At 64.5% G+C, this 56,088-nt stretch carries 53 protein-coding genes and 1 other RNA gene (1 of these 54 only partly in view); 29 read left to right on the top strand and 25 right to left on the bottom strand.

Annotation, left to right across the window (positions count from 1 at the left end; all coding sequences use genetic code 11):
* From ACSFCA_RS03820 to gyrA, 14 genes are all read right to left on the bottom strand, one after another.
* Window positions 1-397 carry the beginning of a TRAP transporter large permease gene (locus ACSFCA_RS03820; RefSeq protein ID WP_093050084.1) on the bottom strand. The gene continues 917 nt to the left of window position 1, outside the view, so only the first 397 of its 1,314 coding nucleotides appear in the window; it begins with the start codon at window positions 395-397; its stop codon lies off the left edge, out of view.
* Window positions 398-402: 5 nt separating this feature from the next.
* Complete coding sequence (locus ACSFCA_RS03815) at window positions 403-936, bottom strand: TRAP transporter small permease (protein WP_093075288.1); 534 nt, start codon at window positions 934-936, stop codon at window positions 403-405.
* Between the two features lie 3 nt (window positions 937-939).
* Window positions 940-1,908 carry a TRAP transporter substrate-binding protein gene (locus tag ACSFCA_RS03810; protein ID WP_435458691.1) on the bottom strand — a complete coding sequence of 323 codons (969 nt, stop codon included), beginning with the start codon at window positions 1,906-1,908 and terminating at the stop codon, window positions 940-942.
* Window positions 1,909-2,051: 143 nt separating this feature from the next.
* Window positions 2,052-2,372, bottom strand: coding sequence for a ComEA family DNA-binding protein (locus ACSFCA_RS03805; RefSeq protein ID WP_435458690.1), 321 nt, complete (start codon window positions 2,370-2,372; stop codon window positions 2,052-2,054).
* A gap of 137 nt (window positions 2,373-2,509) precedes the next feature.
* Window positions 2,510-3,679 (bottom strand): lipopolysaccharide assembly protein LapB, encoded by a 1,170-nt coding sequence (lapB, locus tag ACSFCA_RS03800; protein WP_093050096.1) that lies wholly within the window; start codon window positions 3,677-3,679, stop codon window positions 2,510-2,512.
* Window positions 3,669-4,004 (bottom strand): LapA family protein, encoded by a 336-nt coding sequence (locus ACSFCA_RS03795; protein WP_258350523.1) that lies wholly within the window; start codon window positions 4,002-4,004, stop codon window positions 3,669-3,671. Before ACSFCA_RS03795 ends, lapB begins: the two co-directional genes overlap by 11 nt.
* Before the next feature lie 57 nt (window positions 4,005-4,061).
* On the bottom strand, window positions 4,062-4,391 hold the full coding sequence (locus ACSFCA_RS03790) for an integration host factor subunit beta (RefSeq protein ID WP_093050102.1): 330 nt from the start codon (window positions 4,389-4,391) through the stop codon (window positions 4,062-4,064).
* Between the two features lie 78 nt (window positions 4,392-4,469).
* The gene (gene rpsA, locus ACSFCA_RS03785) at window positions 4,470-6,158 is read right to left on the bottom strand and encodes a 30S ribosomal protein S1 (protein WP_258350522.1); all 1,689 of its coding nucleotides are present in this window, start codon (window positions 6,156-6,158) and stop codon (window positions 4,470-4,472) included.
* A gap of 216 nt (window positions 6,159-6,374) precedes the next feature.
* Complete coding sequence (locus ACSFCA_RS03780) at window positions 6,375-8,387, bottom strand: bifunctional 3-phosphoshikimate 1-carboxyvinyltransferase/cytidylate kinase (protein WP_435458689.1); 2,013 nt, start codon at window positions 8,385-8,387, stop codon at window positions 6,375-6,377.
* A 1-nt stretch (window position 8,388) separates the two neighbouring features.
* Entirely contained in the window at window positions 8,389-9,279 is an 891-nt protein-coding gene (locus ACSFCA_RS03775) for a prephenate dehydrogenase (RefSeq protein ID WP_093050107.1), read from the bottom strand.
* 19 nt (window positions 9,280-9,298) lie between these two features.
* Window positions 9,299-10,423 (bottom strand): prephenate dehydratase, encoded by a 1,125-nt coding sequence (gene pheA / locus ACSFCA_RS03770; protein WP_093050110.1) that lies wholly within the window; start codon window positions 10,421-10,423, stop codon window positions 9,299-9,301.
* Window positions 10,424-10,447: 24 nt separating this feature from the next.
* A complete protein-coding gene (gene serC / locus ACSFCA_RS03765) occupies window positions 10,448-11,515 on the bottom strand; it encodes a 3-phosphoserine/phosphohydroxythreonine transaminase (protein WP_435459048.1) in 1,068 nt (355 codons plus the stop codon).
* Between the two features lie 70 nt (window positions 11,516-11,585).
* Complete coding sequence (locus ACSFCA_RS03760; protein WP_258350520.1) at window positions 11,586-12,179, bottom strand: DUF2059 domain-containing protein; 594 nt, start codon at window positions 12,177-12,179, stop codon at window positions 11,586-11,588.
* The gene (gene gyrA, locus ACSFCA_RS03755; RefSeq protein ID WP_258350519.1) at window positions 12,176-14,821 is read right to left on the bottom strand and encodes a DNA gyrase subunit A; all 2,646 of its coding nucleotides are present in this window, start codon (window positions 14,819-14,821) and stop codon (window positions 12,176-12,178) included. Before gyrA ends, ACSFCA_RS03760 begins: the two co-directional genes overlap by 4 nt.
* Before the next feature lie 224 nt (window positions 14,822-15,045).
* On the opposite strand from gyrA, the gene ompA reads away from it, so the two are divergent.
* The 5 genes from ompA (at window position 15,046) to ACSFCA_RS03730 (ending at window position 19,211) form a co-directional block, all read left to right on the top strand.
* Window positions 15,046-15,696, top strand: a complete 651-nt coding sequence (gene ompA / locus ACSFCA_RS03750) for an outer membrane protein OmpA (protein ID WP_056510399.1) — start codon at window positions 15,046-15,048, stop codon at window positions 15,694-15,696.
* 128 nt (window positions 15,697-15,824) lie between these two features.
* Window positions 15,825-16,559 (top strand): bifunctional 2-polyprenyl-6-hydroxyphenol methylase/3-demethylubiquinol 3-O-methyltransferase UbiG, encoded by a 735-nt coding sequence (gene ubiG, locus ACSFCA_RS03745; protein ID WP_435458688.1) that lies wholly within the window; start codon window positions 15,825-15,827, stop codon window positions 16,557-16,559.
* A complete protein-coding gene (locus ACSFCA_RS03740; RefSeq protein WP_258350517.1) occupies window positions 16,556-17,224 on the top strand; it encodes an HAD family hydrolase in 669 nt (222 codons plus the stop codon). The genes ubiG and ACSFCA_RS03740 overlap by 4 nt, the downstream gene beginning before the upstream one ends.
* Before the next feature lie 12 nt (window positions 17,225-17,236).
* Window positions 17,237-17,621, top strand: a transfer-messenger RNA (tmRNA) gene (gene ssrA, locus ACSFCA_RS03735).
* A gap of 378 nt (window positions 17,622-17,999) precedes the next feature.
* Window positions 18,000-19,211: a hypothetical protein gene (locus tag ACSFCA_RS03730; protein WP_435458687.1), complete on the top strand. Its 1,212-nt coding sequence runs from the start codon at window positions 18,000-18,002 to the stop codon at window positions 19,209-19,211.
* Window positions 19,212-19,718: 507 nt separating this feature from the next.
* Here the strand turns inward: ACSFCA_RS03730 and ACSFCA_RS03725 are convergent.
* The gene (locus ACSFCA_RS03725) at window positions 19,719-20,000 is read right to left on the bottom strand and encodes a hypothetical protein (RefSeq protein WP_435458686.1); all 282 of its coding nucleotides are present in this window, start codon (window positions 19,998-20,000) and stop codon (window positions 19,719-19,721) included.
* A gap of 320 nt (window positions 20,001-20,320) precedes the next feature.
* On the opposite strand from ACSFCA_RS03725, the gene ACSFCA_RS03720 reads away from it, so the two are divergent.
* The 13 genes from ACSFCA_RS03720 (at window position 20,321) to ACSFCA_RS03660 (ending at window position 35,208) form a co-directional block, all read left to right on the top strand.
* Window positions 20,321-21,916: a class I SAM-dependent methyltransferase gene (locus ACSFCA_RS03720; RefSeq protein ID WP_258350514.1), complete on the top strand. Its 1,596-nt coding sequence runs from the start codon at window positions 20,321-20,323 to the stop codon at window positions 21,914-21,916.
* A 53-nt stretch (window positions 21,917-21,969) separates the two neighbouring features.
* Window positions 21,970-23,706 (top strand): gamma-glutamyltransferase, encoded by a 1,737-nt coding sequence (gene ggt, locus ACSFCA_RS03715; RefSeq protein WP_258350513.1) that lies wholly within the window; start codon window positions 21,970-21,972, stop codon window positions 23,704-23,706.
* A gap of 61 nt (window positions 23,707-23,767) precedes the next feature.
* Window positions 23,768-24,517, top strand: coding sequence for a pseudouridine synthase (locus ACSFCA_RS03710; protein ID WP_435458685.1), 750 nt, complete (start codon window positions 23,768-23,770; stop codon window positions 24,515-24,517).
* A gap of 82 nt (window positions 24,518-24,599) precedes the next feature.
* Entirely contained in the window at window positions 24,600-25,610 is a 1,011-nt protein-coding gene (locus ACSFCA_RS03705; RefSeq protein ID WP_435458684.1) for a YncE family protein, read from the top strand.
* Window positions 25,594-26,406 (top strand): polysaccharide deacetylase family protein, encoded by an 813-nt coding sequence (locus tag ACSFCA_RS03700; RefSeq protein WP_097199677.1) that lies wholly within the window; start codon window positions 25,594-25,596, stop codon window positions 26,404-26,406. Before ACSFCA_RS03705 ends, ACSFCA_RS03700 begins: the two co-directional genes overlap by 17 nt.
* A 13-nt stretch (window positions 26,407-26,419) precedes the next feature.
* Window positions 26,420-27,394 (top strand): sterol desaturase family protein, encoded by a 975-nt coding sequence (locus ACSFCA_RS03695; protein ID WP_435458683.1) that lies wholly within the window; start codon window positions 26,420-26,422, stop codon window positions 27,392-27,394.
* Between the two features lie 50 nt (window positions 27,395-27,444).
* The gene (locus tag ACSFCA_RS03690; RefSeq protein WP_435458682.1) at window positions 27,445-28,335 is read left to right on the top strand and encodes an EI24 domain-containing protein; all 891 of its coding nucleotides are present in this window, start codon (window positions 27,445-27,447) and stop codon (window positions 28,333-28,335) included.
* Window positions 28,332-29,132: a competence/damage-inducible protein A gene (locus ACSFCA_RS03685; RefSeq protein WP_435458681.1), complete on the top strand. Its 801-nt coding sequence runs from the start codon at window positions 28,332-28,334 to the stop codon at window positions 29,130-29,132. Before ACSFCA_RS03690 ends, ACSFCA_RS03685 begins: the two co-directional genes overlap by 4 nt.
* Before the next feature lie 146 nt (window positions 29,133-29,278).
* On the top strand, window positions 29,279-30,694 hold the full coding sequence (gene glnA, locus ACSFCA_RS03680; RefSeq protein ID WP_093050193.1) for a type I glutamate--ammonia ligase: 1,416 nt from the start codon (window positions 29,279-29,281) through the stop codon (window positions 30,692-30,694).
* A gap of 153 nt (window positions 30,695-30,847) precedes the next feature.
* Window positions 30,848-31,357, top strand: coding sequence for a hypothetical protein (locus ACSFCA_RS03675; RefSeq protein WP_258350504.1), 510 nt, complete (start codon window positions 30,848-30,850; stop codon window positions 31,355-31,357).
* A 2-nt stretch (window positions 31,358-31,359) separates the two neighbouring features.
* Window positions 31,360-32,439 carry a nitrogen regulation protein NR(II) gene (gene glnL, locus ACSFCA_RS03670; RefSeq protein WP_093050198.1) on the top strand — a complete coding sequence of 360 codons (1,080 nt, stop codon included), beginning with the start codon at window positions 31,360-31,362 and terminating at the stop codon, window positions 32,437-32,439.
* Between the two features lie 27 nt (window positions 32,440-32,466).
* Window positions 32,467-33,999, top strand: a complete 1,533-nt coding sequence (ntrC, locus tag ACSFCA_RS03665) for a nitrogen regulation protein NR(I) (RefSeq protein ID WP_258350503.1) — start codon at window positions 32,467-32,469, stop codon at window positions 33,997-33,999.
* 189 nt (window positions 34,000-34,188) lie between these two features.
* Complete coding sequence (locus ACSFCA_RS03660) at window positions 34,189-35,208, top strand: patatin-like phospholipase family protein (RefSeq protein WP_435458680.1); 1,020 nt, start codon at window positions 34,189-34,191, stop codon at window positions 35,206-35,208.
* 27 nt (window positions 35,209-35,235) lie between these two features.
* Here ACSFCA_RS03660 and ACSFCA_RS03655 read toward each other — a convergent pair whose 3' ends face one another.
* Genes ACSFCA_RS03655 through ACSFCA_RS03645 form a run of 3 tightly spaced genes read right to left on the bottom strand, consistent with a single transcriptional unit; the run spans window position 35,236 to window position 36,699 of the window.
* Window positions 35,236-35,745, bottom strand: a complete 510-nt coding sequence (locus ACSFCA_RS03655; protein WP_258350501.1) for a hypothetical protein — start codon at window positions 35,743-35,745, stop codon at window positions 35,236-35,238.
* 4 nt (window positions 35,746-35,749) lie between these two features.
* Window positions 35,750-36,535, bottom strand: a complete 786-nt coding sequence (gene xth / locus ACSFCA_RS03650) for an exodeoxyribonuclease III (protein ID WP_435458679.1) — start codon at window positions 36,533-36,535, stop codon at window positions 35,750-35,752.
* 8 nt (window positions 36,536-36,543) lie between these two features.
* On the bottom strand, window positions 36,544-36,699 hold the full coding sequence (locus ACSFCA_RS03645; RefSeq protein ID WP_435458678.1) for a hypothetical protein: 156 nt from the start codon (window positions 36,697-36,699) through the stop codon (window positions 36,544-36,546).
* A gap of 182 nt (window positions 36,700-36,881) precedes the next feature.
* Here ACSFCA_RS03645 and ACSFCA_RS03640 point away from each other — a divergent pair, with 182 nt between their 5' ends.
* The 3 genes from ACSFCA_RS03640 to ACSFCA_RS03630 are packed head-to-tail and all read left to right on the top strand — an operon-like array spanning window position 36,882 to window position 41,034.
* Window positions 36,882-38,066: an MFS transporter gene (locus ACSFCA_RS03640; protein ID WP_435458677.1), complete on the top strand. Its 1,185-nt coding sequence runs from the start codon at window positions 36,882-36,884 to the stop codon at window positions 38,064-38,066.
* A gap of 53 nt (window positions 38,067-38,119) precedes the next feature.
* A complete protein-coding gene (locus ACSFCA_RS03635) occupies window positions 38,120-39,589 on the top strand; it encodes a carotenoid oxygenase family protein (protein WP_258350497.1) in 1,470 nt (489 codons plus the stop codon).
* Window positions 39,586-41,034, top strand: coding sequence for an aldehyde dehydrogenase (locus ACSFCA_RS03630; protein WP_435458676.1), 1,449 nt, complete (start codon window positions 39,586-39,588; stop codon window positions 41,032-41,034). The genes ACSFCA_RS03635 and ACSFCA_RS03630 overlap by 4 nt, the downstream gene beginning before the upstream one ends.
* 11 nt (window positions 41,035-41,045) lie before the next feature.
* On the opposite strand, the gene ACSFCA_RS03625 is transcribed toward ACSFCA_RS03630, so the two are convergent.
* Complete coding sequence (locus ACSFCA_RS03625; RefSeq protein ID WP_435458675.1) at window positions 41,046-42,026, bottom strand: helix-turn-helix domain-containing protein; 981 nt, start codon at window positions 42,024-42,026, stop codon at window positions 41,046-41,048.
* A 287-nt stretch (window positions 42,027-42,313) separates the two neighbouring features.
* Here ACSFCA_RS03625 and ACSFCA_RS03620 point away from each other — a divergent pair, with 287 nt between their 5' ends.
* From ACSFCA_RS03620 to ACSFCA_RS03590, 7 genes are all read left to right on the top strand, one after another.
* The gene (locus ACSFCA_RS03620) at window positions 42,314-43,132 is read left to right on the top strand and encodes a VOC family protein (RefSeq protein ID WP_435458674.1); all 819 of its coding nucleotides are present in this window, start codon (window positions 42,314-42,316) and stop codon (window positions 43,130-43,132) included.
* Window positions 43,133-43,142: 10 nt separating this feature from the next.
* A complete protein-coding gene (locus ACSFCA_RS03615) occupies window positions 43,143-43,901 on the top strand; it encodes an IclR family transcriptional regulator (RefSeq protein WP_258350493.1) in 759 nt (252 codons plus the stop codon).
* 25 nt (window positions 43,902-43,926) lie between these two features.
* A complete protein-coding gene (locus ACSFCA_RS03610; RefSeq protein ID WP_435458673.1) occupies window positions 43,927-45,618 on the top strand; it encodes a bifunctional 3-(3-hydroxy-phenyl)propionate/3-hydroxycinnamic acid hydroxylase in 1,692 nt (563 codons plus the stop codon).
* Window positions 45,615-46,469: a fumarylacetoacetate hydrolase family protein gene (locus tag ACSFCA_RS03605; RefSeq protein WP_258350491.1), complete on the top strand. Its 855-nt coding sequence runs from the start codon at window positions 45,615-45,617 to the stop codon at window positions 46,467-46,469. Before ACSFCA_RS03610 ends, ACSFCA_RS03605 begins: the two co-directional genes overlap by 4 nt.
* Window positions 46,466-46,909, top strand: a complete 444-nt coding sequence (locus ACSFCA_RS03600; protein WP_435458672.1) for a nuclear transport factor 2 family protein — start codon at window positions 46,466-46,468, stop codon at window positions 46,907-46,909. The genes ACSFCA_RS03605 and ACSFCA_RS03600 overlap by 4 nt, the downstream gene beginning before the upstream one ends.
* A 137-nt stretch (window positions 46,910-47,046) precedes the next feature.
* Entirely contained in the window at window positions 47,047-48,039 is a 993-nt protein-coding gene (locus ACSFCA_RS03595) for a SphA family protein (protein ID WP_258350489.1), read from the top strand.
* A gap of 256 nt (window positions 48,040-48,295) precedes the next feature.
* Complete coding sequence (locus tag ACSFCA_RS03590; protein WP_435476225.1) at window positions 48,296-48,919, top strand: SGNH/GDSL hydrolase family protein; 624 nt, start codon at window positions 48,296-48,298, stop codon at window positions 48,917-48,919.
* A gap of 93 nt (window positions 48,920-49,012) precedes the next feature.
* On the opposite strand, the gene ACSFCA_RS03585 is transcribed toward ACSFCA_RS03590, so the two are convergent.
* The 4 genes from ACSFCA_RS03585 to ACSFCA_RS03570 all read right to left on the bottom strand — a co-directional run bounded on the left by ACSFCA_RS03585 (window position 49,013) and on the right by ACSFCA_RS03570 (window position 52,294).
* Window positions 49,013-49,231: a hypothetical protein gene (locus ACSFCA_RS03585; protein ID WP_435458670.1), complete on the bottom strand. Its 219-nt coding sequence runs from the start codon at window positions 49,229-49,231 to the stop codon at window positions 49,013-49,015.
* 147 nt (window positions 49,232-49,378) lie between these two features.
* Complete coding sequence (locus ACSFCA_RS03580) at window positions 49,379-50,065, bottom strand: RraA family protein (protein ID WP_435458669.1); 687 nt, start codon at window positions 50,063-50,065, stop codon at window positions 49,379-49,381.
* Between the two features lie 16 nt (window positions 50,066-50,081).
* Window positions 50,082-51,068, bottom strand: a complete 987-nt coding sequence (locus ACSFCA_RS03575) for a Bug family tripartite tricarboxylate transporter substrate binding protein (RefSeq protein WP_435458668.1) — start codon at window positions 51,066-51,068, stop codon at window positions 50,082-50,084.
* Window positions 51,065-52,294, bottom strand: a complete 1,230-nt coding sequence (locus ACSFCA_RS03570; RefSeq protein ID WP_435458667.1) for a pyridoxal phosphate-dependent aminotransferase — start codon at window positions 52,292-52,294, stop codon at window positions 51,065-51,067. The genes ACSFCA_RS03575 and ACSFCA_RS03570 overlap by 4 nt, the downstream gene beginning before the upstream one ends.
* An 81-nt stretch (window positions 52,295-52,375) precedes the next feature.
* On the opposite strand from ACSFCA_RS03570, the gene ACSFCA_RS03565 reads away from it, so the two are divergent.
* On the top strand, window positions 52,376-53,401 hold the full coding sequence (locus ACSFCA_RS03565) for a LysR family transcriptional regulator (RefSeq protein ID WP_258350483.1): 1,026 nt from the start codon (window positions 52,376-52,378) through the stop codon (window positions 53,399-53,401).
* Window positions 53,402-53,427: 26 nt separating this feature from the next.
* Here ACSFCA_RS03565 and ACSFCA_RS03560 read toward each other — a convergent pair whose 3' ends face one another.
* Window positions 53,428-55,497 (bottom strand): histidine phosphatase family protein, encoded by a 2,070-nt coding sequence (locus ACSFCA_RS03560; RefSeq protein WP_435458666.1) that lies wholly within the window; start codon window positions 55,495-55,497, stop codon window positions 53,428-53,430.
* 221 nt (window positions 55,498-55,718) lie between these two features.
* Window positions 55,719-56,088 (bottom strand): aldehyde dehydrogenase family protein (locus tag ACSFCA_RS03555; RefSeq protein WP_435458665.1); only part of this gene is annotated, 370 nt, incomplete at its 5' end.

Here is a 56,088-nt window from a genome sequence, read left to right as displayed (position 1 = left end):
TGAGCTCGGGCAGCGCCACCTTGGCGATGGTCGCGCAGGTGGCGGCCGACGAGCCCGAGACCGAACCGAACACGCCGCAGCCGAGGATGGTGGTGTGCATCAGCCGGCCGGGCACGCGGTTGAGCCAGGGGCGCAGGCCCTCGAACATCTCCTCGCTGAGCTTGGTTCTGAAAAGAATCTCGCCCATCCAGATAAAGAGGGGCAGTGCCGCAAGCTCCCAACTGGCGTTGCTTTCCCAGAAGGCCGAGAACAGGTTCTTGCCCGGCAGCGTGTTGGTGAAGAAGGCCTGGCCGACCCAGCCGACGATGGCCAGAGTCATCGCGATCCAGACGCCGCCCGCGAGCAGGAGCAGCATGATGGCGAGCAGCAGCGCGCCCATGAGCAGGGTTTCAAGCATGGGCGTCAGACGTCAGAGGAGAAATCACCGGCGGCATGCCGCTCTTCGATAGCGCGCTGGTAGCTGGGCTTCTCGCCGCGGACCACGCCGACAAGTTCGTCGACCATCGCGATAAGCAGCAGCCAGCAGCCGATGACGAAGGTCGATTGCGGAATCCAGATCGGAATGACGACGAGGCCGGTGGCCATTTCGGCGAACTCGTAGCTCTCGTAGGTGAAGCTGGTGGCCCAGTAGGTCAGGTAGGCCACGGACACCGACGCGATCAGCAGGCATGTCACGTCGAGGATGCGCCGCACCTTCGGCGGCACGGCTTCGAGCAGCAGCGTCACGCGCACGAAGTCGCCATGGCGGAATGCATGCGCCATCGCGAAGAACGCGGCAGCGGCGCACAGCCAGGCCACCACGTCGTTGAGCCCGCTCACGTGCCAGTTCATCTGCCGGCCCACGCCGGCCAGGATCATCAGCACGAAGATCAGGAACACGCAGAACGCGCCGAGCGCGCCTGCACCGTCGTACAGGCGGTCGAGAAAGCGGCGCACGGCTTACTTCTTTTTATAAGCGTCGACGATGGCTGCACCGTCGGCACCGGTGGCCTTGAGCCAGTCGGTCTGCATGATGCCGCCGACCTGGCGCATGTCGGCGTCGAGCTTGGGCGAGGGCTTGTGCACCTTCATGCCGCGCTCGGCGAGCAGGCGCTTGTACTCGTCGTTCTTCTCCTGCGCGACCTTCCAGCCGCGCACCTCGGCGTCGGCGGCCGCCTTGGTGACGGCTGCCTTGGTGGTGGCGTCGAGCGCGTCGAAGGCCTTGGCGTTGACGAGGATCGCGTTCTTCGGAATCCAGGCCTGCGTGTCGTAGAAGTTCTTGATGTGCTCGTAGGTCTTGGTGTCGTAGCCGGTGGAGCCCGAGCTCATGTAGCTCTCGATCACGCCCGTGGCCATGGCGGCGCTGAGTTCGGCCTGCTGGATCTGCACGGGCTGCGCGCCGATGAGCTCGGCGATCTTGGCGGTGGCCGGGCTGTAGGCGCGCCACTTGATGCCGCGCAGGTCGGCCACCGAGCCGATTTCCTTCTTGGTGTAGATGCCCTGCGGCGCCCACGGCACCATGAACAGCACCTTGATGCCCTGGGCCGCGAGCAACTTGTCCATGGCGGGCTTCGATGCGTCGTAGAGCTTTCTTGCCTCTGGGTAGGTGGTGGCGAGGAAGGGCACGCCGTCGAGCGCGTAGATCGGGTTCTCGTTCGCGTAGTTGGCCAGCAGGATCTCGCCGGCTTGTGCCTGGCCGCTCTGCACGGCGCGCTTGATCTCGGGCGCCTTGAACAGCGAGGCGTTGGCATGCACCGTGATCTTCACCTTGCCGCCCGTGGCTGCGTCGACGTCCTTCGCGAACTGCGTGATGTTTTCCGTGTGGTAGTTGGTGGCCGGGTAGGCCGTGGGCAAGTCCCACTTGGTCTGCGCGAAGGCTGCGGCGCCGAGGGTGAGGCCCGCGAGGGCAATGCCGAACTTGTGATTCATGTACGCGCTCCGGAATGGATTGAAAGCAAAACGAAAGGAAGCTTACGTGCAAATTCCGGACCACTTCCTGAGGCATTTCCCTGCCATGGCGCGCATGAAAAAGCCGCCCGAAGGCGGCTTTGCATATTTCTACCGGAGCGGAATCAGGGCTTGGCGGCCTTGGGAGCCTTCGCTTCCTTCGAGGCCACGGGTGCCGCATCACCGAAGCTCTTGCCATTGACCGTCAGGCCTTCGGCCGACAGCTTGGCCGCCTTCTTCTCCTTCACACCCTTGACGCGCTGCATGAGGTCGGGCCAGTCCTTGAACTCGCCTTCCTTGCGCGCTTCGAGGATGCGCTTGGACATCGACGGGCCAACGCCCTTGACGCCGTCGAGGTCGGCCTCGGTGCCTTTGTTGACGTCGACGGCGGCGAACGAAACGGCTGCGAACAGCAAGGCCGTGGTGGCCAGGATTTTCTTGAACATGATGAAAAACTCCCTCTTTTTTGTTGATGAGTGACAGCCGACAGAAACGTCGGCCCAGGCTCAACGAGGAGAGAAAGAAGGGCGTTGACGCGTGGAAGCTGTGCTGGCTTCGACGTGACCATTGTTCAGAAATGTGATCAGAGTTCTTCGACGCGGCGCGGCGGATAGCTGTCCCAGGCCTGGCAGCCAGGGCAGTGCCAGAAGTACTGGTGCGCCTCGAAACCGCAGGCTGCGCAGCGGTAGCGCATGAGCGGCCGGGTGGCCTGGTCGAGCGCGCGTTGCACTTGCGGATGGAACTGCTGGTGCTCGAAGTGCTCACCCGCGAGCCAGCGCGAGGCCGCGACCAGCGAGGGCTGCTGCGCGAGATGCGCGATGTAGCCATCGCGCGGCGTGGGGTTGGGTTCTTCGGCGGTGGCGGTCGGTGTGCCGCCGAGCGCCATCAGCGCCTCGAGCACGTCGATCGACGGCGACTCCACATAGCGGCGTTGCAGCAGCGCGAGCGCTTCGCCTTCGCGGTGCGCAGCCACGGCAGCCTGCTGCAGCGCGGCGGCGTAGAGCGGCAGTGCCAGCGGTGCGGTCTCGCTCAGGGCCACGAGCGTATCGAAGGCAGCGGCCGCTTCGCCGTTGCGCAACTGCAGGTTGGCCGTGTCGATGGCGGGGCGCGGTGCCTGCGGCGCGAGCTCGACGGCCTGCGCGAGCAGCTTTGCCGCGCCGGGCAGGTCGCCTGCCGCAACGCGCTCGGTCGCCTGCTCGCAGAGGTGATGCGCGCGGCGCGTGCTGTAGCTGGCCTGGTCTGATTCGTCGAGTTTCTGTGCCACGTCGGCAGCCTGTGCCCATTCTCGCGAGCGTTCGTAGATGGCCAGCAGCGACAGCCGCGCCTCGTTCTCGTAGCGCGTGCCCTCGAGCTTTTGCAGCGCGGCTTCGGCGCGGTCGAGCAGGCCGGCGCGCAGGAAGTCTTGTGCCAGCGCGTGCTGCGCGCGTTCGCGATCGCTGCGGCTCAGGTCGCCGCGGCCCAGCAGGTGCTCGTGCACTCGCACTGCGCGCTGGTACTCGCCGCGGCGGCGGAACAGGTTGCCGAGCGCGAAGTGCAGCTCCTGCGTGTCGGGGTCGTTCTGCACGGCTTCGATGAAGGCGTCGATGGCCTGATCCTGCTGTTCGTTGAGCAGGAAGTTGAGGCCGCGAAAGTAGGCCTTGGGGGCCTGGCGGTTCTCGAGCTTGAGTTGCCGGATGTCGAAGCGCGATGCGAGCCAGCCCAGCACGAAGGCGACGGGCAGGCTGATCAGCAGCCAGCTGGGATCAAAGTCCATGTTGACGTACGGCGGGGAGGTCGGTGGCGGAGATGGAGGGTGCGGCTGCCGGTGCAACCGCGGTGGTCGACGGCGTGGATGCCTGCGTTTCGGCAGCGGCAGGCAGTTGCGCCGCGGCGGTGCGGTGCTTCCACCAGCCGGGCAGCATGCCCAGTGCACCGACCACGAGCCCGCCGGCAAATGCCGCGAGCACGACGAGCACCAGCGGCGCACGCCAGTAGGTGCCGAAGAAGAAATAGACGGTCGCGTCGTGCTGGTTGTTCAGCGCGAAAGCGAAGAGCGTAAAAAAAATGGCTGCCTTGAGCAGCCACAGGAGGTATTTCATGCACGTTCCCGTTGGCGGGACGATTCTACGTTTGCAACCATCGGGACCGGCTGCCGGTCAGGCCTTGCGGCCCTTGGCTTCCTTGCCGCCGGCGTCGAGCTCCGCGGTGCGTGCATCGACGGCTTCGCGCAGCGCCTTGCCGGGCTTGAAGTGCGGCACCCGCTTCTCGGGAATCTGCACGCTCTCGCCCGAACGCGGGTTGCGGCCGATGCGCGGCGGACGACGGTTGACCGAGAAGCTGCCGAAGCCACGGATCTCGATGCGGTGTCCGCGCACCAGCGCGTCGCTCATGGCGTCGAGGATGGTCTTGACGGCGTATTCGGCATCGCGGTGCGTGAGCTGTGCAAAGCGCGCTGCGAGTTCTTCGACGAGGTCTGAGCGGGTCATAGGCCGAACATAAACGAAAAACGTGGACGAAAAAAAAGACAGAGCGGCCCCAAGGCCTGCTCTGTCTTCCGACTCAGCTTACTTGCTGTCGTTGTTGTCGAGCTTGGCGCGCAGCAGTGCGCCCAGGCTGGTCGTGCCTGCGTTTTCGCGTGCCGACTGCTGGCTCAGGCTGGCCATGGCGCCTTGTTCGTCGACCATGTCCTTCTGCTTGATCGACAGCTGGATGTTGCGGGTCTTGCGATCCACATTCACGACGATGGCGGTGACTTCGTCGCCTTCCTTCAGCACGTTGCGGGCATCTTCAACGCGGTCGCGCGAGATTTCCGAAGCACGCAGGTAGCCGAGGATGTCCTCACCCAGGTCGATTTCAGCGCCGCGGGCGTCCACGGTCTTGACCTTGCCGGTCACGATCTGGCCCTTGTCGTTCACGGTGGTGAACGTGGTGAACGGGTCGCTGTCGAGCTGCTTGATGCCCAGGCTGATGCGCTCGCGGTCGACGTCGACTGCCAGCACGATCGCTTCGACTTCCTGGCCCTTCTTGTAGTTGCGAACGGCGGTTTCGCCGGCTTCGTTCCACGAGAGGTCCGACAGGTGAACCAGGCCGTCGATGCCGGCAGCCAGACCCACGAACACGCCGAAGTCGGTGATCGACTTGATCGGGCCCTTGACGCGGTCGCCGCGCTTGGTGTTTTGCGCGAACTCTTGCCACGGGTTGGCCTTGCACTGCTTCATGCCCAGGCTGATGCGGCGCTTGTCTTCGTCGATTTCCAGGACCATGACTTCGACTTCGTCGCCCAGCGAGACGATCTTGTTCGGAGCGATGTTCTTGTTGGTCCAGTCCATTTCGGAGACGTGCACCAGGCCTTCGATGCCGGGTTCGAGTTCGACGAACGCGCCGTAGTCGGCAATGTTCGTGACCTTGCCGAACAGGCGGGTCGATTGCGGGTAGCGGCGCGAAACGCCCATCCACGGGTCATCACCCATTTGCTTGAGACCCAGCGAGACACGGTTCTTCTCGGTGTCGAACTTGAGGATCTTGGCGGTGATTTCCTGGCCGGCCTGAACGACTTCGCTTGGGTGGCGAACACGGCGCCATGCCATGTCGGTGATGTGCAGCAGGCCGTCGATGCCGCCGAGATCCACGAACGCACCGTATTCGGTGATGTTCTTGACCACGCCGCGCACGACTGCGCCTTCCTTGAGCGTTTCCATCAGCTTGGCGCGTTCTTCGCCCATGCTGGCTTCGACCACGGCACGACGCGACAGCACGACGTTGTTGCGCTTGCGGTCGAGCTTGATGACCTTGAATTCGAGGGTCTTGTTTTCGTACGGGGTCAGGTCCTTGATCGGACGCGTGTCGATCAGCGAGCCCGGCAGGAACGCGCGGATGCCGTTGACCAGGACGGTGAGACCGCCCTTGACCTTGCCGCTGGTGGTGCCGGTGACGAAGTCGCCCGATTCCAGTGCCTTCTCGAGGGCGAGCCACGAAGCCAGACGCTTGGCGGTGTCGCGCGAGAGGATGGTGTCGCCGTAGCCGTTTTCAACGCTGCCGATGGCAACGGAAACGAAATCGCCGGCCTGAACTTCGAGTTCGCCCTTGTCGTTCTTGAACTCTTCGATCGGCACATACGCTTCGGACTTCAGACCGGCGTTGACGACGACGTGGTTGTGTTCGACACGCACGACTTCGGCCGTGATGACCTCGCCAGTGCGCATTTCGGAACGCTTCAGGGACTCTTCGAATAGGTCGGCAAAAGATTCAGACATTTATGGTTCCTTCCGTCAGGCAGGGTTGGCAGGCGCTCTTGCGAAATTGCGTGCGGCTGCTGTGGGTCTGTAGACGGCGGTTTGTGGGCGTGAGCCCGGGTTGGTTGAACAACCAGCAGGCCGGTGCGCTGTCGCGCGGAAGGAGCCTGCTGGAGCGGTATGCGCCTTATGAATATTTCGGGATATTCCCGGGATATTCCGTCTGGCGCCAGCCTTTCAAGCGGGCTTGAAAGGCTGTACTTGTTGCCACCAGTCCAACACTGTGTCGATCGATTGTTCGATGGACAACTGGGAGTTGTCGAGGTGGCGAGCGTCTTGCGCCGGCTTCAGAGGGGCGACACTGCGGGATGAGTCCCGGGCATCACGAGCTTCCAAGTCGGAGCGAAGACTGTCGAGTGTAGTCGAAATACCCTTTGAAATCAACTGCTTATGACGCCGCTCGGCGCGCTGGGCGGCACTGGCCGTGAGGAAGACCTTGAGCGCCGCGTCGGGAAAGATCACGGTGCCCATGTCGCGCCCGTCGGCCACCAGGCCTGGCAGTTGGCGAAAGCGCTGCTGCAGGGCCAGCAGCGCCTCGCGCACGGCCGGCAGCGTGGAGACGCGGGAGGCGTCCATGCCAGCGGCTTCGGTGCGGATGTCGTCACTGACGTCTTCGCCGGCCAGCAGCACCTTTCCTTCGGTGAACTGCAGGGGCAGGGCGGCCGCGAGGGTGGCAATTTGCGCCTCGTGCTGGGTGTCGGCGCTCAGGCCCGCACGACGCATGGCCAAGCCGGTCACGCGGTAGAGCGAGCCCGAATCGAGGTAGTGGTAGCCCAGCAGGCGCGCCACCTCGGCCGCGAGCGTACCCTTGCCGGAGGCGGTCGGGCCGTCGATGCAGATCACCGGCACCTCGGCGGCCTCGGCCACCGAGAACAGGGTCTCGAAGTAGTCGGGGAAGGTCTTGGCGACGCAGTGCGGATCGAGGATGCGCACCGGCACCCCCGCCGGATTGAATGCCGCGAGCGAGAAGCACATGGCCACGCGGTGATCATCGTAGGTGTGGATGCTCGCCGGACGCCAGCCGGCCTGCGCCAGCGGATGCACGCGGATGAAGTCGGGGCCGGCCTCGACGGCAGCGCCGAGCTTCTTCAGCTCGTTGGCCATGGCGTCGATGCGGTCGGTTTCCTTCACGCGCCAGCTTGCGATGTTGCGCAGCGTGCTCGGACCGTCGGCGTACAGCGCCATCACGGCCAGCGTCATCGCGGCGTCGGGGATGTGGTTGGCGTCGAGGTCGATGGCCTTGAGCGGCCAGGCGCCGCGGCGGACTTCGAGCCAGTTCGGGCCACTGTCGACCAGCGCGCCCATCTGGCGGGCGGCGTCGATGAAGCGGATGTCGCCCTGGATCGAATCGGCGCCCACGCCTTCGATACGGATGCCGTCCTTGCCAGAAACACCTGTCGCTATAGCGCCCAATGCTATGAAATAGCTAGCAGACGAAGCATCGGCCTCGACGTGGATGTCGCCGGGCGAGCTGTAGCTGCTGCCTGCCGGAATGGTGAAGCGCTCCCAGCCGTCGCGCCGCACCTGGATGCCGAAGCGCGCGAGCAGGTTCAGCGTGATCTCGATGTACGGCTTGGAGATCAGCTCGCCGACCACCTCGATCACGATGTCGTTGGCCGCCGCGAGCGGCAACGCCAGCAGCAGGGCGGTCAGGAACTGGCTCGACACGTCGCCGCGTACGCGGATCGGGGCGTCGAGCGCCAAGTCGCCGTGCGGCACCGGATGGATGCGCAGCGGCGGATAGCCGGGGTTGCCGAGGTAGTCGATGCGGCAGCCGAGTTGGGTCAGCGCATCGACGAGGTCGCCGATGGGGCGCTCGTGCATGCGCGGAACGCCGCTCAGCTCGAACTCGCCACCCAGCAGCGACAGCGCCGCGGTGAGCGGGCGCATCGCGGTGCCGGCGTTGCCGAGGAACAGCGGCAGCAGCGTTTCGCTGGGCTTCAGCTGTCCGCCGAGGCCGGTGATGCGCAGCGTGTTTCCGTCCGGGTCGATGCCGCAGCCGAGCGCGCGCAGGGCGTCGAGCATCACGCGCGTGTCGTCGGAATCGAGCAGGTCGTGGATGGTGGTGGTGCCGCTCGCAAGCGCGGCGAGCAGCAGCACGCGGTTGGAGATGCTCTTGGAGCCCGGCAGCCGAACCGTACCGGCCGCGCCCGCGAGGGGCGGGAGATCGAGGAAGGTCGTCGAGAACATCTCAGTTGTCCTGCTGCTGCGACGAGGTGTCGGTGGCTGGCTTCCAGGCCGCGCGGGCCTTGCTGGCGGCGGCAATGGATTGCTCCAGTGCCTGCAGGTCGCCCGCGGCCATCAGCGCTTCGAGATCGTCCAGCGCCTTGCGGAAGGCCTGCGACTGTTGCAGCACCTGTTCGCGGTTGGCCAGAAGCACGTCGCGCCACATGACCGGGTCGCTCGCGGCGATGCGCGAGAAATCGCGAAAGCCCGGTCCCCCGAGGCTCAGGAAGCGGTCGCCCTGCGGCTGGCTGGCGATGGCGTTGGTGTACGCGAAGGCCAGCAGATGCGGCAGGTGGCTCACGGCGGCGAAGGCGGCGTCGTGCTCTTCATGCGTCATGGTGACGACGTGCGCGCCGATGCCGCTCCACACCTGCGAGGCCCGCTGCACGTTCGAGCGCAGCGTGGTCTTCACGGGCGTCAGCACGACCTGCCGGCCGGTGAACAGCGAAGCCTCGGCATGCTCGATGCCCGAGAGCTCCTTGCCGGCGATCGGGTGTGCGGGCACGAAGTTCGCGAACTGGCGCTGCAGGCCGTTGCGCGCGGCCTCGATCACGTCGCCCTTGGTCGAGCCGACGTCCATCACCAGCGTCTCGTTCGAGATGCCGTGGCGGATAGCCTTGAATGTGGCTTCCGATGCGGCCACCGGCACCGCCAGCAGCACGATGTCGGAGCCCGACACCGCCAGCAGCGCCGAAGGCGCTACCACGTCGATCACGCCGAGCTGGCGTGCCCGCTCGGTGGTGGAGGGCGACTTGCTGTAGCCGACCACACGTTTCACCAGTTTCGCGCGCTTGAGTGCGAGGGCAAAGGAGCCGCCCATCAGGCCGCAGCCGATCAGTCCCAGTTGTTCGAACATCTGTGTGTCTGCCTGCCGCTCAGGCCTTGACGGGGTACGCGCCCAGCACCTTGTAGAAGGCGCAGAGGCCACGCAGCTCGGCCAGCGCCGCGGCCACGTTGGGCTGCGAGGGATGGCCGTCGAGGTCGATGTAGAAGTAGTACTCCCACTGGCCTGTGCGCGCGGGGCGCGACTCGAAGCGGGTCATCGACACGTTGTTGGCCTTCAGCGGCACCAGCAGGTCGTGCACCGCGCCGGGCCGGTTCGGCACCGAGACGATCAGGCTCGTGCAGTCGCGGCCCGAGGCCGGCGGCATGGCCAGCGTCTGCGGCAGGCAGATCACCGAGAAGCGGGTTCGGTTGTACGAGTCGTCCTGAATGGCGTGCGCCACGATGTGCAGGCCGAAGCGGGTGGCCGCGCGTTCGCCGGCCAATGCGGCCCAGGCCGGGTTGGTGGCCGCGAGCCGTGCGCCTTCGGCATTGCTCGATACGGCGCGCCGCTCGGCGTTCGGCAGGTGCTTGGACAGCCAGGTCTGGCACTGTGCCAGCGCCTGCGGATGGGCCAGCACGGCCTCCACGCCTTCGAGCGAATTGCTGCTGCGCAGGAGGTGATGACGTACCAGCAGGCTGACTTCGCCGACGACATGGGTGGGCGAATGCAGGAACAGGTCGAGCGAGCGCGTGACCACACCTTCGGTCGAGTTCTCGACGCCGACCACGCCGTACTGGGCGCTGCCCGCGGCGGTGGCGTGGAACACCTCGTCGAAGCTGGCGCAATAGATCAGGTCGGCGGCACCGCCGAAGTATTCGATGGCGGCTTGCTCGCAGAAGGTGCCTTCGGGGCCAAGCACAGCCACCCGTTGTGGCGACTCGAGCGCCAGGCAGGCCGACATGATTTCGCGCCAGATGGCCGCCACGTGGAGGTCCTTGAGCGGACCGCCATTGCTCTTCTGCATCTTGTCGATGACCTGCGCCACGCGGTCGGGGCGGAAGAACGGGGTGCCCTCGCGCTTCTTGACCTCGCCAACCAGCTCGGCCACATGGGCCCGCTCGTTGAGCAGGCTGAGCAGTCGCTGGTCGAGCGAGTCGATCTGCACGCGCAGATCGGCCAGGCTTTCGGAGTTGTCGGAGGGAGAAGAGGGCGGTGTGGGTGCGGAGGCGGTCATCGGTGCGAGCAGCTGGGCATGCGCCTAGGCATGCGATCGCTCGAATTCTCGCATGTAGGCCACAAGTGCCTGCACCCCTGCCAGCGGCATGGCGTTGTAAATGCTCGCGCGCATGCCGCCGACCGACTTGTGGCCCTTGAGCTGCAGCAGCCCGGCCTCGCGCGCGCCGGCCAGAAAAGCCTCGTTTCGGCCTTCGTCGGCCAGGAAGAACGGCACATTCATGCGCGAGCGGCAGCCTGGGTCGATGCGGTTGGCGTAGAAGTCGGAGCCGTCGATGAAGTCGTACAGCAGCTTCGCCTTCGCGATGTTGCGCTGCTCCATGGCGGCCACACCGGTGTGCGTGCCTTCGGTCTGCTGCAGCAGCCACTGGAACGTAAGCCCCGCCATGTAGATGCCCCAGGTTGGCGGGGTGTTGTACATGGAGTGGTTGTCGGCCACGGTCTTGTAGTTGAAAGCGCTCGGGCAGATCTCGAGCGCGTGGCCCAGCAGGTCATCGCGCACGACCACGATGGTCAGGCCGGCGGGGCCGAGGTTCTTTTGTGCGCCGCCGAAGGCAAGGCCCACGCGGCTCCAGTCGACGCTGCGCGAGGCGACGTGCGACGAGAAGTCGATGACCAGCGGGGCGTTGCTGCCGAGTGCGGCCAGGTCGGGCAGTTGCTGGAACTCGATGCCGTTGATGGTTTCGTTCGAGCACACGTGCACGTACGAGGCATCCTTCGAGAGCTGCCAGGTCGCAGGGGCGGGCAGCTTCGTGTGCTGGTCGTCGGCGTTGCTCGCGACCACGCGCGCTGCGCAGTAGCGCTGCGCTTCCTTGTGCGACTTGATGCTCCAGCTGCCTGTGATGACGAAGTCGGTGGTTTTGCCGCGCGACAGGTTCAAAGGCACGATGGCGTTCTCGCCAAGTCCGCCGCCCTGCATGAACAGGACGTGGAAATGCGATGGGATGGCCAGCAGTGTGCGGATGTCGGCTTCGGCCTGGGTGCAGATCGCACCGAATTCCTTGCCGCGATGGCTCATTTCCATCACGCTCATGCCGCTGCCCTGCCAGTCGAGCATTTCGGCGGCGGCGCGTTGCAGCACCGCCTCCGGCATGGCAGCCGGACCGGCCGAGAAGTTGTAGGGGCGCTTGCCGGCCGGCGTCTGCTGCTGGGTCACGTTGCTTTTACTTCTTGGCTGGGGCCTTGGCAGGTGCCTTGGCGGGAGCGGAGCCTTGGGGGGCTGCGCCATCGGTCGGTGCGCCGAGTGCCTTGGCAACTGCGGTGTCGAGTGCGCGCATCTTGGGTTCGACCGTGGCGCGCGTGTCGGCCACGAGCTTTTCCGTCAGTGCGGTCTGCATCTTCGGGTTCAGGTCCTGGTACTTCTTGCTCAGGGGCGAGTTGATCCAGGCCAGCAGCTGCTTGAGCTCGTCTTCGTTGAAGTTCTGCTCCATCAGCGGGGTGAGGGCGCCCGGGGCCAGTTGAACGGCCTTGTCGCGAACGATGGGGTAGGTCTCGTCGAAGTACTTCTTCAGCTCGGCGTCGGCAGCCTTGGCGGCGGCTTCGCGCTTGGCTTCAGGCACTTGCGTCTGCAGGTACTGCGAACCCGCTTGTGCGATCGGAGCGCTCGATTGCTCGACCAGACCGCGTGCCAGCGATTCGATGCCGGGGCGCTGGATGTCGATGAACTGCTTGATGAGCGTGGCCTTGTCCTGGGCCATGGCGGCCATCGAACTGCTTGCCAGGGCGACCGTCAGAAGTGCGAGTTTGATTTTTTTCACTGAGGATTCTCCGTTGAAGATGAGGAAGTATCGTCCGCGTCAGGCTCGCTTTCGCCGTTCGCGTCGTTTTCGACGATACGTTGTAGCCCGCTGAGTTTGGCGCCTTCGTCGAGTCCGATCAGCGTAACGCCTTGCGTCGCGCGACCAAGCTCACGAATTTCGGCAACCCGGGTGCGCACCAGCACGCCCTTGTCGGTGATGAGCATGATCTCATCATCCGCATGCACGAGAGTGGCGGCAACGACCTTGCCGTTGCGCTCACTCTGTTGAATGGCGATCATGCCTTTGGTTCCCCGGCCATGGCGGGTGTATTCCGTAATGCTTGTTCGCTTTCCGTAACCATTTTCCGTGGCGGTGAGCACGCTTTGCTGCTCGTCTTCGGCCACCAGCATGGCGATCACGCCCTGTCCGGGGTCGAGCGACATGCCGCGCACGCCGCGCGCATTGCGGCCCAATGGGCGGACGTCTTCCTCGTCGAAGCGCACGGCCTTGCCGCCATCGCTGAAGAGCATCACGTCGTGCTTGCCGTCGGTCAGCGCAGCGCCGATCAGGTAGTCGCCTTCATCGAGGTTCACGGCAATGATGCCGCCCTTGCGCGGGTTGTTGAACTCGTCGAGCGCGGTCTTCTTGACCGTGCCCATCGAAGTCGACATGAACACGTACTGGTCGGCCGGGAAGTTGCGCTTTTCACCTGTCAGCGCGAGCGCGACGTTGATCTTCTCGCCTTCCTGCAGTGGGAACATGTTGACGATGGGGCGCCCGCGCGAGCCGCGCGAACCCGCCGGCACTTCCCAAACCTTGAGCCAGTACAGCCGGCCGCGATTGGAGAAGCACAGGATGTAGTCGTGCGTGTTGGCGATGAAGAGCTGGTCGATCCAGTCGTCGTCCTTGGTGGCGGTGGCCTGCTTGCCTCGGCCGCCGCGTTTTTGTGCGCGATATTCGCCCAGCGGCTGGCTCTTGATGTAGCCACTGTGCGAGAGCGTGACCACCATGTCGGTCGGCGTGATCAGGTCTTCGGTCGATAGGTCGTAGGCGCTGTGCTCCACCAGGCTGCGGCGCGCGCCGACCTTCGACTGGCCGAACTCCTGCTTGATGGTGCCGAGTTCGTCGCCAATGATGGTCGAGACGCGCTCGGGCTTGGCCAGGATGTCGAGCAGGTCGTCGATCTCGGCCATCACGTCCTTGTACTCGGCCACGATCTTGTCCTGCTCGAGGCCGGTCAGGCGCTGCAGGCGCATCTGCAGGATTTCCTGGGCTTGCGTTTCCGACAGGCGATAGAGGCCGTCGCCGCCCATGCCGAAATTGCGCTCGAGGCCTTCGGGGCGGTAGTCGTCGGCGTTGATCACGCCACCGTCGGCGCGCGTGCGCGTGAGCATTTCTCGCACCAGTTTGCTGTCCCAGCTGCGGGTCATCAGCTCGGCCTTGGCGACGGGCGGTGTCGGCGATTCACGGATGATGCGGATGAACTCGTCGATGTTGGCCAGTGCCACCGCGAGGCCTTCGAGCACATGGCCGCGTTCGCGGGCCTTGCGCAGCGTGAAGACGGTGCGGCGCGTGACCACTTCGCGGCGGTGCTGCAGGAAGACCTGAATCAGGTCCTTCAGGTTGCACAGCTTGGGCTGGCCATCGACCAGCGCCACCATGTTGATGCCGAAGGTGTCCTGCAGCTGCGTCTGCTTGTAGAGGTTGTTGAGCACCACCTCGGGCACCTCGCCGCGCTTGAGCTCGATCACCAGGCGCATGCCCGACTTGTCGGACTCGTCCTGGATGTGGCTGATGCCCTCGATCTTCTTCTCGTGCACCAGCTCGGCCATGCGCTCCTGCAGCGTCTTCTTGTTGACCTGGTAGGGGAGTTCGTCGACGATGATCGCCTGGCGCTGGCCGCGGTCGATGTCCTCGAAGTGGCACTTGGCGCGCATAACGACCTTGCCGCGGCCGGTGCGGTAGCCGTCCTTCACGCCGTTGATGCCGTAGATGATGCCGGCGGTGGGGAAGTCGGGCGCCGGCACGATTTCCATCAGCTCGTCGATGCTGGCTTCGGGGTTGCGCAGCAGGTGCAGGCAGGCGTCGACAACCTCATTCAGGTTGTGCGGCGGAATATTGGTGGCCATGCCGACCGCAATACCGCCGGAGCCATTGACCAGCAAATTCGGCAGTTGGCTCGGCAGCACTTTCGGCTCTTTTTCGGAGCCGTCGTAATTGTCCTGAAAGTCGACAGTTTCCTTGTCGATATCGGCCAGCATTTCGTGCGCAATTTTGGCCAGCCGGATTTCCGTATACCGCATTGCGGCCGCGTTGTCTCCATCGACCGACCCGAAGTTGCCCTGGCCATCGACCAGCATGTGGCGCATCGAGAAGTCCTGGGCCAGGCGCACGATGGTGTCGTAGACCGACTGGTCGCCGTGCGGGTGGTACTTACCGATGACGTCGCCGACGATACGGGCCGACTTCTTGTACGGCCGGTTCCAGTCGTTGTTGAGTTCGTGCATCGCATAAAGCACGCGGCGGTGCACAGGCTTGAGGCCGTCGCGGGCATCGGGAAGCGCTCGGCCCACGATCACGCTCATGGCGTAGTCGAGATAGCTGCTGCGCATTTCCTCTTCGAGACTGATGGGCAGGGTTTCTTTTGCGAAGGAGGTCATGAGCGAGGGGCTGGCGGCAGGAAGGCGAAATTTTACGCTGTGAGGGGTGTCGCACCGCCGCAACACAAGGTGCCTATTCCGCCTCCGTCCTACGCTTCGGGGCCGTCCAGCGGCCTGTTTGCCAAAGACCCTATGGCACAATCGCCTCAACGTTTTGGGTGGTGGTCACTTAAAGCGTCCTTGATTCGCAGCGCGGCTGCGGCTTTTTCCCCAAGAGGAGAACCATGAAGAAACTGAATAAAGTGGCGATGATGTTTGCAGTCGCTGCGCTCGCCACTGCCGCCGGCGCGCAGACCCGTGTCACCGCTGCGGACGGCGGTCCTACGATCGACAACTGGCAAAACGGCACCGGCGAACTGGTCTGGAAGAACGGCACGAATGAACTGTGCTGGCGCGATGCCAACTGGACGCCGGCTACGGCTGCCGCTGGTTGCGACGGTGCTCTGGTTCCTGCTGCTCCGGCTGCTGCTGCTCCGACCCCCGCTGCACCGGCTGCACCGGCTGCACCGCAAGTCGCCGCTAACAAGGTGACCTTCGCTGCCGACGCATTCTTCGACTTCGACAAGTCGGTTCTGAAGCCTGAAGGTCGCGCCAAGCTGACCGATCTGGTCGAGAAGATCCGTGGCGTCAACCTCGAAGTCATCATCGCTGTGGGCCATACCGACTCGATCGGCACGGACGCCTACAACCAGCGTCTGTCGGTGCGTCGCGCCGAAGCCGTCAAGGCCTTCCTGGTCTCGAAGGGCATCGAACGCAACCGCGTCTACACCGAAGGCAAGGGCGAGAAGCAGCCAGTGGCTGACAACCGCACCAAGGAAGGTCGCGCCAAGAACCGTCGCGTGGAAATCGAAGTGGTCGGCACCCGCGCCAACTAATCAATCGATTCCATCGATCATGAAAACCCCGCCTCGGCGGGGTTTTTTTATGGCTGTCGAATTTGCGATTGATCTTTGGTAAAGCCCGAGCAGTGTTTATCGGACATTGCTCGTTTCATAATCGCTGCATGACAGAAAACGTGAATGCGGATCCGGCCGAACTGGCCAAGTTTTCAGAGCTCGCGCATCGCTGGTGGGATTTGGAAAGCGAATTCCGCCCGCTGCATGAAATCAATCCATTGCGCCAGGAATGGATTGACGGTATTGCACCTATTTCGCAGCGCCGCGTACTCGATATCGGCTGCGGCGGCGGCATTCTGGCCGATTCGATGGCGCGCAAGGGGGCCGACGTGCTGGGTATCGACCTCGCGGGCAAGGCGCTCAAGGTTGCGCAGTTGCATGCGCTCGAGGCCGGCACCCGCGGCGTGAAGTACCGTGAGATCAGCGCAGAGGCGCTGGCAGCTGAGCAGCCGGGCAGCTTCGACGTCGTCACCTGCATGGAGATGCTCGAGCACGTGCCGCAGCCGGCCTCGGTGATCCAGGCCTGTGCCACGCTGGTCAAGCCGGGTGGTTGGGTGTTCTTCTCGACGATCAACCGCAGCCTGAAGTCCTTCATGCTGGCGATCGTGGGCGCCGAGTATGTCCTCGGCATGCTGCCGCGCGGGACCCATGAATATGCGAAGCTGATCCGTCCGAGCGAACTGGCCGGCTACTGTCGCGCGGCGGGCCTGGACCTGCGGCACACCCGCGGCATGGAGCACAACCCCTTGACCCGGCGCTATTGGCTCAGCGGCGACACCAGCGTCAACTACATGTTCGCCACGCAGAAGCCGGCCGAACTGAAGTCGGGATCGCACGGATGATGGGCGTCGAGACGAAAGCCGTGCTGTTCGACCTCGACGGTACGCTGATCGACAGCGCGCCCGATCTGGGCGCCGCAGCCGACAAGATGCGCACTGATCGCGGCCTCGATTCGTACCCGCTGGAGCGCTACCGTCCCATGGCCGGTGCGGGCGCGCGCGGCATGTTGGGTGTGGCATTCGGCATCACGCCCGAGTCGCCGGAGTTTCCTGAGCTGCGCGAAGAGTTCTTCGTGACTTATGAGCGCCGCATGCTGCTCAACACGCAGGTGTTCGATGGCATCCAGGCGCTCATCGAGGCGCTGCGCGAGCGCGGCCTCTTGTGGGGTGTCGTCACCAACAAATCGATGCGCTTCACCGATCCGCTGACGCGCGCCATTCCACTTTTCGCGAGTGCGGGCGCGGTGGTGAGCGGCGACACCACGCCGTTTGCCAAGCCGCATCCCGAGCCCTTGCACGAGGCTGCGCGCCGGCTTGGCGTGGCTTCGCAGGCGTGCATCTACGTTGGTGACGACGAGCGCGACATCGTCGCGGGCCGCGCTGCAGGCATGCGCACGGTCGCAGCCACCTACGGCTACATGGGTACACAGGCCGATTCGGCGCTCTGGCAGGCCGATGCTTCAATCTCTTCGCCCCTTGAGCTCTTGAAGTTGCTCAATAGCGCCTAAAATGAGTCGCTTGGGGCTGCACTGGTTTCGACGTGGGTTCGGAGTCGCAGCGGGGCATGTCGAGCTGAATGCGCTCGTAAAACAGATTCAAACAAACTAACTGCAAACGACGAACGTTTCGCACTCGCTGCTTAATTGCCAGTGAGCCTTGCAACAGTTGGCCGATGGGCTGGGCAAGGGGGTCTGGAGCAATCCTGACCTCCCGGCTGCAAGGATAATTACATGGGCTGGCTCCGATCCGGGTACCTTGGGTCGGGGCGAGAAAATAGGGTGCTGGCGTCCGGTTTAGCGTGTGACTGCGCGACTCCGGAAGCGAGACTTAAATCAGATCACTAAACATGTAGAACTGCGCGATGAAGGCTTGCGGACGGGGGTTCAAATCCCCCCAGCTCCACCAAATTTCTAGAGCCAAGTCCAATTAAATCAAGGACTTACGAAAAGGCTCTCCGTCTCGGACCGTCACACGGCGTCTCGCGATTCACACACTTCTCACACGCGATTCGCACCTGAATCGCTCGCGTCGCCGACCTCCGGCAGACTAGGCAGATGCTCCCGACCGTACTTTACCTGCGGTCGGTCAAAGCCCAGAGTGACACTTTGCTCGACTCACCGGCCGTAATTCCGGCTCACTATTTCGGTCGTCTTGCGGCCGGGCAGCTTGGCGATGTACGCCCGGTATTGGTCGGCCCATTTCTTGTCATTGCGCGGGTTCATGAAGACTGGCCGTCGGCTTTCTCAATATGTTTGCCGTTGACCCTCAAGCGCCTGGCGGGCCGTGAGCAGCAAGACGGTGCGCACGGTAGCGCATGTCTTCGTACCTTTCTCTTCGCCCTCGACGACAGGCCTGTGGATGCGCAGGCAATACCACGATTGCGCGATGCGGTTGGAGGGCAAGGGCGTAAAAATATGTACGATGGATATGACGTTCGGCCCCAATACATACACCGTGCTGCCCACCCCGGCTGGTTTCGCTGGTGCAAGCGCGGCCAACTACCGCTACATGCATGGGCTAATCAGCGGGACCTATGCGCGAAGCAACGAGTTGAGTGGGGTGGATGGTGCGCTCACAGCCTTTGACCAAGTCCCAAGCCGGGCGAACTGGCTCACCCTCACGCTAAGAATGCAAACATGGCTCACCGCCAAGGCGGGTCGATACAACGTGGGAACCGGTGTCATTAATTCGGTGCGTGGCGCGAGCGTCACGAACCTGAAGGCACAAATAGATGCCTACCGTCAGTTCCTTTTGGATAGAGATACGTTGATGGCCAATGTGGCCAACCAGTTGGACTTGTTGAACTGGCGGACGCGCACTATATGCGCGGAGCTCTACGACGACGCTAATAACGCAGCGTTCGGCCTATACGCTCCCCACATCGCCGTCCTCGAGGAAGAAGGCATCTTGTCCTCCGGCTTTGTGCGGGCGTTCCGCCCTGGTCATACAACGATTGCTGACTGGGACAATGCCGGCGCAAGTGAACTCGGCCGTCTAAATGCTTGGCCAACGCTTCAAGGTGTCGCTCGATTTCGGATCAACAATTGGCGCGCTTGGCACCCAGCTCTCGCAGACCCGCGAAAGGGTCTCTTCTGTCATTCTTCTGCGGCGCTGGCGGTGCACTGTATCGTCACGCATCGCATCGCCTTGCAGGGCGCGCTCTCGTGTCCCATCCGTTCAATCGACGTCTATCATCAACGCGGTAACGCCGGTGAAATCACGCACTGGTGGGTCGCCATCAACCGTCCAGACAACATCGCACTGGGGACTGCACCTCACGGCACGTTAACCACCATGGCCGATTTTGATCGGTTAGAGATGATGGGCGGTTTTGTCATCGATATTTGGGGCGCGCTGTGGCTGGCACAGCAGAACAATCCTGGCACCTGGGTTGGTAGTGCTGCGGCTGTCGCTGAGAATGCCGTCAGGCTCGCCCCCTTCATTACTCTGAATGGTGTCAACACGTTGACGCACTACTCACGGCTGGTTTTTTGACGGTGGTGTTGTCCTTGCGGGGGCGGCCTGTCTGGCGCACTGAAGTTCACTCGTTTCTCACACGAATCGCGCCGTCAAATTCGAAACCCGCATGGACAAAGGCGGCGGTCAATTTCGAGGGGGTCAAATCTCCTCAACTCCACCATATTCCTCAACGCTGGCTTCACTGAACAAGAGGTCTGCCCGACTCGTGCCGCCGCTGTACGTTTCTTCCCCCGCCTTCGGCGATCCAGGCCTCCAACTTATACAAGCTTGAGTGCAGCCGCCGATCTCTGCGCAATCAGTCGCCGAAGCTCAGTAACACTGGAACAAAACCCCCTGCTCCGCAGGCGCCTTGCCAAGCCAACGCGGCGTCTTGCTTCGCGCATCGCAATAGTCCGCAGCCTGGACGTAGGTCATGGCACGCAGTACGCCTTCGCGAACTTGCGTCACCTCGTTGGGTGGGGTCGAGCAGCCGGTGAGGACCAGGGCAAGCGGAAGCAGTGTGCGCCAATTCATCGGGGCATTCTAAGTAAGACCACCGGGATCGTTTGAGCTTCGCCCACGGTCGGGATAGAGATACTTGAAGTACTTACCGGACTGGCCGAACAATTGCCGCGCCAGTTGCACCGGATCTTCGCCCTTGTGCTTTTCGTAGAGCACGGGCCCCCAGATGATGAAGCCGTCGATGCTGAGGCTCTTCGGAGAAGGCTCGATGGCTTTCCATGCATGTGCGAACTTCGAGATCCAGGCCAGCGCTTCCTTGAGCGCATGATTGGGCGGGGTGGTTGTTTCCTCGGGCAGAGACATGGCGGCATCCTTTGTTAAAAGACTGTACAAATATACAGTAGACTATGCCCATGAACACATCGTTTTTTCCATCCATCCGAATTTCTCCTTGACGGGTAAACCGTCCCCCGCTGGTCAACCTGTGCGGGGGCCTTGATGCATGCCAAGCAGATAGGCTTTCAAGCCCAGCCTCACAGCTGGGCTTTTTTTATGCGCCGCGCGCGAGGCCCTGTGCAAGCCCGCTTTTTTTCGCCGGAACGCGGGGCTATAGTCGGCCAGCACTGTCACATTGCAGTCACTGCAGTTTCTAGCTGCCTGCCCAGATCCCGATAAGGACGCCCGTGCCGGATTCCCTGACTTCCGAGTTGACCAGCTATTACGACACGGTGCCCTATGACTCGCATCCGTTCCCGCAGTCGGCGATGGAGCATCTGGAAGCACTGGCATTTCTCTTCGGGCTCGATGCTCCACCTCCCGCAAAAGCCCGTGTGCTGGAGCTCGGCTGCGCGGCCGGCGGCAACCTGATTCCCTTCGCGGCACGCCATCCCGAGGCGCGTGCAATCGGCATCGACCTGTCGCCGGTGCAGGTGGCGCAAGGTACGGCGGCCATCGGGCGCGCCGGGCTGTCGAATATCGAGCTCAAGGCCTTCAACCTTGCGGACATCGACGCTTCGTTCGGCCAGTTCGACTACATAGTCTGCCACGGCGTCTACAGCTGGGTGCCGGGTCCGGTGCAGGACGCGATCCTGCGCATCTGCTCCGAAAATCTCGCGCCCAACGGCGTGGCCTACGTGAGCTACAACGTGTACCCCGGCTGGAAGGCGCGCGAGATCGTGCGCGACGCGATGATCCTGCGCGGCGGTCCGCGCGACACGCCCGAAGAAAAGCTGGCCTACGCACGCGGCATGCTCGACTTTCTCGAGCAGTCGGCCCGCGCCGACAGCGTGCTCAAGAAGACGCTTGAAGAGGCGATGCCGATCGTGCGCAATGCCAACAGTTCGTACCTGCTGCACGAGTTCCTCGAGCCCTGCAATGCGCCGTGCTATTTCAAGGAGTTCGTGGCGCGCGCGGATGCCCACGGCCTTGCCTACCTGTGCGACGCGGAGCCGTCGACGATGTTCGTGCAGAACTACGGCGACAAGGTGCGCGACCCGCTGCTGCGTGAATGCGGTGGCAGCCAGGTCATGATGGAGCAGTACCTCGACTTCCTGGTCAACCGCACCTTCCGCCAGACCCTGCTGGTGAAGCAGACGCAAGCCGCACACATCCGCTACAAGCTCGACCCCGCACGCATCCGCTCGCTCGAATTCGCCGGCATCTTCAGGGCCGACGACGGTGGGGCGCTCGCGCTCGATGCTCGCGAGCAGCCGTGCACCGCCATGCGGGGCCTGAAGGTCACGCTGCGGTTGCCCGCGCACAAGGCGGTGGCGCAGCTGCTCGATACGCGTTATCCGGCATCGATCTCTGCGTCGGCCCTCATCGAGGCCGCCTCCGGGCTCACTGGGCAGCCGCAGGCCGCCATCGAGCCGGCCGTGATGGCCATGCTCGAGGAGCTGCTGATCCTCGGCGCCCTGCGCATCCGGCGTACGCCGGTGTCCGCGGCCGACGTGGTGTCCGGTTTGCCGCAAGCGCTGCCCGCGGTGCGAGGCGCTTCGGGTCTTGCGTCGGGCGTCGGTGCCACCGCCAACACCTGCAACCAGTGGCACGAACCCGTGGTGCTGACGCTGCTTGAACAAAGCCTGCTGCCGCTGCTCGACGGCACGCACTCGCACGACGCGCTGGTGGAGCACCTCGAAGCCGAGGTTCGAAGCGATCGCCTGCGCTTCGTCAAGGACGACAAGCCGCTGACCGACCCGTCGGCAGTCAGGGAGTTCGCCCGCCAGCAGGTCGCGCTGGCGCTCGACGCCCTGCGCCGCAAGGCGCTGCTCACGGGCTGACCCGTACGTACATCACCGTTTTTCTTCAACACACTCAAAGAGGAGATACCTGCATGCAACCAATTCACTGGACCCCGAAGCTGCGCGCCGCCGTCGCGGCGGTGCTCGCGCTGGCGGCCGCCGGCGCGTCGAATGCCGCATCGGTGGCGCCCGTCGCGGCCGAGCACGGCATGGTCGTGAGCGCGCAGCACCTGGCGAGCAAGGTCGGCGTCGACGTGCTCAAGCGCGGCGGCAATGCCGTCGACGCGGCTGTGGCCGTGGGCTATGCGCTCGCGGTGGTGTACCCCGCTGCCGGCAACCTCGGCGGCGGCGGCTTCATGACCGTGCAGTTGGCCGACGGGCGCAAGACCTTCCTCGACTTCCGCGAGAAGGCACCGCTGGCCGCCACGGCCAACATGTACCTCGACAAGGACGGCAACGTCATCAAGGGCCTGAGCACCAACGGCCACCTCGCCGTGGGCGTACCCGGCTCCGTCTCGGGCATGGAATACGCGCGCGAGAAGTACGGCACCATGAAGCGCGCAGACCTCATCGCCCCCTCGATCCAGCTGGCCGACAAGGGCTTCGCGCTGGAGCAGGGCGACATCGACATGCTGTGGACCTCCACCGCCGATTTCCAGAAAGACCCGGTCTCCGGCGCGATCTTCCTGAACAAGGGGCAGCCCTTCCAGGTCGGCCAGAAGCTGGTGCAGAAAGACTTGGCGAAGACGCTGAAGGAAATCAGTGCGAAGGGGCCCGACGGCTTCTACAAGGGCTGGGTGGGCCAGGCCATCGTGGCGTCGAGCCAGGCCGGCAAGGGCATCATCACCCAGGCCGACCTCGACCAGTACAAGACGCGCGAACTCGCGCCCGTCGAGTGCGACTACCGCGGCTACCGCGTGGTGTCGGCGCCACCTCCCAGCTCGGGCGGCGTGATCATCTGCGAAATGCTCAACATCCTCGAGGGCTACCCGCTCAAGGACCTGGGCTTCCGCTCGGCCCAGTCGGTGCACTACCAGATCGAAGCCATGCGCCACGCCTACGTGGACCGCAACAGCTACCTGGGCGACCCCGACTTCGTGAAGAACCCGCTCGACCGCCTGCTCGACAAGGGCTATGCCGAGAAAATCCGCGCCGTCATCGATCCGAAGAAGGCCGGCGTCTCCAAGGACATCAAGCCCGGCGTCGCGCCGCATGAAGGCAGCAACACCACCCATTACTCGATCACCGACCAGTGGGGCAATGCCGTCTCCGTGACCTACACGCTGAACGACTGGTTCGGCGCCAAGGTCACGGCCGCCAAGACGGGTGTGCTGCTGAACAACGAGATGGACGACTTCACCTCGAAGATCGGCGTGCCGAACATGTACGGCCTGGTGCAGGGCGAGGCCAACGCCATCGCCCCGGGCAAGCGTCCACTGAGCTCGATGAGCCCGACCATCGTGTCGAAGGACGGCAAGCCGGTGTTCGTGGTCGGCACGCCCGGCGGCAGCCGCATCATCACGGCTGTGCTGCACACCATCCTGAACGTGGTCGACTACGGCATGAACGTGCAGGAAGCAGTGGATGCACCGCGCTTCCACCAGCAATGGCTGCCTGACGTCACTAACGTCGAGACCTTCGCGCTGAGCCCCGACACGCGCAAGATCCTGACCGACATGGGCCACAACCTGGGTGTGCCGCAGCCGGCCAACCACCTTGCGGCGATCATCGTCGGCGCGCCGTCGCTGGGCGGCAAGCCGGTCGGCAACAACCGCTTCTACGGCGCCAACGACCCGCGCCGCAACACAGGCCTGGCGGCAGGCTACTGATCCTGCGGCAAACTAGAAGGCGGTCGTGCCCTTGTCGGCGCGGCCGCTTTTTTCATTTTTCATGCACCTGCAAGACATCCTCTATACCCAAGGCTTCGGCACGCGGCGCGTGTGCGCGGGCCTCGTCCAGCAAGGCCACGTGACCATCGAGGGCCAGGCGGTGACCGACCCCTTTGCCGATCTCGACCCCGAGGGCCTTCACTACACGGTTCAGGGCACCGCGTGGGCGTACCACGAGAAGGCCTATCTGATGCTGCACAAGCCGGCCGGCACCGAGTGCTCGCAGAAGCCCTCGACCTACCCGAGCATCTATACGCTGCTGCCGTCACCGCTGCGCCTGCGCCCCAACAAGGGCGCGGTGCAGGGCGTGCAGGCCATCGGCCGGCTCGACCAGGACACCACCGGCCTGCTGCTGCTGACCGACGACGGCCAGTTCATCCACAAGATGGGCTCGCCCAAGCACCACGTGCCCAAGGTCTACGAGGTGACGGCCAAGCACCCGGTGGACGAGGCGCAGATCGCGAAGCTGCTGGCCGGCGTGGTGCTCGACGACGACCCGAAGCCCGTTCGAGCCGCCGCCTGCGAGTCGGACAGCCCGCTGCATCTGCGGCTCACCCTCACCGAGGGCAAGTACCACCAGGTCAAGCGCATGCTGGCCGCGGTCGGCAACCGGGTCGAGGGGCTGCATCGCTCGCGCATCGGCGACCTGGCGCTGCCCGACGACCTCGCACCGGGGCAGTGGTGCTGGCTGACGGCCGACGAGGTTGCCGCCCTGCGCGCGCCGGCCAAACCCGCGAAACCGCCGAAATAAGCGGAACAAAGCGCCCCCTGACGGTCAGCCAGTCCTAAGGCTCGACCGTTAATCTCGCCAAGCTCTCTCCCGGAACCTCCCCTTGCGATTTCCTGCTCGCCCGAACGGCCGCCTCGCGGCTTTCCTGTTTTCCTGTCTGACGGCCCTGGCGGCATTTCCCGCTGCCGCCGCCGCGCCGGCCGAACCTCCCCCGATCTTCGTGCTCAACTCGCTGGACGCCAGCGTGAGCGTGATCAATCCCGTCGACTGGACGGAAAAACAGCGCATTGCCACTGGCAAGGAGCCGCACCACATCTACATGACGCCGGACGAAAAGTCGGTCATCGTGGCCAATTCGGCAGGCGATTCGCTGACTTTCCTGAACCCCCGCACGGCGGAAGTGCAGCGCGTGGTCTACGGCATCATCGATCCGTACCAGCTGCAGTTCTCGCGCGACATGAAGTGGTTCGTCACGGCCGGCAACCGCCTGAACCACGTCGACATCTACCGCTGGGACGGCAAAGACCTGAAGCTGGCCAAGCGCATCGCCAGCGGCAAGACGCCCAGCCATATCTGGATCGACAACACCAGCACCATCGCCTACGTGACGATGCAGGACAGCGACGAGATGATCGCCGTCGACCTGCCCACGCAAACAGTCAAGTGGCGCGTTGCCACCGGCACCATGCCGGCCGACATCTTCGGCGTGCACAACGACAAGACCCTGCTGGTGGGCCTGACCGGCAGCGACGGCGTGCAGGTGTTCGACGTGGCCGGCGCCGAGCCCAAGCTGGTCGGCAAGATCCCCACGGGCAAGGGTGCCCACGCCTTCCGCTCGGCCGGCGACGGCAAGAGCGTGTTCGTGAGCAACCGCGTGGCCAACACCATCAGCCGTATCGACCTGGCGACGCTGAAGGTCATCGCGACCTATCCCGTGCCCGGCGGCCCCGACTGCATGGACCTGTCGGCCGACGGCAAGACCCTGTACGTGACCTCGCGCTGGATCAAGAAGCTCAGCGTGGTCGACCTGGCCAGCAACAAGGTTGTGCGCCAGGTCAATGTCGGCCGTTCGCCGCATGGCGTCTGGACGCTCGATCATGCCAAGCGCATCTAGCCGCATCGGCGCGGCCCTCGCGCTGTCGTTGGCCGGAGTCGTGGCTCCCGTCGCCTGGGGGGCGACACCGGGCGCCACCTGCGAAAAGCCCGTCTACCTGACCTTCGACACCGGCCACATGGGCGTCGCCCCGCTGGTGGCCGACGTGCTCAAGCGGCAGGACGTGCGCGTCACCTTCTTTGCCGCCGCCGAGCGCACCCAGACCGACGGCGACAGCCTCGACGACCACTGGGCACCTTGGTGGAAGGCGAGGGCGGCCGAAGGCAACGAGTTCGGCTCGCACACTTATGACCACGCGTACTGGCGCGCCGACGTCAAGGGCACGCCGCCGAGCTTCCGCATCAAGCCCTCGGCAGGCCCTCAGGACGGCAAGGAGTCGACTTGGAGCGCGGCCGAGTACTGCGCCAACATCCGCAAGTCGTCCGACCGGCTGGCCGCCATCACCGGCAAGAAGCCGCTGCCGCTGTACCGCGCGCCGGGCGGCAAGACTTCACCCGCGCTGCTGGCCGCCGCCGAAGGCTGTGGCTACAAGTACGTCGGCTGGGCGCCAGCCGGCTTTCTCGGTGACGAGCTGCCGAGCGAGAAGTTCAGCAACGCCAAGCTGCTGACGCAGGCGCTCGACACCATTCGCCCCGGCGACATCCTGCTCGCGCACCTGGGCATCTGGTCGCGCAAGGACCCATGGGCTCCGGCCAACCTCGAGCCGCTGATCGTCGGGCTCAAGGCCAAGGGCTTCTGCTTCCAGACGCTGCGCCAGCACCCGGACTTCCGCGCCTGGATCGCATCCCACCCCTGAACGAGTTTCCGCCGTGATCGATTGGCTGACAGACGCTTTTTCCGCCATGCAGGGCTGGTTCTTCGAGGCCGCCGTGCAGCCGCTGGTCTACGCTGTCGGCCTCGGCGGCTGGACCGAGGATGCCTTCGACGCCACCGGCTGGCTGCTGGTCGGCGTCATCCAGATCCTGGTGCTGCTGGCGATCATCGGGCCGCTTCAGCGCTGGCGCTCGGTGGAGCCGGTGGTCGACCGCCATGCGATCCGCATCGACGTGCTCTACACGCTGATTCACCGGCTCGGGCTGTTCCGGCTGGCGATCTTCTTCACGCTGCAGCCCTTCTTCGACGATGCAATGGGCAGCCTGCGCACGGCGGGGTGGGGCACATTCCACCTCGACGAAGTGTGGCCCGGCGTGACCGACGTGCCGGTGGTCGCCTTCGCCATCTATCTTGTGGTGCTCGACTTCGTCGGCTACTGGATCCACCGCGGCCAGCATCAGTTCAACTGGTGGTGGGGCCTGCATTCGCTGCACCATTCGCAGCGCCAGATGACGATGTGGAGCGACGACCGCAATCACCTGCTCGACGACATCGTCCACGACACGCTCATCGTCATCGTGGCGCAGCTGATCGGCGTGGCGCCGGGGCAGTTCATCGCCTTCGTCGCGTTCACGCAGCTCAGCGAAAGCCTGCAGCACGCCAACCTGCGGCTGAGTTTTGGCGCCATCGGCGAGCGGCTGTGGGTCAGCCCGCGTTTCCATCGGCTGCACCACAGCATCGGGCTGGGGCACGAGTCGAACGGCAAAAGCACGCTCGGCGGCCACAACTTCGGCGTGCTGCTGCCTTGGTGGGACATGCTGTTTCGCACTGCCAACTTCGAGGACCGCTACGACCCGACCGGCATCCGCGACCAGGTCGAAGCTGATGCCGATGGCCGTGTGCGCGAATACGGCCGCGGTTTCTGGGCCCAGCAGTGGCTCGGCCTGAAGCGAATGGTCGGTCGCGGTTGAGGGGCTCCGGCCCCTGAACGGCTCGTCCGAGGCGTTATCCTCGCTGCTCAATGCGCCTGCTCCTCGACTCCTTCTGGCGCGCGGTCGCCTATTGCATGCTGCCGCGCGTGATCGTGCTGTCGCTGCTTCCTTTGGGGTTGATGGTGGTGCTGGCCGCGGGGCTCGGTTATTTCTACTGGGACTCCGCCGTGACCTGGACACGCGGCGCGCTCGACGCCTGGCCGCTGCTGTCGAGCTTCTGGGCCTGGATCGGGCGTCTTTTCTCGGGTGACGTCACTTTCGCGCTGGTGTCCCTGGTCGTGGTGTTCGCCGCCACGCCGCTGATCGTGGTGGTCTGCCTGCTGATCGTGGCCGGCTTCATGGCGCCTGCGCTGACCAAGCTCGTGGGCGAGCGGCGTTTTCCCTCGCTCGAACAGAAAAAGGGCGCGTCGTTCCTCGGCAGCGTCGCGCGTTCGCTCGGCGTCACCATCCTGGCGCTGATCGCCCTCGTGGTGTCGATGCCGCTGTGGCTCATTCCGCCGCTGGTGCTGATCTTGCCGCCGCTGATCTGGGGCTGGCTCACCTACCGCGTGATGAGCTTCGATGCGCTGGCCGAGCACGCCAGCCCCGAGGAGCGCGCCGCGCTGCTGCGCGCGCACCGGCTGCCGCTGCTGTGCATCGGCGTGCTGTGCGGCTACCTGGGCGCGGCGCCCAGCATCGTCTGGGCATCGGGCCTGCTGTTCGCCGCCGCCTTCTTCGTGCTGGTGCCGATCGCCATCTGGATCTACACACTGGTCTTCGCCTTCTCGGCGCTCTGGTTCGCTCACTACTGCCTCGACGCGCTCGCGCGGCTGCGTGCCCAGCGCGCGGTGGCCGAGGCATTGGCCGCCAACGGCGCAACACCGGCCCTCGAAGCCGAAGAGGCCAGCAAGGCCGCTCTTTCCCAATGGGGTTCACCATGACACGCGCATTCGGTCTCATCGTCGTCGGCGACGAGATCCTTTCCGGCAAGCGGGCCGACAAGCACATGGCCAAGGTCATCGAGCTGCTCGCCGCGCGCGGCCTGCAGCTCAGCTGGGCCGAATACGTGGGCGACGAGCCCGCACGCATCACGGCCGCGCTGGCGCGCGCCTTCGCCTCGGGCGACATCGTCTTCTCGACCGGCGGCATCGGCGCCACGCCCGACGACCACACCCGCCAGTGCGCCGCCAAGGCCCTGGGCGTGCCGCTGGCGCTGCACCCCGAGGCCGAACTGCTGATCCGTGAGCGCATGCAGGACACCGCCCGAGAGCAGGGCGTGCCCTACGAGCCCGACCGCTCCGACAACGTGCACCGGCTCAACATGGGCGTGTTTCCGCAAGGCGCCGTGCTCATCTACAACCCGTACAACAAGATCCCGGGCTTCAGCGTCGGCGACGTGCACTTCGTGCCGGGCTTCCCCGTCATGGCCTGGCCGATGATCGAGTCCGTGCTCGACGGCCGTTACGCCGAACTGTTTACCCGCAATGCCGTCGCCGAGAAGTCGGTGATCGTTTTCGGTGCCATGGAAGCCACGCTGACCCCGCTCATGCAGGCCATCGAGGCCACCCACGCCGGCATCAAGGTGTTCAGCCTGCCGAGCGTCGATCACCCCGAATACGGCCGCCACATCGAGCTGGGCGTCAAGGGCGACCCCGGCCGGCTCGATGCCGCCTATGTCCAGCTGATCGAAGGGTTGCACACCTTTGATGCCAAGCTTGGTCCAGAATTGGTGCGTTGATGCTGAACGCACCATTTTGGTGAAATTCCGCCTTCATTTGGGGTTTGCGGCGGCCACTAAAGCCTCATCGAGTGAGGTGACAATGGCACAGAAACTGCATCCCTCGTCCCTGTATTCCTAACCACCATCCAACTCAGGAGAAACTGATGGCAAAGACCGTCGCCGATGTACTCAAGCTCGTCAAGGAAAACGAGGTCAAGTTCGTCGACTTCCGCTTCACCGACACCCGTGGCAAAGAGCAGCACGTGACCGTGCCGGTCTCGGCTTTCGATGAAGACAAATTCACCTCGGGCCACGCATTCGACGGCTCGTCCATCGCTGGCTGGAAGGGGATCGAAGCTTCGGACATGCAACTCATGCCCGACCCGAACACCGCCAACATCGACCCCTTCTTCGAAGAAACGACGCTGATCCTGACCTGCGACGTGATCGACCCCGCCGACGGCAAGGCCTACGAGCGCGATCCGCGTTCGCTCGCCAAGCGCGCCGAGGCGTACATGAAGGCTTCGGGCCTGGGCGACACCGCCTTCTTCGGTCCGGAACCCGAATTCTTCGTGTTCGACGGCGTCCGCTGGAAGAACGACATGTCGGGCTGCTTCGTGAAGATCGACTCCGAAGAAGCCTCGTGGAACACCGACAAGGAATACGAGCACGGCAACACCGGCCATCGTCCGGCAGTCAAGGGCGGCTACTTCCCGGTTCCCCCGGTCGACAGCTTCCAGGACATGCGCTCGGAAATGTGCCTGGTGCTCGAATCGCTCGGCATCCCGGTCGAAGTGCATCACCATGAAGTGGCCAACGCCGGCCAGATGGAACTCGGCACCAAGTTCAGCACGCTGGTCCAGCGCGCCGACTGGGTCCAGCTGCAGAAGTACGTGATCCACAACGTGGCCCACGCCTACGGCAAGACCGCCACCTTCATGCCCAAGCCCATCGTTGGCGACAACGGCTCCGGCATGCACGTGCACCAGTCGGTCTGGAAGGACGGCAAGAACCTGTTCGCCGGCGACGGCTACGCAGGCCTGTCTGACTTCGCCCTGCACTACATCGGCGGCATCATCAAGCACGCCCGTGCCCTGAACGCCATCACGAACCCCGGCACCAACAGCTACAAGCGCCTGGTTCCCGGCTTCGAAGCCCCGGTGAAGCTGGCCTACTCGGCCAAGAACCGCTCGGCCTCGATCCGCATTCCGTTCGTGGCCAACCCGAAGGGCCGTCGCGTCGAAGCGCGCTTCCCCGATCCGCTGATGAACCCGTACCTGGGCTTCGCTGCGCTGCTGATGGCCGGTCTCGACGGCGTGGAAAACAAGATCCATCCGGGCGAAGCCGCCAGCAAGGACCTGTACCACCTGCCGCCGGAAGAAGACGCGCTGATCCCGACCGTCTGCCACAGCCTCGACCAGGCCCTGGAATACCTGGACAAGGACCGTGCATTCCTGACCAAGGGCGGCGTGTTCACCGATGCGTACATCGATGCGTACATCGATCTGAAGATGCAGGAAGTCACGCGCTTCCGCATGGCGACCCATCCGGTCGAGTTCGACATGTACTACTCGCTGTAATCGCGCGAAGTACAGCCTCACCAATCCATTGGCGGGGATGTAATGAAAAAGGACGGCCACGGCCGTCCTTTTTCAATGGAGTGGAACATCTTGTCACTGGTGGCATCGAATTGCACGAAAATGCACCTTTGTCGCCGCCCTCCACCGATACACATGAAGACTGCTTCTCTCATTTTCCTGGCCGGTTCATTGATCGCGCTGCCGGCGCTCGCGCAGGAACGCGTCTGGCGTTGCGGCAACGAGTACACCAACAACGCCACCATCGCCCAGCAGAAGGGCTGCAAGGTCATGGAAGGCGGCAACGTCACGGTCGTGCAAGGTACCAAGTCTTCGGGCGGTGGCTCCGCGTCGTCCGGCGGCTCCTCGGCGGCGCGCGCACCGGCGGGCAGTCCGCGTGTCGAAGGTGTCGACCAGCGTGCCCGTGACGGCGAGGCCCGTTCGGTGCTCGAGGCCGAACTCAAGAAGGCCGAGGCGCGCCAGGCCGAGCTGCAGAAGGAATACAACAACGGCGAGCCCGAGAAGCAGGGCAGCGAAGGCCGCAACTACCAGAAGTACCTGGACCGCGTCGCCGAAATGAAGGCAGAGCTGGCGCGCAACGAGAGTGACATCGCCGGCATCCGCCGCGAAATCGGCCGCTTGCCGAACAAGCAGCAGCCGCAGTAGTCATGGTGTTCGGGAAGAAGGCGACCGGCGCCAATCCGCGCTTCCAGTCCTTCGACCTGCTGTCCACGCTGATCGCGGTGGTCAACAGCAACGGCTCCGTGCTGTTCGCCAACGCAGGCCTCGAAGACGCACTGGGCACCTCGCGTCGCACGCTCGAAGGTTCGCAGTTCGGCGCGTGTTTTCATGAGCCGCAGGTGCTGCGCACGGCCATCGACGGCGCGAGCAGCAACGACTTTGCAACGCTGCGCTACGAGGCCTTCCTGCGCCGCGTCAACCACGAGCTGATGCCTGTGCAGGTCACGCTCGCGCAGGGCGACAAGAAGGGCGAGCTCATCATCGAGATGTCGCCGCTCGAGCAGCAGGTGCGGCAAGACCGCGAAGAGCGCCTCATCGACCAGGCGCAGGCCAACAAGGAGCTCATCCGCAATCTCGCGCATGAGATCAAGAACCCGCTCGGCGGCATCCGCGGCGCGGCGCAGCTGCTGCAGATGGAGGTCGAATCGCGCGACCTCATCGAATACACCCAGGTCATCATCCATGAGGCCGACCGGCTGCAGACGCTGGTCGACCGGCTATTGGCACCGCACCGCCGCCCGCACGTGGTGGGCGACGTCAACATCCACGAGGTGTGCGAGCGCGTGCGCTCGGTCATCCTCGCGGAGTTTCCGCGCGACCTGCACATCGAGCGCGATTTCGACGTGTCCATTCCCGAGTTCCGCGGCGACCGCGAGCAGCTCATCCAGGCCACGCTCAACATCACGCACAACGCGGCGCAGGCGCTGACCGAGCGCCGCGCGGCCGGCGACGCGCAGATCACTTTCAAGACGCGCATAGCCCGTCAGGTGATCTTCAACAAGCAGTGGTATCGACTGGCACTGGAATTGCATGTAATCGACAATGGACCGGGTGTGCCGGACACGATCAAGGACCGCATCTTCTATCCGCTGGTATCGGGCAGGGAAGGCGGGACAGGGCTGGGATTGACGCTCGCGCAAACTTTTGTGCAACAGCATCACGGCGTGATCGAGTGCGACAGCGTCCCGGGCCGAACCGATTTCAAGATATTGATACCGCTGCCCTAGCGCAGCCACCGGCAACAGAGGAGATGCATGAAGCCGATCTGGATAGTTGATGACGACCAATCGATTCGCTTCGTGCTCGAGAAGGCTCTATTGCGCGAAGACCTGCCCACGCGCAGTTTCACGAACACGCGCGAGGTGCTGGCAGCACTCGAACAGGCCGCCGACGACGATCAGCAAGGTCCCCAGGTTCTGGTGAGCGACATCCGCATGCCCGGCGGTTCCGGGCTCGACCTGCTCGACAAGATCAAGGCCAAGCACCCCGGCCTGCCCGTCATCATCATGACGGCCTTCTCCGACCTCGACAGCGCCGTTTCGGCCTTCCAGGGCGGCGCTTTCGAATACCTGCCCAAGCCCTTCGACCTGCCGCGCGCGGTCGAGCTCATCCGCCGCGCCGTCGACGAAAGCCAGCGCGAGGAAGTTGCCGAAGAACGCATGGTCGCGGCGCCCGAAATGCTCGGCCAGGCCCCTGCGATGCAGGACGTGTTCCGCGCCATCGGCCGGCTTTCGCAGAGCAACGTCACGGTGCTCATCACCGGCGAGTCGGGCTCGGGCAAGGAACTGGTGGCGCGTGCGCTGCACAAGCACTCGCCGCGCGCCAACGGCCCCTTCGTTGCGATCAACACCGCCGCGATTCCCAAGGACCTGCTGGAGAGCGAACTCTTCGGCCACGAGCGCGGCGCCTTCACCGGTGCGCAAACCATGCGCCGCGGCCGCTTCGAACAGGCCGAGGGCGGCACGCTGTTCCTCGATGAAATCGGCGACATGCCCTTCGACCTGCAGACGCGCCTGCTGCGCGTGCTGAGCGACGGCCATTTCTACCGCGTGGGCGGCCACAACTCGGTCAAGGCCAACGTGCGCGTCATCGCGGCCACCCACCAGGACCTGGAGCAGCGCGTCAAGCTCGGCGGCTTCCGCGAAGACTTGTTCCACCGCCTCAACGTCATTCGCCTGCGCCTGCCGGCACTGCGCGAACGCGGTGAAGACGTGCCCGCGCTCACGCGCCACTTCCTGCAGGTGAGCGCGCGTCAGCTGGGCGTCGAGCCCAAGCGCATTTCCGACGCGGCGCTGGCCAAGCTCGCGGCCTTCGGTTTCCCGGGCAACGTGCGCCAGCTCGAGAACATCTGCCACTGGCTGACCGTGATGGCGCCGGCTCAACTGATCGAAGCGAAGGACCTGCCGCCCGAGGTAATGGCCGTCGGTGCAGGCGCTGAGGCCCTCCACGTGCCCGAAGCCGCGGCCGTCGCGCCGACCGCAGCGGCCCAGCCCGTGGCGTCGCTGCCGGTTGCAGGCAGCGAATCGGTGCCTGCGCACGCCGTCTCCGAGCCCGCCGAAGCCCATGCGGGCGTGAGCAGCTGGGAGAGCGGCCTGGAGCACGAAGCCCAGGCCTTGCTTGCTGCCGGCCGCACCGACGTGTGGGACGTGCTCTCGCGCCGCTTCGAATCGAGGCTGATCCTCACGGCGCTGGCCAACACGCGTGGCCGCCGCATCGAGGCCGCGCAGAAACTGGGCATCGGGCGCAACACCATCACCCGGAAGATCCAGGAACTCGGCATCGAATAAAAAAGGCCCCTCGGGGCCTTTTTTATTACCGACCGGACTTATCCAGTCGGCCGTACCGGTGCAGAAGGTCGCCCATCCCTCGTTCAAGTGATGCGCTGCTTCAACAATTGACTCACATTCCGGCCTGAGACCAAGGGGCACCGGGCCTGCGCGCCGCGGGTACCGTCCACTCAAGCAAGGAGCGTAGCCATGTCTTTCAAGATTCTCTGCTGCGACGGCGGTGGCATCCGCGGCGTCATCACGGCGATGCTGATCCAGGACCTGGACAAGAGCTTCGGCATCGTCGCAAGCGCGGATGGATTCGCCGGCACGTCCACCGGCGGCCTGATCTCGCTGGGCCTGGTGAACAAAGTGAGCATCGACAAGATCGTCAGCGTCTACCAGAACGATGGCTCCACCATCTTCAAGCCCAACGGCTGGCTGCTGGACGCACAGGCCAAGCAGCAAGACCGGGCACCGGCGCAGTCGACAGAAGACCTGCTGGGCAGCGGCCCGGGCATCTTCAAGTGCCAGTACGTCAACACCGGCTTGCAATCAGTCGCCCAGCAACTGGTGGGTAGCGGCGGTGCGCTGTCCTCGGCGAGTCGCTTCGTGGCCGTCAATTCCGCGCGGCTGTGGGATGCGAACCAGAACAGCTGGGCGCCGTGCACCATCTCCAACGGCCAGCGCAACGCCTACCGCGGCATCAGCATGGTGGACGCCGCGCTGGCCACCTCGGCTGCGCCAACGTACTTCCCGCCGTACCAGTTGGGCGACTTCGGCTACTTCGCCGACGGCGGCACCTTCGCCAACAACCCCTCGATGACGGCGATTGTGGAGGCGATCTACCAGGGCTGCGCCACCGCCCCGTCGGACATCGTGATGCTGTCGCTGGGCACCGGCGTCAATCCGGTGGGCGTGCCGCCCAGTTCCGTGCCCAACCCGCTGGACTGGGGCGTCACGCATTGGCTGTGGCCGTTCAGCGACGGCGTGGTGCCGGCTACGGCGCTGCTCAACCTCACCATGGATGCCACCGCGGAGTTGGCGGCGACCCAGGCCGGCCAGCTGCTCGGCAGCAATTACATGCGCGGCAACGTGCCGCTGGCCCAGCCGTTCGGCCTGGACGACTACAAGAACGTGGGCGAGCTGGTGAGCGCGACGCAGAAATACATCGAGAGCTCGCCCGAGTGGGCGGAGGTGCGCAGCTGGGTGCAGCAGAACTGGACGTGAGCGAGGCGGTCGGCGCCGGCGGCGTGTTTATCGGCTTCGCTGGCCCAGGGTCAGCGAATCGATCTGGAACTTTCCGCTCTTGTCCCAGAGCCATGTATCCACGTAGGTATGGGCGCCGAGCTTGCCGGGGTTCGGCAAAGGCGACGTGGCCTTGATCAGCTCCGCAATCATCGGCGGCACTTCGGGCGCGTGGCTCGGCGTGCGGCTGAAATCGACCCTGATCACCTTGCCCGTGGCGTCGATGTCGGTCTCGACCACCACCACCGCGTACACCAGCGGCGGGATCTTGCCCTTGTAGATGCGGCTTGCATACTTGTTATAGATGTGGCGCGCGCCGATCTTGCGGTAGGTCCGTACGGCCGGCGTCTGCGCGGTGATCAACCGCACCGTCGGCACGTCGCGTCCGGAAGCGGTTTCGTCCGCAGGCGAGGTCGCGGCGCTCTTGCCACCTTCTTCCACCTTGTCGCCGGGCTTCAGCAGCGAGCAGGCCGTGAGCGTCAGCGCGACGGCCACGATTGCGAGGTTGCGTATGGTCATGGGCTCAGGCACCCAGGTCGAGATCGAGCACCACCGGCGCATGGTCGCTCGGCTTCTCCCACTTGCGCGGCACGCGGTCGATGACGCAGCCCTTCACGCGCGGCACCAGCGGCTGGCTCACCAGGATGTGGTCGATGCGCAGCCCGCGGTTCTTCTGGTAGCCCAGCATGCGGTAGTCCCACCACGAATAGCTCTTCTCGGGCTGCTCGAACATGCGAAAACTGTCCGTCAGGCCCAGCTCGAGCAGCGCCTTGAAGTGGTTGCGCTCTTCCGTCGTGTGGTGGATCGTTTCCTTCAGGCCGATGGGGTCGAAGCTGTCGCGGTCTTCCGGCGTGATGTTGAAGTCGCCCAGCAGCACCAGGTTCGGGTTGGTCGCCAGCTCCTGGCGCAGCGAGTCGCGCAGTGCGTCGAGCCACTTCATCTTGTATGCGAACTTCTCGCTGCCCGGCTCCTGGCCGTTCACGAAGTAGCCGTTGACCACGCGCAGCGGACCCGAAGGCGTCTCTACCGTGGCCGCGATCACGCGCGACTGGTCGTCACTGAAGCTGGTGATGTTCTTCACCACGTCGCGCACCGGCGCGAGGCTGAGAATCGCCACGCCGTTGTAGGTCTTCTGGCCGAACACCGCGGCCTCGTAGCCGGCCGACTTCAGCACCTCGAGCGGGAACTTGTCGTCCGTCATCTTGAGCTCCTGCAGGCACAGCACGTCGACCGGGTTGGCAATGAGCCAGTCGAGCACGTGCTGCAGGCGCGCAGTGAGGGAATTGACGTTCCAGGTGGCGATTTTCATGAAATTCTCTAAGTTGTTGATTTCAAAAGATTTATTTTTGTTTTTGGCATATTTTCTGGCTTGTATCCGCTGGCGTCCCCATTTCTGAATTGCTGAGCTTCGGCCGTGGGACGCCGGTCGGGCAGCTTAGCAAGCTCTTGAGCTTCGCGTGTGCTGCTGTTCATGGCCGCGCACGCGGCTTGCCCCAGTCCAGCGATCGACCAATCTCGAAAGGGCTCCACTCATTCCGGCCAGGGAAATCCCTCGGATCGCGGTGGCACGTCCAGTCAATGCCGTCGCAACGATGCCAGACCGCCCCGGTGGCATTTCCTACCCTTGCCTGACCCTCATTCATGGAAGCAGCGCAATGGACGCCTCGACAAAAATAGACAGCAGGACAACGATGTTCGCGCTGGCGATCTGCATGGTGACAGGCATGGGCACCATCCAGATGCAGCCCGTCCTCGGTGGCGCCCTGGTGGACCGCATGGGCATCGGTCTGCAGCAAATGGGAGTTCTGTTCGGGATCGAGCTGGTGTCGATGGCGCTGGCTTGCACGGTCGCGGCTTTTGGCGCACACCGGCAGAACCGGCAGCAACTCGTGCGGGTAGCCTTGGTCGTGCTTCTGATCGCCAGCGTCTGGAGCACGTTGGCAGAGAGCTTCGCGACGTTGTGCGTCGCGCGCCTGCTGGCGGGGGCTTCCGGAGGCGTGGTGCAGGCGGTGGTGTATGCCAGCACCGCCTTGCGTACCCACAAGGACAAGACGTTCGCGGTTCTCAACATCTGCATCCTGCTGTGGGGCGCAGCCTCCCTCGGCATTCTCCCGCCCGTGATCTCGGCCTTCGGTATTCCGGCGGTGTTCGCAGGTTTCGTCGTCCTTTGCCTCCTGAGCCTGGGCCTATGCGGAAGAATCCCCGCCCGAGCTCCGGCGAGCGGGCAGGGCGGCCCGGGGCGCGCCGCTGTCTACGCGCTGCGCACAGACAGCACTTTGCTGCTTGTCCTCGTGGTCCTTCTGTTTGCCGGGCATGGCGCTCTGTGGGTCTACCAGGAGCGCATCGGCAAGGCGATCGGCATCGCGCCTGATCACATCGGCATGATTCTGGGGCTGAGCGTTCTGTCTGGCGCGGTGGGCGCGGCGCTGGCCGGCATCGTGGGCCGGCGGATCAGTCATCGCTCGGCGCAGCTGATTGCATTTGCGGGCTCCATCCTCGCCACCTTGCTGATGGTCTACGGCACTGGCGTGGCTGCCTATGCGCTGACAGCCTGCGTGATCATGCTGGTGTGGTTCTTCGGGCTCACCTATCTCCTGGCCCTGACGGCTGAAATGGACCAGACCGGCCGCCTGCCCGGCCTCGCCAATGCCGCGATCTTCATCGGCCAGGCGCTGGGGCCGGCCGTCGGGGCGGTTGCGGTGGGCACCGGCAGCTTCAGGAGCGTCGGCTGGGCTGCCACTGCCATCTATGTGATCGCACTCGCTCTCTCCGTGGTCGTGACATCGCACCACGCGCGCTCTGAGCGCCACCGTGTGCGCTCGCCTCTCGGTTCCACCTGAAACCGGGGCATCCGTCCTCGTTCCCGTCCCTGTCCCGAAGTTCACTCTTGTCCATGCACAACGATTCAAGCACTCCACGCAATTTCCCTGCATTGCCGCATTTCACCGGGATGAATGCGCCCTCGCGCGTCGAATGCCAGATACAGGACCTGGAAGTCATCGGCGAGCTGCCGGCGGCACTCGAGGGCACCTGGTATCGCTGCGGCCCCGATCCGCAGTACCCGCCCATGCTGGGAGACGACATCTACATCAATGGCGACGGTGTCGTCAGCGCGTTCACCTTTGCGAATGGCCATGTCGACTTCAGGATGAAGTACGTGCGCACGCAGCGGTTCGAGGCCGAGCGCGACGTTCGCCGATCACTGTTCGGCTTGTATCGCAACCAGTTCACCGATCATCCTTCCGTGCGCGGGCTCGACCGGGGCACGGCCAATACGACGGCGTTCATGCATGCGGGCCGGCTGTTCGCGCTGAAGGAGGACAGCCTGCCGTACGAGCTGGACCCCCTGACCCTGGAGACCAAGGGCCGTCACGATTTCGACGGAAAGCTGCGCTCGCGCACGGCTACCGCTCATCCCAAGCGAGACCCGGAGACCGGCGAATGGGTGTTCTTCGGATACGAAGCGTCGGGCGACGCGAGCAAGAGCGTTGCCTACTGTGTCGCGGACAGGCACGGCACGCTGGTGCGGGAAGAGTGGTTCGAGGCGCCATACGCAGCCATGCAACACGATTTCGCGGTGACGCGCGACTACGTCATCTTCTCGGTCTTTCCGACGACCTGCGATATCGACCGCCTGAGATCGGGCGGAACCCACTGGATGTGGGACGGCTCGCTGGACACCTGGATCGGCGTGATGCGCAGGAACGGCCCCGCGAGTGACATGCGCTGGTTTCGCAGGCCGGCCTGCTATTCCTACCATGTCGCCAATGCCTTCAACGAGGGCAGCCGGATCACGATCGACCTCTGCGTCTCCGCGCGAAATGTTTTTCCCTACATACCTGCGGTGGATGGAAGCGTGTACGAGCCTGCGGCAAATGCTCCCTTTCTCACGCGCTGGAGCTTCGACGCCGAAAGTCCGGACACGTCGTTCGACGTGCGTGTCCTGAGTCCGATACCGGGAGAGCTGCCCCGGATCGACGAGCGCCTGTCGATGCGTCCGCATCGCTTCATCTACTACGGCGGAATCGACCCCGCCCGAAGTCAGCTCGTGGCGGGACCGATCGGGCTGGGTTCGAACCATCTGGTGCGCGTAGATACCCGCAGCGGCGACGTCAAGGCTCTCTTCCTGTCCGACACGACCACATTCCAGGAGCCTCAATTGGTGCCCGTCCCCGGGGCGGAAGGGCTGCTGTTGGCTGTCGTGGACCACCACGACACGGCACTGGCATCCGTGGTCGTGCTGGACGCCGCCGACATCGAAGCCGGACCGATTGCGCAGATCAAGCTGCCGATCCGGCTGCGCGATGCCTTCCACGGCGACTGGGCTCCCTTCAATCCAACGACCATTCAGGAAAACAGATGAACATTGTTCAACTTCAGATTCAGGGGGAGCTTGCCCCTGCCCGTTCAGGCGCAACGTTTCAGCGATGCAACCCGATCACCAGGGAGGTGGTCACGACGGCGGCGGCAGCAGCACCCGAGGACGCCGTCGCGGCGGTTGTCGCGGCCGAGCGGGCCTTTCCAGCCTGGGCGCGAACCGGCCCCGCCGAAAGGCGCGCGATGCTGACGAAAGCGGCCGACGAACTGGAGCGCGACCTGCCGACCCTCGTCGCCACCATGATGAGCGAGACCGGCGCCAGCGAACTCTGGGCCGGTTTCAACGCCGTCACTGCGGTGGGAATACTGCGTGAAGCAGCGGCGCTCACGACCCAGATCAACGGTGAAATCATTCCTTCGGATCTTCCTGGCAATCTGGCGCTTGCCGTGCGCCAGCCCGCCGGTGTCTCCCTGGGCATCGCGCCCTGGAATGCGCCCTTGATTCTTGGCGTGCGCGCGATTGCAGTGCCCCTCGCATGCGGAAACACCGTGATCCTCAAGGCGTCTGAAGCCTGCCCGGCAACCCACCGGCGCATCGTCGATGCGTTCTCGCGTGCCGGTGTTGCGCCCGGTGTCGTGAACTTCGTGAGCCACGCCCCAGCCGATGCAGGGCCTGTCGTTGACGCCATGATCTCGCACCCCGCTGTGCGCCGCGTCAACTTCACCGGCTCCACCAGGGTCGGGAAAATCATCGCTGTCAAATGCGCGGAGCACCTGAAGCCGGTGGTGCTGGAACTCGGCGGCAAGGCGCCGCTTGTGGTGCTCGACGACGCCGACCTCGATCAAGCCGTGGACGGCGCAATCTTCGGCGCCTTCCTCAACTCGGGCCAAATCTGCATGTCCACAGAGCGGATCATTGTCGATGAGTCCATCGCCGATGAATTCGTCGAGCGGCTGGCCAGGAAGGCGCGCTCGCTGACTCCCGGCCCGGTAGGCTCCGGCGCGGCACTGGGCTCGGTCATCGACATGGCGACAGTGGATCGCTGCAACATGCTGCTCGACGACGCGCTGGCCGCGGGCGCCCGCCTGCTGTGCGGCGGTCGCGCGGACGGCACGCTCATGGTGCCGACGCTCCTCGATCACGTCGCGCCAGGCATGAAGATCTACGGCGAAGAGTCCTTCGGTCCCATCAAGGGCATTGTCCGGGTCAAGGGCCTGGAAGAAGCGGTGCGCTGCGCCAACGATAACGAGTACGGCCTGTCGGCCGCGGTATACGGCCGCGACATCGCGCGCGCGATGCAGGTCGCGCAGCGCATCGAGTCCGGCATCTGCCACATCAACGGGCCCACGGTGCATGACGAGCCCCAGATGCCGTTCGGCGGCGTCAAGGCCAGCGGTGTCGGCCGGTTCGGCGGGCGCTCCGGAATCGACGCATTCACGGACTTGCGCTGGCTCACCGTACAGACTTCGGCCCGGCACTATCCGTTCTGAAAGCCCGTGGCCTACTGCGCCAGCCGGTAGGCTTTCGGGGAGACGCCGAGGCTGCTCCTGAACGCCCTGCTGAAATGCGATGGACTGGAGAACCCCCAGTCCATTGCAATGTCCGTGACGGAGCGCAAGGCGTTGGTCGGGTTCCTGAGTGCGCTTGCGCACTGTGCAACGCGTCGGCTCCAGATGTACTCGGAAACGGAACCTTGAGGATCATCCGAGAACGCGCGGTGAACACTGCGCACGGAACAGCCGCAGCCTTGCGCGATCATCTCGACGCAGAGTCCGGGCTCGGACAGATTCTTGTCGATGAAGGCCTTGAGCTTGTTGCGCTGGGTGTCGCGAATCGTGTCCTTGCTCGAAGTCATGCACCGCTCCTGCACTGCGTGCCAAGCGAACGATGCAATGGCATCAGCCAGGACACTGGCGGTTTCCGACGGCAGCCGGTCGAACTGTCCATAGGCCTCGCCGAGCATGGTCTGCACCAGCCGCGAGGATCCCTTCTTCCCGACACAACGCAGCGCGCGGCCTCGCGTGATCAAGTCGGTCAGCGCCGGATCGGAAGGCCGGGGCGGTGTCAGGATGATCTGGTCGCAACCAGACGGATGGTCGATTGCAAACGGCATCGCGGCATCGAGGATGCACCAATCGCCCGGCTCCAGCATTCCGCTGCGCCCGTCCTGCGCGAACACGGCGCAGCCCTTTTGCTGCATCACGAGCATCAACGGGCTGGGCGCATCTTCCAGCCGGGTGTACATCGATCGGGTAAATCGATGGGGCGTTGCAATCAGCCGGCAAAGCCCCGCGCCACCCAGCGTGCCGTATTCGAGACTTCCGCAGAACGCCTGGCCGGCCAGGGGCTCCCACCGGCCGGAGTCGCGGGCCCGAAACGACTCCGGCGTGCGCCCCAGATGCGTACTCACCAGGCTATGCCAGGCGGGCAGTCGTTGGGATGGATTCACCGCATCTACCGAAACGTGAGCGCGACTCGTCATGTTTGTCTCCTTCGTTTGCGGCGGCATGTTCTGCAGGCCATGGGGGCCGGTCAAGTGGTTTTCTCAGGAATTGCGAATTCAACGAGAGAAAAGGTGTTAACCCTTCCTTTTGCGGACAGCGCCGCGCCGTCCAGGCCAAGCCCCGGCTCGACGCACGCGGACATGAATTTCGCCGCGAATCCTGTTTCCGGAATCTGGCATCTGGATTCTCAGAACTTGAGAATTCTGTTTGTGCTTCGAGAGGCGGCAATCGATGATGCAGCCATCGAAAGATCAGGAGAGACAAGATGGAAATCGGTGCATCCCTCGCCGCGCTGGAGCTGTATTCAAGCAACCCGGCAGCGATCGCGGACTTCTATGCCAAGACCTTTCGGCTGCATTGCGACGGGACTGGAGGGTCAATCACCTGCAGCGCGAACAATCGTCGGCTGACGGTCTTCGAGGGGCAGTCCGGCCAATTGAGGCGGGCCGTTTTCCGGTTTCAGTCACCAAGCGATTTCGATGCTCATCGAATGCTTCTTTCAACGCGAGAGATCCGGTTGCTCGAGCCCGAGGCGAATCGCTACACCGTTGCGGACCCGGATGGCCGCCGGATCACCTTTCTTGCACCCGAAGTGGATCGAGCGACGCCGTCGGAAGACAGTCCTTTGCAAGCACGCCTTCAGCACTTTGCATTGCGCTCGCCTGCACCGGCGAAGCTGGTCGAGTTCTTCGTGGACGGCCTGGGGTTTGTGCTTTCCGACAGAGTGTTCGACGCCGAAGGCGACCTCACCGCTGCCTTCATGAGGACCGATTCGGAGCACCACTCGCTGGCGATCTTTCGTGCGCCGGAGGCGCGCTTCGATCATTTCTCGTGCGAGGCGCCGGATTGGCAACAGTTGCGCGACTGGGCCGATCACATGGCCAGCACCGGCACCGACCTGGCCTGGGGCATCGGACGGCACGGGCCGGGCAACGACACATTCCTCATGGTCCGGGATCCTGACGGAAACATGGGCGAGATATCTGCAGAGCTGGAAGTCTGTCGGGCAGACCGCCCCGTGGGTGTCTGGCCGCACCGGCCGCAGACCTTGAACCAGTGGGGCGTGGCCATCATGCGCAGCTGAGGCGCTCGCCATGTCCAAGACCAGCAACGTCTTGCAGGTCCTTCGCCTTTTCGGCGGAGTCCGCAAGCAACTCCGTGCTGCCGATATCGCATCCTTGCTCGGCGTATCGGCCGCAACGGCCTACCGCTACGTATCCGAGCTGGAAGAGGCCGGGTTCATCGAGGGCGCGTCGGCCGGCTACTACGTGCTGGGTCCGACGATCGTCGAGCTGGATCGGGAGATCCGGGTCAACGATCCCCTGATCGCTGCAGCTTCGGAGGTGATGCGAACGCTCTGCGAACGTGGTGGCGCCACCGTCATTCTCAGCCGGCTGCACGGCCACAAGGTGGTCTGCGTGAGGGAGATGCGGGGCCGCTACGGCCCCAGCACCGTGAGCTACGAACGGGGCCGCGCGATGCCGCTCTATCGAGGCGCGACTTCGAAAGTGATCTTCGCCCACATGGCTTCGGCCGAGATCGCCTCGATCGTGCAGCGCGACGCGAGCGGGCTTCGAAAAGCGGGCCTGCCGTCAACCCACGCAGCGCTGCTCGAATACCTCGCCGAAATCCGGGCCCGGCCCGTCTACGCAACTGCGGGCGAGGTCGACGCGGAGGCGATGGGCTGGGCAGTCGCCCTTCATCACGGCAAGCATCTGCTCGGAAGCCTGAGCGCGATCTATTCGACGGCGACGCCTGAGGCCGCCAGGGCCAGGGTCGGCGATCAACTGATTCGCGCAGGGTTGCGAATCGAGGGCCGCATCGAAGCCCATGGACCCACGGGGCAGACATGAAGACAGAACGAAAGCGCAGACACGCATGACCGAAGCAAACTCATTCGACGTTGTCGTGGTTGGTGCGGGGCCGGTCGGCCTCACGTTGGCCAACCTTCTGGGCCAGTACGGCGTCAAGACGCTGGTGGTGGAGAGAAGCAGTCAGCTCGAAGCCGAACCGCGCGCCGTGACCCTGGACGACGAAAGCCTCCGCACGATGCAAGGCGTGGGCCTCATAGACGCCGTGATCCGGGATGTGGTGCTGGGCTATGGCGTGCAGTACTTCGACTGGCAAGGCAAGCCGCTCGCGTCCATCCAGCCGACACGCCAGGAGTACGGCTACCCCAAGCGCAACGCGTTTCGCCAACCCATGCTGGTGAAGACGCTGTTCGAGGGGCTGGGCCGGTTCAAGGACGTCGAAGTCCGGTTCGGCCATGAACTCCTTTCCATCGAACAGGATGCCCATGAAGTACGTTGCGAAGTGCGCCACGAAGGTGGTCCGAGCGTGACGGTTGCAAGATGGGTGGTCGCGTGCGACGGCGGGCGCAGCAAGGTGCGTGATCTCTTGAAGATCACGCTCGATGGCAAGACCTACCCCGAGCGCTGGCTCATCGTCGACCTGGCAGAGCGCAAGCTCCCGCTGCGCCACACGAGCACGTATTGCGACCCGCGTCGCCCCGCCATCCGGCTGCCCGGCCCGCGAGGAAGCCTGCGCTACGAATTCATGCTCCGGGAGGACGACCGCGACGAGGATGTCCTGAGCGAGCAGACGTTCCGTCGATGGATCCGCGACCGAGTGGCGCAGGACGCGGAACTGCCCCTGGTGCGCAAGGCCATCTACGGATTCCACGCCCGCGTGGCGACGCGATGGAAGGACGGACGCGTGCTGCTCGCGGGAGACGCCGCACACCTGACGCCGCCCTTCGCCGGCCAGGGGCTCAACAGCGGGATTCGGGACACCACGAATCTCGCCTGGAAGCTCGCTGCCGTCGTCCGATGGGGCGAGCCGCCAGCGCTGCTGGACTCCTACGAACCCGAACGCCGCCCCCATGCCGCGGCCCTGATCCGCATGGCATTGCGCATCGGGGCTTTCATGCAGCCCAAGACGGTCCCGGGTGCGTGGCTTGCGCAATCCGCGCTTCGCCTGGCCTGCCTGATTCCGGCCTGCCGCGACTACATCCTTCAACTGCGTTTCAAGCCCAAGCCGCAACTGCGGCAGGGCGCGTTCCATCCGACGGCCGCGCATCCCCGATCCGAATTGATCCCGCAGCCGGACGTCGAGCTGCAAACGGGAGAAGTCGTGCGCCTGGACAGCATGCTGGGGGAGGGCTTCGCCGTGCTCGGCTGGGATACGCCTGCATTCCGGGAACATGCTGCCTCGCTTCTGCCGAGCGGTCCGCCGGGGCGGGTCGTCGCGCTGCTCCGGTCCGACGAAGACTTCCTGCCAGGGCCGATCGACGCTTCGATCGTGGCTGTGCGCGATCGCAGCCGCGAACTGGAGAAGACGCTGGCCCGACACGATGCGGTCGCGCTGGTCATCCGGCCCGATCGCTACTGGTCACGGCTGATCAACCAGAAAACTCTTGCCTCCCCCGCGAGCAGCGTCGTCGCGTCTTCGACCATCAACCTTTCGATGCCGGCCGGAGTGCATTCGCGCAGTTCGTTCGGCAGCAAACCAATGGCTGCAACGACATCGTCAAGTCAGTCAATCTCAAACTCGATCAAGGCGAAAACATGAAATTCATCAGCTACCTGTCTGCGGGCGAGGCATCCTATGGAATGCTGCGCGGCGCATCCGAAGTCATCGATCTTCGCAAGCGGCTCGGTTCGCGGGCAAGCACCCTGAAGGCGCTGATCGAGACCGGAGAGGCGATGGCCCTGGCGCGCGCACATGCAACGGCCGATGCCGACCACGCGCTGTCCCGGCTCGAGCTGCTACCGCCGATTGCCGACCCGAAGACGATCGCGTGCGTCGGTCACAACTACGAAGCGCATCGCGTCGAAACCCAGCGTGATCCGACGGCACATCCGTCAATATTCCTGCGCGGGAGCGAGTCGCTCCAGGCCGCCGGCAAGCCCCTGCTGATGCCTCGCGAATCGACGCAGCTCGACTACGAAGGCGAACTGGCCGTCGTCATCGGCAAGAAAGGCCGCCGCATCCCCGAGGCCGATGCCTGGGACCATGTCTTCGGCGTGAGTTGCTTCAACGATGCGAGCGTGCGCGACTGGCAGCATCACACGCGTCAATTCACTCCCGGCAAGAACTTCCCGAAGACCGGTGGATTCGGCCCTTTCCTGGTGACCCTCGACGAACTCCCCGAGGACCGCACGCTCGACTTGCGAACGCGCGTGAACGGCCAGCAAGTGCAGCACGCGCAAACCGACCAGATGATCTTTCCCATCCCTGTGCTGGTGAACTACATCTCGACCTTCGTGACGCTTCTCCCGGGCGATGTCATCGTCACGGGAACGCCGGGAGGCGTGGGCGTGAAGCGCACGCCCCCGCTGTGGCTCAAGCCGGGGGATCGAGTCGAGGTGGAGATTTCCTCGGTGGGCCTGCTGGTGAACGGTGTGGTGCCGGAGGAATGAACGCGGACATCGCGCTGGTTCTTTCGCACGAGAGGCGGCGTTGCCGTCTCCTGGAGGAGGGCGATGTCGAGGCGGTTGCGGCGCTTCTGGATGACGAGCTTGTCTACGTGCACTCCACCGGTGTCGTGCACACGCACGCCGACCTGATGAATTTTCTTCGGGGCGGCATCCGCTATCAGCTGGTTCGGCGCCGTGCGCTGCGTGCTGTCCCGGCGGGCGATGCCGTGCTGCTCACGGGCTTTCTGCGCATCGAGGGGCGCCGCGCACAGGGCGCAGAAAGCTTCGGATCCAGCTCGTTCGTCTCGCAGATATGGGTGCCCGCCAGGGACACGGGATGGACGCTGCGGCTGTTCCAGTCGACCCGGGTCCCGGATGAGCTGTGGGAGTCTGCGCAGTCGCAGGAGGACTGCGCGCAGGTCCCCTCCGATCGATCGGGTTAACCACGACAAGGCGACGGCGCGTCTGGACAAGTGTGTCGCCGCCGAGCAAGCCACCTCGGCCTTCGATTCCTATCCTTCGAGTGTCGAAGCAATCCGCTTCGAACAATCGAGAGACCAAGTCTCGGAGGAGATGAGCGATGGTGAAGAAGTGTGTGCAGTCTCGCGGCTCCCTGCTCGCGGCGGCTGTGTCATTGGCGGTGACCACAGGCGTCGCGGCGCAGACGCCCAGCGTGAGCCAGCCGGCAGGACTCAACCTTGGAGCGACCAGCTTCTACGACGGCTTCACGGGGTCGCCTGGCTGGACCTGGCTGAGCTGGTTGAGGTACTCCTCTGCCAACGCCATCAAAGACAACAATGGCAAGAGCGTGCCGGCCTTCAGCAATCCGAAGATCACCAGCTATGTCTGGGCAAACCAGATCGCCTATTTGTCTGACACGAGCTTCGCCGGCTGGCGGCCGGGTTTCACCGCGATCCTGCCGACCGTTGCCCTGAACAGCAGCTTTGGTCCAGGGCAGTCATTGACGAACGGTGGAACCGGTCTGGGCGACATCACCGTAGGCGCCTTCATGCAGGCGGATCCAGTGCTCGCATCGGATGGCCGACCGCTCTTCGTGCAGCGCTTCTCGCTGGATGCAATCTTGCCCACAGGCAAGTACGACCAGCGAACGGACATCAACCAAGGCGCGGGCTTCGCGTCCATCAATCCTTACTGGGCAGCGACCTTGTTCCCGGCAGAGCGTTGGGAAGTCAGCTGGAGGCTCTACTACCTCTACAACTTCAGGAACAACAAGCCCGCCTCAAGCAACCCGCAGCAGTCGTTCAACGGTGCTCCGCTGGCGAGCACGCAAGCAGGGCAGGCAGCGTGGCTGAATTTTGCGGCGTCCTATGCGATCACGCCCTCATTCAGCCTTGGCATCAATGGCTACTACTTCCAGCAGGTCTCGGACAGCAAGGCGAACGGAACGACGCTGCCAAATTCCAAGGAGCGCGTGCTGGGCATCGGACCGGGGATGATGTGGCGCATCGACCGCGATACCGCGCTGTGGATCAACGCATATCACGAGACGATGGTTCGGGGCCGCACCAGCGCACCTCTCACGGCGCAGGTAAGGCTCGCGATCAAGTTCTAGGCGTCTTCCAGGCGGCACGGAGGCACTGAACTGGACCTTGCCATCCTGCCGCCGATCGCCGCCGTTCGCCGCCGCACAAGGGCTCCACATTTCCTCCTTCATTGCCCCCTAGCCTGAAGGGGTGCCTGATTCCACTCGTATTCCATCGTGGCGATCCACCCGGTCCAGAACGATTGCCATCGTCCTGGGCACGGCGCTGGCCACCGCCTGCTCGCAATCCCACGTGGCGCCTTCGGAGGATCACGCCAAGGGGCCCGTGACTTCGCTTGCAAGCCGCTCGGGTGATCGGCATGGAGATCTCCATCCGGGCCTCGCGGACGATTCCGTCGCTGCTGCCGCGAAGACGAACGCTGCCTGCAGCGTCGAGCTCTACGGCGACTCCATCCTTCATGGCGGTTACCTGGGCGACAAGCGGCTCGATGAGGCTCCGGCGGCCGCAATCCGTCGGATGCGTCCTCGATACCATGTGGTAGACCGCTCCGTGAACGGAGAAACAGCCAGCGCGCGATCGGCGGCTTTCGCGAACGAGGCACGCTCGGGCCGCATCGTGGTCATCGAGCACGGGCTCAATGACGCCATGCAGAACTTGCCGCTGGAGTCGGCCTTGCGTTCCATGGTCTCGACGGCCAGGGCAGAGGGCCGCGATGTGGTCTTGACGGGCTTGTCGCAGACGCTTGCCGGCGCCGACGTGCGCGCACGAGGCGACGCGACGGTGCGACGCGTGACAGCGGATCTCGCGGTGCCGTTCGCCGACTGGGGCAGCGTGCCGATGCGTCGCGGCGAGATGGCGGACATTCTTCATCCGTCCCAAGCCTATTCAACTCGACTCGTTGAGCGCTTGATCAAAGTGCTGGACAACCTTGCCCCCGAATGTGCTTGAGGGAGCGCCCTTGCGAGACGGGCCTCCTTGCCCGGGACGGGGAGTACTCAGGTTTCTTTGACCATTGGCGCCCGGGCGGCTAATACGATGCGGCTACTCCGGCGCAGCAGCAGGTGCCTGGGATTCCTGCGCCTGTTGCAGGCTTGGTTGCTGCGGTGCGTCGACCGGAGCGGCCGGCCCGCATGCACTGCGGTGTCTGATCGCGATGCCTTTGACGAGGTGGCGGGGCACGTGGTGTGTCCTTATCAACTGCGCCAGCGCCTCGCTGCGTGCTGGTTCGCATACCGGTAGAAACATGTGCAATGAGCTCATGGTGTCGTCCCGTGAACGCCAGAAAGAAAGCTCGGATCTGCAAGAAGGGGAAGGCGGCCTCTGGCGTGGCCGGCGGACATTATGAGCGCCTGAATTCCGCCTGCGCGAATCGCCCTCCCGGCATAGATGCCTTCGGTCGAACGGCTCCTACAGCGTCTCGTTTTCCTTGAGCACGCCCGCCTTGCGCAGGGCGGAGTCCAGCCACTTGGCCGCCGTATCGCCCTTCTTGATGGCCTCGATGCGCGCGGCTTCGTCCTCGACCTTCTGCTTTGCGGCCTGAAGAAGCGCCTCGACTCTTTCCCGCTCGACCACCACCACGCCGTCCGCATCGGCCACGACCAGGTCGCCTGCACGCACGGCCACGCCGCCCACGGACACCGGATGCCCGATGCGCCCCGAGGCCAGCTTCGTCGGGCCGTTGGGATTGGTGCCGACCGAGAAGACGGGAAAGTCCATCTCGTCGATCTCGACGCTGTCGCGCACCGCGCCGTCGATCACCACGCCGGCGATACCGACCTGTCTGCAGGCGTTCATCATGATCGTGCCCATCAGGGCAGCGCTCTGGTCGCCCTTGCCGTCGATCACCAGCACGTCGCCGGGCTTTGCCAGCGCGATGGCGGCGTGGATCATCAGGTTGTCGCCCGGCCGCACTTCGACCGTGAGCGCATTGCCGACGAGCTTCATCCGGTGGCGCAAGGCCTGGATGCGGCCGTGCAGGGCGCCCCGGCGGCCCGCTACGTCGGCAAGGATGGCAGGCTGGAACGCCGCAGCCTGTCGGACCAGATCGCAGGGAACGCGCTCGAAGTTGCGCACGATGTCAGGTAGCTGGTTCATGGTCTGTCTCGTTCTCTCATTCAGCCTTGACGTCGGCATCTTTCACCACGCGGCCCCACTTGCGCTTGTCCGCAGCCAGGAAGGCGCGGAACTGCTCGGGGGTGCTCCCTACAGGCTCCAGGCCATCCGCGGCGAGCCGCTTGGAGATCTCGGGCATCGCCAGCACCTTGGCAACTTCGCGCTGTATGCGGTCGACGACGGCCGGCGGCGTGTTCTTCGCCGTGCAGATGCCTGCCCAGGTCACGGGGTCGAAGTCGGGAACGCCGGCTTCCGTCACGGTCGGAATGTCGGGGAAGGCCGCCAGCCGGCGCGGGCTGGCCACAGCCAGCGCGCGGAGCTTGCCCGCGCGTGCGTACTGCATCGAGCTGACGGGCTGGTCGAAGATCATCGAGACCTGGCCCGCAATAAGGTCCGTCATCGCCTGGCCGGTGCCCTTGTAGGCCACGTGGACGATGTCGATGCCCGCGCGGCTCTTCAGCATCTCGCCCGCAAGATGCCCGCCGGTGCCCGTGCCCGAGGAAGCGAAGTTGAGCTCGCCGGGCTTCTGCTTGGCGTATGCAACGAGCTCCTTGACGCTCTTCACCGGCAGGGTCGAATTGACCAGCAGCATGTAGGGCGCGTTGACGACTTGCGTGACCGGTGCGATGTCCTTCTCGGGATCGAAGGGCATGCTCTTCAGGATGTACGGCTGGATCGACAGCGTTCCCGTGGTGCACATCAGCAGCGTGTGCCCGTCCGCGGGCGCGCCGAGCATGGCCGATGCCGCGATGTTGCCGCCGGCGCCAGGACGGTTCTCGACCAGCACCTGCTGCCCGAGCCCTTCCGCCAGCTTCGGCGCGATCAGGCGTGCCACGACGTCGTTGGAGCCGCCGGGCGAAAACCCCACGAGGATCTTCACCGGTTTCGAGGGAAAGGCATCTGCAGCCCACGCATGGGTGGCGCCAAGCCAGACGGTGCCCGCGGCAAGGGCCGGCAGCAGCTTCAGAAGAGGTTGGAGTTTCATTGCAGTTCCTGGTTGATGGCTTGGCCCGTGAGTTCGTCGCGCGCTCGCGCAATGCGGCGGCAACCTTCCAGCAGCTGCTCTGTGCTGGCGGCGAACGAAATGCGGAAATGCGTCGGCACGCCGTAGGCACTGCCTTGCAGCGCCGCCAGGTCCTGCGAATCGAGCAGGTGCATCACCCAGTCGTCGCTGCTTTCGATTGCGACGCCCGTGCGCGTGCGAAGACCGAACAGCGCGCTGCATGACGCGAAGATGTAGAACGCGCCGTCGGGCGCTGCGCAATGGATGCCGTCGATGGCATTGAGCGAGGCAACCACCATGTCGCGCCGCTTCTCGTATTCGTGCCGGTTCGAGGCAATGGTGTCCTGCGGCCCTGTGAGCGCGGCGACGGCCGCAGCCTGTGCGATCGAGTTCGGCCCGGAGGTGCTCTGCGACTGGAGCTTGACCATCGCCTTGACCAGCGCCGAAGGCCCCGCGCCATAGCCGATGCGCCAGCCCGTCATCGCATAGGCCTTGGAAACACCGTTCACCGTCAACGTGCGGTCCTTGAGGTCGGGCGCCACCTGGGCCATGGTGGCGAACTCGATGTCGCCATAGATCAGGTGCTCGTAGATGTCGTCGGTCAGCACCCAGACCTGGGGGTGGCGACGGAGCACCTCGGCCAGTGCCTGGAGCTCGGCACGCGTGTAGGTCGCCCCGCTCGGGTTGTTCGGCGAGTTCAGCATCAGCCAGCGCGTCTTGCCGGTGATGGCGCGTTCGAGATCGGCAGGCTGCAGCTTGAAGCCCGATGCCGCCGGACAGTCGACGAAAACCGGAACGCCGCCGGCCAGCAGGGCGATGTCCGGGTAAGACACCCAGTAGGGGGCCGGCACGATGACCTCGTCACCCGCTGCGACCGTGCACATGAGCGCGTTGAAGATCACCTGCTTGGCGCCGGTGCCCACGATGATCTCGCCCGGTGTGTAGGCCAGCCCGTTCTCGTTCAGGAACTTGCCGGCAATGGCTTCCTTCAGCACCGGCGTGCCGCCCACGTCCGTGTAGCGGGTCTGGCCGTCGGCCATTGCTCGGATTGCCGCTTCCTTGATGTGCCCGGGTGTCTCGAAGTCGGGCTCGCCCGCGGTCAGGCCGAGGATGTCCCGGCCCATCGCGCGCAGCTCGCGCGCCCTCTGGCCGGCCATGGAACTGGGAGATGGTTTGATTCGATTCAGGCGTGGTGCGATGTGAAGCATGCACGCAGTATCAAAGTCCGGCTGCTGCGGGACAAACGAGAAATCGGAGGAGCGCGGTATTCCTTTTTTTCCTGCAGAGCCATGGGCGTACATTCCGATGGCATGAACTTCACTTTCAAGCAGCTGGAGGCCTTCCTCTTCAGCGCCAAGCTCCAGAGCTTCAGTGCCGCGGCGGTGAAGCTGCACACCACGCAGTCGGCCATCTCCAAGCGCTTGGCGGAACTGGAGGAATCGCTCGGCGGCCCCCTGCTGCATCGCACCTCCCACGGCCTGGAGCTGGCCCAGGCCGGCCGGGAACTGCTGCCGCTCGCGGAAGAAGCGCAACGGCTCTGGCAGCGCATCGAGCACGACATCAGCCTCGACAAGACGCTGCGCGGCACCTTCCGGGTGGGCGTGACGGAGCTGATCGCGATGACCTGGCTCACGCGCCTGATCCAGCTGCTGCAGAAGCTGCACCCTCAGGTAACGCTGGAGCCCGTGGTGGACGCGGGGCTCACGCTCTTCGAGCGCCTCGAAGCCAACAAGCTCGACCTGACCATCATGCCCGGCATCTTCTGGGGACAGGCTTTCGAATCGATCAAGGTGGGGCAAGTCGACCAGGCCTGGATAGCGAGCCCGCGGCTCGACATTCCCGCGCGGGCACTGAAGCCGCACGAGTTTGCCGACTACCCCGTGATCGAGCAGCCCGCCGGCGCCTCGAAGAACAGGTTCTACGAAGCCTGGCGCGCGGAGCACGGCTTCCGCTTCGGCAAGGTCATGCTGACGAACAGCACGACCGTCTTGCGCGAACTGACGATCAGCGGCTTCGGCATCAGCCAGCAGGCGCTCGACTATGTGCGCCCGGACATCAAGAGCGGCCTGCTGCGCGTGGTGAAGAGCGACCCCATGCCGCCGCCGCTGGTCTACAGCGCGGTCTACCGGCGCGACAACTCCAGCCCCGCGCTGGCGCGCATCGTCGAGCTGGCCGTGAAGACCTGCGATTTCACCTTGCGGGCGAGCCAGCACGACGTGGCCCCGGCGCGCCCACCACGGGGCTCGGGCGCGACGCTGAGGCAACGCTCGCTGCGGCAGGGCGTGAAGACACCCGCCAGGAAGACCAGGAAATAGATGCGGGGAGATGCGGGGCTACTGGACTACTGGGCCACGTGCCCGTAGCAGGCCTTCAGGCCCGTGTAGTCGTAGTAGTGCGCCGTGCCCGCTGCCTTGGCGGTGTCGCAGGCCGCCTTGAAGTCGGTTTCCTTTTCGTTGTAGAGCATGCGCACGAGCAGCTTTCCGCCGCCGTCGGCGAACACGTCCCACTGCATGTTGGCCGCCATCGGCGAGACGTATTCGCCGCGCCACGTGTTGCTGTCGTAGCTGAAGCTGGAGGCCTTGGGCACGCTCTGGTCCACGCCCTTCAGGCCCATGCGCACCGCGAAGGGCATCATGATTTCGGCGTGCGTGAAGCGCAGCTTGGCCGCGTGCGAGCGGTCGCCCCTGGCGATCGCATCGACCTCGTTGAACATGTCGTCCACCAGGATCTGCGACATGCGCGAAGTGATATCGCCCTTCTCCGTCATGCCGGGACCCTTGTCGTAGAAGTCGGAGCCGTCGTTGAGCGCGGCGAAGAACTTCGCCTGCGCTGCCGGCATGTAGGCAGTGAAATCGACGCCGGCCTCGCCGCGCATCGCGGGTGCGATCACATACAGCTCGTACAGCAGGGCGCCCGCGTCGCCGGGCGACTTGATCGACGTCTTGCCGTCGCCGCTCAGGCTGGGCGCGAACTTGCCGTCGTCGCTCGTGTAGCTGAAGCTGCCGCTGTTGGAAAAGCTGTACGTGCCGTTGGCGATCTTGTCGACAAAGCTCTTGGCGAACAGGCGCTCCAGCAGCAGGCGGCCGGCAGCCGCGGCCTCGGGCGTGACCGTCAGGCCGCTCTGCTTGGCGAGCAGGTCGGCATCGTTGCTCTTGTAGTTCTGGTAGGCCAGACTGGCCTGGTACGTCGTATAGAGCGGATCGGTGGTGTTCGTCACCAGGTCGGTCGCCTTCACGAGCTTGTGGAAGTACAGCAGGAAGCGGTTGGTGCCCACAGGCTGGCTCACTGCAGTGCCGTTATCGGGGTAGGGTGCGGGTGCCGGCAGATAGGTCAGCAGCGGTGCCAGCGCAGGCTGAGTCGCCTTGAGCGACTGCACGAAGAAGTTGCCGCTGTCGACCGCGCGATCGACGCCGGAAGTCACCGTCACGATCTGGCGCGGGGCGGAGCCGGCGCTGTCGCCGATCTGCTTCCAGTAGGCCGGCAGGCGCTGAACCAGCCTTGCCGCGAGCTGCGTGTGCTCGTTGATGCCGACCTGCGTCTCGTTGCCGTAGCCGGGCGTGCTGATGCCGGCCACGCCATAGCCGAGCAGGAAGTTGGCTTTCATGATCTTCAGCACGTCGGGCCCGAGCTTCTCGCCCAGTGGCGTGAGGGCACCGTCGTCCTGCGCCTTCTTCCACATGTTGTAGACCGCAAGGTCGTACTTGAGGCCCGAGAGCCCGCGCGAACCGTGGCGCGCAACCACCTCGGTGTAGACCGGCGAGAAGCCCGCGGGCGCCACCTCGTAGGTGCTGACATCCTGCTGCGGGCGGTACGGCGCCTTGGTCTGGTAGTAGCGGTCGGTCAGGGCGGCGGCTGTTACCACCGCCTTGACGTCGTCAGTGTTCGCGGCCGATGCGAGCGCATCGCGGATGCGCTGCAGGCCCTCGTCGGACGCAGCCTTGAGCGCGGCCTTGGCAACAGGGTCGCTCTCGGTGTTGATGTCGCCGAGCAGCTTCGACGCGACCACACCGACAGAGATCGCCACCTTGCTTGCGGCGGTCTTGAAGTCGAGCCCGTTGGCTTCCATCTCCGCGACCACTGCGGTCGATTCGAAGTCGACGACGCCCGGTGCTTCCTTCGGCGCACGCAGCACGAGCGCTGAAGTCACCGGCTTGGAAGAGGGGATGGATGGATCGAGCTCCGTGGCATCGGTGCCGATCTCTGCCACGATGCCCGCGCCCGAGCCGGCGAGCGTGAAGCCGCCCTGCTTGTCCGATCGGGCGGACGGCTCGCCCGCATCGCAGCGGCCGTTGGAGTTGAGATCCAGGCAGACCCTGGCGTTGACGAAGTAGCTGCCGACAACCACCCCGCTGGTGGTCGTCGTGTTGCCCGGGTTGGTCGGCGTTGTCGAAGTCCCGGTGCCTGGGGGCAATGAGAAAGAAGAGCCGCTGTCTCCACCGCATGCACCCAGCAGGAGCGCGGAGAGACTGAGGCAAGAGACCGGCACGAGGGCCAGGGCGCGGCGAAGTGGGGAAGTAGGCTGCATGAGAGTCACGGACGAGCGAAAGGGGTGGAGCTTTCAGTGCGTGCGTGACATGAGGGTGACTGGTGGAGCGCGGGAGAAGGTGGTCAGGTCCCTGTCAGATGCGGCGGCTACCACGGCAACGAATAAGTCTTGGTATTGGTAAAGCTCTTCATGGCCTCGAGCACGCCTTCCTTGTACCCCAGGCCCGAGTCCTTGATGCCGCCGAAGGGCGTGAGCTCCAGGCGGTAGCCCGGCACCTCGCGCACATTGACGCTGCCCACGTTCAGCTCTCGGATGAAGCGCGTGATGTAGTCCATGCGGTTCGTGCACACCGCAGACGACAGCCCGTAGGCCGTGCCGTTGGAGATGCGGATCGCGTCTTCGATCGTCTTGAAGCGGATCACCGGCGACACCGGCCCGAAGGTCTCGTGCTTGGCCACCGTCATCCCGGGGTCCACATGGTCGAGCACCGTCGGCGAATACAGCGCGCCGCTGCGC

The organism is Variovorax multivorans, assembly GCF_051216835.1.
In the GTDB taxonomy this organism is placed as follows: Bacteria; Pseudomonadota; Gammaproteobacteria; order Burkholderiales; family Burkholderiaceae_C; genus Variovorax.
Note: the sequence above shows the minus strand (reverse complement) of the source record. Positions and strands in the feature narration are given on the sequence as shown.

What these genes read in the sequence shown, in the direction of transcription:
- ACSFCA_RS03810 (WP_435458691.1), bottom strand. Translation starts at nt 1,908, where the DNA reads ATGAATCACAAGTTCGGCATTGCCCTCGCGGGCCTCACCCTCGGCGCC.
- ACSFCA_RS03805 (WP_435458690.1), bottom strand. Translation starts at nt 2,372, where the DNA reads ATGTTCAAGAAAATCCTGGCCACCACGGCCTTGCTGTTCGCAGCCGTT.
- lapB (WP_093050096.1), bottom strand. Translation starts at nt 3,679, where the DNA reads ATGGACTTTGATCCCAGCTGGCTGCTGATCAGCCTGCCCGTCGCCTTC.
- ACSFCA_RS03795 (WP_258350523.1), bottom strand. Translation starts at nt 4,004, where the DNA reads ATGAAATACCTCCTGTGGCTGCTCAAGGCAGCCATTTTTTTTACGCTC.
- ACSFCA_RS03790 (WP_093050102.1), bottom strand. Translation starts at nt 4,391, where the DNA reads ATGACCCGCTCAGACCTCGTCGAAGAACTCGCAGCGCGCTTTGCACAG.
- rpsA (WP_258350522.1), bottom strand. Translation starts at nt 6,158, where the DNA reads ATGTCTGAATCTTTTGCCGACCTATTCGAAGAGTCCCTGAAGCGTTCC.
- ACSFCA_RS03780 (WP_435458689.1), bottom strand. Translation starts at nt 8,387, where the DNA reads ATGTTCTCGACGACCTTCCTCGATCTCCCGCCCCTCGCGGGCGCGGCC.
- ACSFCA_RS03775 (WP_093050107.1), bottom strand. Translation starts at nt 9,279, where the DNA reads ATGTTCGAACAACTGGGACTGATCGGCTGCGGCCTGATGGGCGGCTCC.
- pheA (WP_093050110.1), bottom strand. Translation starts at nt 10,423, where the DNA reads ATGACCGCCTCCGCACCCACACCGCCCTCTTCTCCCTCCGACAACTCC.
- serC (WP_435459048.1), bottom strand. Translation starts at nt 11,515, where the DNA reads ATGCCGGAGGCGGTGCTGCAACGCGCCGCCGCCGAAATGCTCGACTGG.
- gyrA (WP_258350519.1), bottom strand. Translation starts at nt 14,821, where the DNA reads ATGACCTCCTTCGCAAAAGAAACCCTGCCCATCAGTCTCGAAGAGGAA.
- ompA (WP_056510399.1), top strand. Translation starts at nt 15,046, where the DNA reads ATGAAGAAACTGAATAAAGTGGCGATGATGTTTGCAGTCGCTGCGCTC.
- ubiG (WP_435458688.1), top strand. Translation starts at nt 15,825, where the DNA reads ATGACAGAAAACGTGAATGCGGATCCGGCCGAACTGGCCAAGTTTTCA.
- ACSFCA_RS03740 (WP_258350517.1), top strand. Translation starts at nt 16,556, where the DNA reads ATGATGGGCGTCGAGACGAAAGCCGTGCTGTTCGACCTCGACGGTACG.
- ACSFCA_RS03725 (WP_435458686.1), bottom strand. Translation starts at nt 20,000, where the DNA reads ATGTCTCTGCCCGAGGAAACAACCACCCCGCCCAATCATGCGCTCAAG.
- ggt (WP_258350513.1), top strand. Translation starts at nt 21,970, where the DNA reads ATGCAACCAATTCACTGGACCCCGAAGCTGCGCGCCGCCGTCGCGGCG.
- ACSFCA_RS03710 (WP_435458685.1), top strand. Translation starts at nt 23,768, where the DNA reads ATGCACCTGCAAGACATCCTCTATACCCAAGGCTTCGGCACGCGGCGC.
- ACSFCA_RS03700 (WP_097199677.1), top strand. Translation starts at nt 25,594, where the DNA reads ATGCCAAGCGCATCTAGCCGCATCGGCGCGGCCCTCGCGCTGTCGTTG.
- ACSFCA_RS03690 (WP_435458682.1), top strand. Translation starts at nt 27,445, where the DNA reads ATGCGCCTGCTCCTCGACTCCTTCTGGCGCGCGGTCGCCTATTGCATG.
- ACSFCA_RS03685 (WP_435458681.1), top strand. Translation starts at nt 28,332, where the DNA reads ATGACACGCGCATTCGGTCTCATCGTCGTCGGCGACGAGATCCTTTCC.
- glnA (WP_093050193.1), top strand. Translation starts at nt 29,279, where the DNA reads ATGGCAAAGACCGTCGCCGATGTACTCAAGCTCGTCAAGGAAAACGAG.
- ACSFCA_RS03675 (WP_258350504.1), top strand. Translation starts at nt 30,848, where the DNA reads ATGAAGACTGCTTCTCTCATTTTCCTGGCCGGTTCATTGATCGCGCTG.
- glnL (WP_093050198.1), top strand. Translation starts at nt 31,360, where the DNA reads ATGGTGTTCGGGAAGAAGGCGACCGGCGCCAATCCGCGCTTCCAGTCC.
- ntrC (WP_258350503.1), top strand. Translation starts at nt 32,467, where the DNA reads ATGAAGCCGATCTGGATAGTTGATGACGACCAATCGATTCGCTTCGTG.
- ACSFCA_RS03660 (WP_435458680.1), top strand. Translation starts at nt 34,189, where the DNA reads ATGTCTTTCAAGATTCTCTGCTGCGACGGCGGTGGCATCCGCGGCGTC.
- ACSFCA_RS03655 (WP_258350501.1), bottom strand. Translation starts at nt 35,745, where the DNA reads ATGACCATACGCAACCTCGCAATCGTGGCCGTCGCGCTGACGCTCACG.
- xth (WP_435458679.1), bottom strand. Translation starts at nt 36,535, where the DNA reads ATGAAAATCGCCACCTGGAACGTCAATTCCCTCACTGCGCGCCTGCAG.
- ACSFCA_RS03645 (WP_435458678.1), bottom strand. Translation starts at nt 36,699, where the DNA reads ATGAACAGCAGCACACGCGAAGCTCAAGAGCTTGCTAAGCTGCCCGAC.
- ACSFCA_RS03640 (WP_435458677.1), top strand. Translation starts at nt 36,882, where the DNA reads ATGGACGCCTCGACAAAAATAGACAGCAGGACAACGATGTTCGCGCTG.
- ACSFCA_RS03635 (WP_258350497.1), top strand. Translation starts at nt 38,120, where the DNA reads ATGCACAACGATTCAAGCACTCCACGCAATTTCCCTGCATTGCCGCAT.
- ACSFCA_RS03630 (WP_435458676.1), top strand. Translation starts at nt 39,586, where the DNA reads ATGAACATTGTTCAACTTCAGATTCAGGGGGAGCTTGCCCCTGCCCGT.
- ACSFCA_RS03625 (WP_435458675.1), bottom strand. Translation starts at nt 42,026, where the DNA reads ATGACGAGTCGCGCTCACGTTTCGGTAGATGCGGTGAATCCATCCCAA.
- ACSFCA_RS03620 (WP_435458674.1), top strand. Translation starts at nt 42,314, where the DNA reads ATGGAAATCGGTGCATCCCTCGCCGCGCTGGAGCTGTATTCAAGCAAC.
- ACSFCA_RS03615 (WP_258350493.1), top strand. Translation starts at nt 43,143, where the DNA reads ATGTCCAAGACCAGCAACGTCTTGCAGGTCCTTCGCCTTTTCGGCGGA.
- ACSFCA_RS03610 (WP_435458673.1), top strand. Translation starts at nt 43,927, where the DNA reads ATGACCGAAGCAAACTCATTCGACGTTGTCGTGGTTGGTGCGGGGCCG.
- ACSFCA_RS03605 (WP_258350491.1), top strand. Translation starts at nt 45,615, where the DNA reads ATGAAATTCATCAGCTACCTGTCTGCGGGCGAGGCATCCTATGGAATG.
- ACSFCA_RS03600 (WP_435458672.1), top strand. Translation starts at nt 46,466, where the DNA reads ATGAACGCGGACATCGCGCTGGTTCTTTCGCACGAGAGGCGGCGTTGC.
- ACSFCA_RS03595 (WP_258350489.1), top strand. Translation starts at nt 47,047, where the DNA reads ATGGTGAAGAAGTGTGTGCAGTCTCGCGGCTCCCTGCTCGCGGCGGCT.
- ACSFCA_RS03585 (WP_435458670.1), bottom strand. Translation starts at nt 49,231, where the DNA reads ATGAGCTCATTGCACATGTTTCTACCGGTATGCGAACCAGCACGCAGC.
- ACSFCA_RS03580 (WP_435458669.1), bottom strand. Translation starts at nt 50,065, where the DNA reads ATGAACCAGCTACCTGACATCGTGCGCAACTTCGAGCGCGTTCCCTGC.
- ACSFCA_RS03575 (WP_435458668.1), bottom strand. Translation starts at nt 51,068, where the DNA reads ATGAAACTCCAACCTCTTCTGAAGCTGCTGCCGGCCCTTGCCGCGGGC.
- ACSFCA_RS03570 (WP_435458667.1), bottom strand. Translation starts at nt 52,294, where the DNA reads ATGCTTCACATCGCACCACGCCTGAATCGAATCAAACCATCTCCCAGT.
- ACSFCA_RS03565 (WP_258350483.1), top strand. Translation starts at nt 52,376, where the DNA reads ATGGGCGTACATTCCGATGGCATGAACTTCACTTTCAAGCAGCTGGAG.